This window comes from Aeromonas sp. 604443 (assembly GCF_049170315.1).
Classification (GTDB): domain Bacteria; phylum Pseudomonadota; class Gammaproteobacteria; order Enterobacterales; family Aeromonadaceae; genus Aeromonas; species Aeromonas veronii_A.
The window spans coordinates 1-42,588 of sequence record NZ_JAAKMI010000022.1 but is presented as its reverse complement, the minus strand read 5'-3'; the positions used below and the strand labels follow the sequence as shown (position 1 = coordinate 42,588).

The 42,588-nt window shown below is 60.4% G+C and carries 44 protein-coding genes; 25 read left to right on the top strand and 19 right to left on the bottom strand.

Annotated features, from left to right (window positions below):
• Positions 1-237: 237 nt before the first annotated feature.
• Together G5380_RS20085 and G5380_RS20080 are read right to left on the bottom strand one after the other, a co-directional pair.
• Positions 238-2,862 carry a GNAT family N-acetyltransferase gene (locus G5380_RS20085; RefSeq protein ID WP_421353070.1) on the bottom strand — a complete coding sequence of 875 codons (2,625 nt, stop codon included), beginning with the start codon at positions 2,860-2,862 and terminating at the stop codon, positions 238-240.
• Positions 2,863-2,935: 73 nt separating this feature from the next.
• Positions 2,936-3,127, bottom strand: a complete 192-nt coding sequence (locus G5380_RS20080; protein ID WP_335816392.1) for a hypothetical protein — start codon at positions 3,125-3,127, stop codon at positions 2,936-2,938.
• Positions 3,128-3,319: 192 nt separating this feature from the next.
• Here G5380_RS20080 and G5380_RS20075 point away from each other — a divergent pair, with 192 nt between their 5' ends.
• A complete protein-coding gene (locus G5380_RS20075; RefSeq protein ID WP_421353069.1) occupies positions 3,320-4,180 on the top strand; it encodes a hypothetical protein in 861 nt (286 codons plus the stop codon).
• On the opposite strand, the gene ilvY is transcribed toward G5380_RS20075, so the two are convergent.
• A complete protein-coding gene (ilvY, locus tag G5380_RS20070) occupies positions 4,169-5,062 on the bottom strand; it encodes an HTH-type transcriptional activator IlvY (RefSeq protein WP_101531017.1) in 894 nt (297 codons plus the stop codon). The genes G5380_RS20075 and ilvY overlap by 12 nt on opposite strands.
• Before the next feature lie 221 nt (positions 5,063-5,283).
• Between ilvY and ilvC the strand changes: the two genes are divergently transcribed.
• On the top strand, positions 5,284-6,765 hold the full coding sequence (ilvC, locus tag G5380_RS20065; protein WP_331483885.1) for a ketol-acid reductoisomerase: 1,482 nt from the start codon (positions 5,284-5,286) through the stop codon (positions 6,763-6,765).
• Positions 6,766-6,921: 156 nt separating this feature from the next.
• Here ilvC and pgi read toward each other — a convergent pair whose 3' ends face one another.
• The 5 genes from pgi to coaBC form a co-directional block, all read right to left on the bottom strand.
• A complete protein-coding gene (gene pgi, locus G5380_RS20060; RefSeq protein ID WP_323894278.1) occupies positions 6,922-8,571 on the bottom strand; it encodes a glucose-6-phosphate isomerase in 1,650 nt (549 codons plus the stop codon).
• 347 nt (positions 8,572-8,918) lie between these two features.
• Positions 8,919-9,755: a mechanosensitive ion channel domain-containing protein gene (locus G5380_RS20055; RefSeq protein ID WP_005339493.1), complete on the bottom strand. Its 837-nt coding sequence runs from the start codon at positions 9,753-9,755 to the stop codon at positions 8,919-8,921.
• Positions 9,756-9,920: 165 nt separating this feature from the next.
• On the bottom strand, positions 9,921-10,517 hold the full coding sequence (gene slmA / locus G5380_RS20050) for a nucleoid occlusion factor SlmA (protein WP_005339495.1): 597 nt from the start codon (positions 10,515-10,517) through the stop codon (positions 9,921-9,923).
• A gap of 67 nt (positions 10,518-10,584) precedes the next feature.
• Positions 10,585-11,043, bottom strand: a complete 459-nt coding sequence (dut, locus tag G5380_RS20045; protein WP_005339498.1) for a dUTP diphosphatase — start codon at positions 11,041-11,043, stop codon at positions 10,585-10,587.
• Positions 11,044-11,124: 81 nt separating this feature from the next.
• Positions 11,125-12,327 carry a bifunctional phosphopantothenoylcysteine decarboxylase/phosphopantothenate--cysteine ligase CoaBC gene (coaBC, locus tag G5380_RS20040; protein ID WP_421210221.1) on the bottom strand — a complete coding sequence of 401 codons (1,203 nt, stop codon included), beginning with the start codon at positions 12,325-12,327 and terminating at the stop codon, positions 11,125-11,127.
• Between the two features lie 147 nt (positions 12,328-12,474).
• On the opposite strand from coaBC, the gene radC reads away from it, so the two are divergent.
• The 6 genes from radC to G5380_RS20010 all read left to right on the top strand — a co-directional run bounded on the left by radC (position 12,475) and on the right by G5380_RS20010 (position 16,137).
• Positions 12,475-13,149 carry a RadC family protein gene (gene radC / locus G5380_RS20035; protein ID WP_421210219.1) on the top strand — a complete coding sequence of 225 codons (675 nt, stop codon included), beginning with the start codon at positions 12,475-12,477 and terminating at the stop codon, positions 13,147-13,149.
• A 136-nt stretch (positions 13,150-13,285) separates the two neighbouring features.
• Positions 13,286-13,522: a 50S ribosomal protein L28 gene (rpmB, locus tag G5380_RS20030; protein WP_005307492.1), complete on the top strand. Its 237-nt coding sequence runs from the start codon at positions 13,286-13,288 to the stop codon at positions 13,520-13,522.
• 11 nt (positions 13,523-13,533) lie between these two features.
• A complete protein-coding gene (gene rpmG, locus G5380_RS20025; protein WP_005307500.1) occupies positions 13,534-13,701 on the top strand; it encodes a 50S ribosomal protein L33 in 168 nt (55 codons plus the stop codon).
• 93 nt (positions 13,702-13,794) lie between these two features.
• Positions 13,795-14,250 (top strand): hypothetical protein, encoded by a 456-nt coding sequence (locus G5380_RS20020; protein ID WP_129504963.1) that lies wholly within the window; start codon positions 13,795-13,797, stop codon positions 14,248-14,250.
• 24 nt (positions 14,251-14,274) lie between these two features.
• The gene (mutM, locus tag G5380_RS20015) at positions 14,275-15,087 is read left to right on the top strand and encodes a bifunctional DNA-formamidopyrimidine glycosylase/DNA-(apurinic or apyrimidinic site) lyase (RefSeq protein ID WP_005357390.1); all 813 of its coding nucleotides are present in this window, start codon (positions 14,275-14,277) and stop codon (positions 15,085-15,087) included.
• Positions 15,088-15,264: 177 nt separating this feature from the next.
• A complete protein-coding gene (locus tag G5380_RS20010; protein WP_216952390.1) occupies positions 15,265-16,137 on the top strand; it encodes a VirK/YbjX family protein in 873 nt (290 codons plus the stop codon).
• 106 nt (positions 16,138-16,243) lie between these two features.
• On the opposite strand, the gene coaD is transcribed toward G5380_RS20010, so the two are convergent.
• Positions 16,244-16,726, bottom strand: coding sequence for a pantetheine-phosphate adenylyltransferase (gene coaD, locus G5380_RS20005; RefSeq protein ID WP_040069411.1), 483 nt, complete (start codon positions 16,724-16,726; stop codon positions 16,244-16,246).
• A gap of 134 nt (positions 16,727-16,860) precedes the next feature.
• Here coaD and G5380_RS20000 point away from each other — a divergent pair, with 134 nt between their 5' ends.
• Entirely contained in the window at positions 16,861-17,898 is a 1,038-nt protein-coding gene (locus tag G5380_RS20000) for a glycosyltransferase family 9 protein (RefSeq protein ID WP_213388211.1), read from the top strand.
• Between the two features lie 51 nt (positions 17,899-17,949).
• Here G5380_RS20000 and G5380_RS19995 read toward each other — a convergent pair whose 3' ends face one another.
• On the bottom strand, positions 17,950-18,726 hold the full coding sequence (locus G5380_RS19995) for a glycosyltransferase family 2 protein (protein ID WP_040069408.1): 777 nt from the start codon (positions 18,724-18,726) through the stop codon (positions 17,950-17,952).
• A gap of 276 nt (positions 18,727-19,002) precedes the next feature.
• Here G5380_RS19995 and waaF point away from each other — a divergent pair, with 276 nt between their 5' ends.
• The 5 genes from waaF to G5380_RS19970 all read left to right on the top strand — a co-directional run bounded on the left by waaF (position 19,003) and on the right by G5380_RS19970 (position 23,062).
• Positions 19,003-20,037 carry a lipopolysaccharide heptosyltransferase II gene (gene waaF, locus G5380_RS19990; protein WP_104016839.1) on the top strand — a complete coding sequence of 345 codons (1,035 nt, stop codon included), beginning with the start codon at positions 19,003-19,005 and terminating at the stop codon, positions 20,035-20,037.
• Position 20,038: 1 nt separating this feature from the next.
• Positions 20,039-21,304 (top strand): lipid IV(A) 3-deoxy-D-manno-octulosonic acid transferase, encoded by a 1,266-nt coding sequence (gene waaA, locus G5380_RS19985; RefSeq protein ID WP_421353068.1) that lies wholly within the window; start codon positions 20,039-20,041, stop codon positions 21,302-21,304.
• Positions 21,305-21,399: 95 nt separating this feature from the next.
• Complete coding sequence (locus G5380_RS19980) at positions 21,400-22,380, top strand: MDR family oxidoreductase (protein ID WP_421353067.1); 981 nt, start codon at positions 21,400-21,402, stop codon at positions 22,378-22,380.
• A gap of 74 nt (positions 22,381-22,454) precedes the next feature.
• Positions 22,455-22,592, top strand: coding sequence for a hypothetical protein (locus tag G5380_RS19975; RefSeq protein WP_216952376.1), 138 nt, complete (start codon positions 22,455-22,457; stop codon positions 22,590-22,592).
• Between the two features lie 137 nt (positions 22,593-22,729).
• The gene (locus G5380_RS19970; protein ID WP_216952374.1) at positions 22,730-23,062 is read left to right on the top strand and encodes a DUF2799 domain-containing protein; all 333 of its coding nucleotides are present in this window, start codon (positions 22,730-22,732) and stop codon (positions 23,060-23,062) included.
• A gap of 18 nt (positions 23,063-23,080) precedes the next feature.
• Here G5380_RS19970 and G5380_RS19965 read toward each other — a convergent pair whose 3' ends face one another.
• A complete protein-coding gene (locus G5380_RS19965) occupies positions 23,081-23,245 on the bottom strand; it encodes a hypothetical protein (protein ID WP_216952372.1) in 165 nt (54 codons plus the stop codon).
• A gap of 112 nt (positions 23,246-23,357) precedes the next feature.
• Positions 23,358-23,798 (bottom strand): flagellar basal body-associated FliL family protein, encoded by a 441-nt coding sequence (locus tag G5380_RS19960; RefSeq protein ID WP_216952370.1) that lies wholly within the window; start codon positions 23,796-23,798, stop codon positions 23,358-23,360.
• Between the two features lie 145 nt (positions 23,799-23,943).
• Here G5380_RS19960 and G5380_RS19955 point away from each other — a divergent pair, with 145 nt between their 5' ends.
• Both G5380_RS19955 and ubiA read left to right on the top strand, forming a co-directional pair.
• Entirely contained in the window at positions 23,944-24,480 is a 537-nt protein-coding gene (locus G5380_RS19955) for a chorismate--pyruvate lyase family protein (RefSeq protein ID WP_120415859.1), read from the top strand.
• Positions 24,477-25,346 (top strand): 4-hydroxybenzoate octaprenyltransferase, encoded by an 870-nt coding sequence (gene ubiA / locus G5380_RS19950; RefSeq protein WP_421353066.1) that lies wholly within the window; start codon positions 24,477-24,479, stop codon positions 25,344-25,346. The genes G5380_RS19955 and ubiA overlap by 4 nt, the downstream gene beginning before the upstream one ends.
• A gap of 69 nt (positions 25,347-25,415) precedes the next feature.
• On the opposite strand, the gene plsB is transcribed toward ubiA, so the two are convergent.
• Positions 25,416-27,839: a glycerol-3-phosphate 1-O-acyltransferase PlsB gene (plsB, locus tag G5380_RS19945; protein WP_019446525.1), complete on the bottom strand. Its 2,424-nt coding sequence runs from the start codon at positions 27,837-27,839 to the stop codon at positions 25,416-25,418.
• 204 nt (positions 27,840-28,043) lie between these two features.
• On the opposite strand from plsB, the gene lexA reads away from it, so the two are divergent.
• From lexA to dinF, 4 genes are all read left to right on the top strand, one after another.
• Positions 28,044-28,667 carry a transcriptional repressor LexA gene (lexA, locus tag G5380_RS19940; RefSeq protein WP_005339540.1) on the top strand — a complete coding sequence of 208 codons (624 nt, stop codon included), beginning with the start codon at positions 28,044-28,046 and terminating at the stop codon, positions 28,665-28,667.
• Positions 28,668-29,150: 483 nt separating this feature from the next.
• Positions 29,151-29,345, top strand: a complete 195-nt coding sequence (locus tag G5380_RS19935) for a hypothetical protein (protein ID WP_421353065.1) — start codon at positions 29,151-29,153, stop codon at positions 29,343-29,345.
• 230 nt (positions 29,346-29,575) lie between these two features.
• The gene (locus G5380_RS19930; protein WP_421353064.1) at positions 29,576-30,202 is read left to right on the top strand and encodes an SCO family protein; all 627 of its coding nucleotides are present in this window, start codon (positions 29,576-29,578) and stop codon (positions 30,200-30,202) included.
• 2 nt (positions 30,203-30,204) lie between these two features.
• A complete protein-coding gene (gene dinF, locus G5380_RS19925; protein ID WP_421353063.1) occupies positions 30,205-31,566 on the top strand; it encodes an MATE family efflux transporter DinF in 1,362 nt (453 codons plus the stop codon).
• A gap of 13 nt (positions 31,567-31,579) precedes the next feature.
• Here dinF and trmL read toward each other — a convergent pair whose 3' ends face one another.
• From trmL to G5380_RS19910, 3 genes are all read right to left on the bottom strand, one after another.
• Positions 31,580-32,044, bottom strand: a complete 465-nt coding sequence (gene trmL, locus G5380_RS19920) for a tRNA (uridine(34)/cytosine(34)/5-carboxymethylaminomethyluridine(34)-2'-O)-methyltransferase TrmL (RefSeq protein ID WP_421353062.1) — start codon at positions 32,042-32,044, stop codon at positions 31,580-31,582.
• 74 nt (positions 32,045-32,118) lie between these two features.
• Positions 32,119-33,489 (bottom strand): ATP-binding protein, encoded by a 1,371-nt coding sequence (locus tag G5380_RS19915; protein WP_410170594.1) that lies wholly within the window; start codon positions 33,487-33,489, stop codon positions 32,119-32,121.
• Positions 33,471-34,166 carry a response regulator gene (locus G5380_RS19910; protein WP_216952361.1) on the bottom strand — a complete coding sequence of 232 codons (696 nt, stop codon included), beginning with the start codon at positions 34,164-34,166 and terminating at the stop codon, positions 33,471-33,473. Before G5380_RS19910 ends, G5380_RS19915 begins: the two co-directional genes overlap by 19 nt.
• 85 nt (positions 34,167-34,251) lie before the next feature.
• On the opposite strand from G5380_RS19910, the gene G5380_RS19905 reads away from it, so the two are divergent.
• The 4 genes from G5380_RS19905 to G5380_RS19890 all read left to right on the top strand — a co-directional run bounded on the left by G5380_RS19905 (position 34,252) and on the right by G5380_RS19890 (position 37,708).
• A complete protein-coding gene (locus G5380_RS19905; RefSeq protein ID WP_216952360.1) occupies positions 34,252-35,163 on the top strand; it encodes a cation diffusion facilitator family transporter in 912 nt (303 codons plus the stop codon).
• Between the two features lie 8 nt (positions 35,164-35,171).
• Positions 35,172-35,951, top strand: coding sequence for a serine O-acetyltransferase (cysE, locus tag G5380_RS19900; RefSeq protein WP_005339552.1), 780 nt, complete (start codon positions 35,172-35,174; stop codon positions 35,949-35,951).
• A 20-nt stretch (positions 35,952-35,971) separates the two neighbouring features.
• The gene (locus G5380_RS19895; RefSeq protein ID WP_421207252.1) at positions 35,972-37,252 is read left to right on the top strand and encodes a hypothetical protein; all 1,281 of its coding nucleotides are present in this window, start codon (positions 35,972-35,974) and stop codon (positions 37,250-37,252) included.
• A gap of 246 nt (positions 37,253-37,498) precedes the next feature.
• Complete coding sequence (locus tag G5380_RS19890; protein ID WP_005339554.1) at positions 37,499-37,708, top strand: cell division protein ZapB; 210 nt, start codon at positions 37,499-37,501, stop codon at positions 37,706-37,708.
• 72 nt (positions 37,709-37,780) lie between these two features.
• Here the strand turns inward: G5380_RS19890 and elbB are convergent, their stop codons facing one another.
• Positions 37,781-38,431: an isoprenoid biosynthesis glyoxalase ElbB gene (gene elbB / locus G5380_RS19885; protein WP_421353061.1), complete on the bottom strand. Its 651-nt coding sequence runs from the start codon at positions 38,429-38,431 to the stop codon at positions 37,781-37,783.
• A 400-nt stretch (positions 38,432-38,831) separates the two neighbouring features.
• On the opposite strand from elbB, the gene polA reads away from it, so the two are divergent.
• Positions 38,832-41,597 carry a DNA polymerase I gene (gene polA, locus G5380_RS19880; RefSeq protein ID WP_421353060.1) on the top strand — a complete coding sequence of 922 codons (2,766 nt, stop codon included), beginning with the start codon at positions 38,832-38,834 and terminating at the stop codon, positions 41,595-41,597.
• Between the two features lie 88 nt (positions 41,598-41,685).
• Here polA and G5380_RS19875 read toward each other — a convergent pair whose 3' ends face one another.
• Both G5380_RS19875 and G5380_RS19870 read right to left on the bottom strand, forming a co-directional pair.
• Positions 41,686-42,225: a gamma carbonic anhydrase family protein gene (locus G5380_RS19875; protein WP_421210204.1), complete on the bottom strand. Its 540-nt coding sequence runs from the start codon at positions 42,223-42,225 to the stop codon at positions 41,686-41,688.
• Between the two features lie 146 nt (positions 42,226-42,371).
• Positions 42,372-42,588 (bottom strand): hypothetical protein (locus tag G5380_RS19870; RefSeq protein ID WP_421210203.1); only part of this gene is annotated, 217 nt, incomplete at its 5' end.

The following is a 42,588-nucleotide window of genomic DNA, read 5'->3' as shown; positions in this document are numbered from 1 at the left end:
GGTCGCGGGTTCGAGTCCCGTCCGCTCCGCCACTAATTTGAAGGCCTTCCCAGATGGGAAGGCCTTTTTGCTATGGGTGGTTTTATCAAGTGACCCACAGGTTTGCACACCAGAACCAACACAAAGCCCAGTCTCACGACCGGGCTTTGGTGTTTTTAGTGTGTTAAACCAGCCAATGGCTGGCTTTTACCTGTCGGAAGGATCGTAAGACAGCCGGTTATTTCCACCATTTTCTGGCTATATCCGAGCCTTATCAGCCATTTGAGCGAGTTTACAGGCGGCCAAATCAGCCTTCTGCTGGTTGCAGGGCAGTTCCATATTGACCACCCCCTCGTCCATCTGCACATCGATCTTGAAGCCAAGCCGTTTGGCGAGGTTGACCATGCCGCGATTGCTGGGCATGGTCATGCCGGATAGCTGGCCAATCCCCTGCTCTTTGGCGTAACGGATGATCTTCTCCATCATCAATTTGCCGAGACCGACCCCTTTCAAGTCCGATCGCACCAGAATGGCAAACTCGGCATCGCTCAGGTCCGGGGTCGAGATAGCGCGTACCACGCCGAGGATTTGATCCTGCAGCTCGCCATCTTGCCCCACCGCTACGAAGGCCATCTCCCGGTCGTAATCGATCTGGGTCATGCGGGCCAGCTCTTCGTGACCCAGTTCGCCGACATCGGCGAAGAAGCGTTTGTACCTGTCTTCATCAGAGACTTGCAGCACGAACTGCTTGTGAGCCGGTTCATCTTCCGGCCGGATTGGGCGCAGCAGGATATGGCGCTGATCTTTAAGCCAGGCACCCTCCTCCAGTTCGGTGGGATAGGGGCGGATCGCCAGTCGGTTGATTATCGGGATGGCGGGGTCAGTCAGTGTGAGGCTGGCATCCAGTACCACCATCTCGGTACCGCACGCTTGCAGCGGGTGCAGGTCCAGCTCCTGAATCTCTGGAAAGGCGAGCAATAGCTCGGAGAGCTGGCAAAGCACTTGGCTCAAGGCATCAATATCCAGTCGCTCCGGTGTGGCCTGCTCACGGATCTTGCGACTCTTGAGTGCCCCGATGATCTGGTAACGGGCCAGCGCCTGATTGAGCGGCGGTAGCGCCGCGACCATCTCCTGCGGTTCCGCACCTGATTCACCCAACAGAATGACGGGGCCAAAGATGGCGTCTTGCTGGATGCGTACCCGCAGCTCCAGGCCACCGCTGCGGCGAGCCATGCGTTGCACCAGCAAGCCTTCGATGCGGGCGCCCGGATCATGCTGTTTGACCCTGTCCAGAATGGCATCTGCAGCTTGCGCCACTTCGGCCGAGGTGCGCAGATTGAGCACCACGCCGTGCACGGCAGACTTGTGCAGGATATCGGGCGAGCGCAGTTTTACCGCCACCGGGTAGCCGATCTGCTCGGCGGTGAGGGTCGCCTCGATGGCGTCGGTGACGATCCAGGTTGGTAGGGTCGAGAGACCTGCGGCTTGCAAAATGGGGTGAACGAGATGTGTATCCAGTCTCAGCTGTTTGCGCTCCTGCGCTTGGCGGATCAGCTGCTGGCACAGCTCGACATTGAGCTGGTTGCCATGTAGTGACGCCGGTGTCTCCATCAACTGCTTCTGGTTGCGGCGGTATTCCACCATGTGCATGAAGGCGGCCATGGCGCTTTCCGGCGTGCGGTAGGTCGGGAAGCCCGCCTCGGTAAAGAGCTTGCGCCCCTCCTGCGCCGAGTACTCGCCCGCCCAGTTGGTGAGGATATTGAAACGGCGCGCTCTGGGATGCTGTTTCAGATGGGCGATAAGATGGCTGGCCAGCGGCGCGCTCGGTGCCGTGAGCGAGGGGGCGTGGATGATCAGGATGGCGTCGATGCCATCTTCCTGCAACACGCTGTCCAGCGCCTCCTGATAGGTGGTGATGGTGGCATCGCTGCCGATGTCGAGCGGCGGGCGAGCCAGCTTGCCGCCCCGCTCCAGCAGCACATCCACCGCCATATTGGCCAGCCCGCGGCCGTTGGAGATGATGGCGAGCCGCTCTCCCTTGAGGGTCATGGAGTGGCTCAAGGTTTCTACCGCGGCAAACAGTTCGTGGGTATCCCGTACCCGCAACATGCCGGCGCGGCGGATGGCGGCATCATAGACGTTGTCGAGACCGTGGGCCGGTTCGTGGCGCCCGCTTTTCAGCACCAGGATCGGCTTGTTGCGCGAGGCTGCCCGCGCTGCCGAGAGAAAGTGGCGGGCGTCGTGCAACTTGTCCATATAGATCAAAATGGCGCGGGTGACGCTGTCGCGGGAGAGCTGATCCAGCAGCTGGCCGAAGTCGATGTCGCAGTGATCGCCAAGGGAGATGAAGGCGGAAAAGCCCAGTTCATGCTGCTTGGCCCAATCCAGAATGGTGGTGCTGACGGCGGCGGATTGCGAGAGAAAGGCGACCTGCCCCGGCTTGGCAGCAATGGGTGAAAAGCTGGCGTTAATCCCCTGGCCGGGCAGCAGCATCCCCATGCTGTTGGGGCCGAGCAGGCGAATACCGTATTGCTGGCAGACCCGTTTCAGCTCCAGCCGCTCCTCGGGGGAAAAGTCGGCGGCCAGTATGATGGCTGCCCCCGCGCCCTTCTGGCCTAGCGCTTCCAGCAATGGCAGGACCCGCTCCCGCTTGGTGCAGATGATGGCGAGATCCGGGGTTAGCGGCAGGCTGGCGATATCGGGATAGGCCAGCACGCCGGCGATGGCCTTGTTGCGCGGGGTGACGGGGAGGATGGGCCCTTTGAACTGGCCTGCCAGCAGGTGGCGCACGATCACATGACCCGCCTTGAGCGGGTCGGTCGAGGCGCCGATCACGGCGATTGAGTGGGGTTTGAACAGCCGATCCAGACCGCTTGCTTTCATGGGCACTCCCGTCGAAAGGGGGAAGATACCAGTCTAATACGCCTTTGCTGCGGGTTCTGTGACCGGATCCTGATCACTGTTTGTTCAGGGCATTGGCACGCAGATAAAAGCGCAGTTCGCCCTGCACCCGGCGAATGGCTCCCAGGTGGCGTTCCTGCAGATAGATATCCTGCTCCCGATCGAGCGCCGTGCTGGGTACGCCCATGCTTTGCAGATACTCGTCAAACAGGGTTGAACCCTTGATCTCTACCAGATGCTGTTTCATGGCTCTCCTCCCTGCGCCTTGGCGTTTGTTGATGAACGCCCAGTCTGCGATGACCTGTCGGGTTTGCCTATTGTCACTTTTGACACGAGATTTGACACGAGAGCGCTCACACATCTTTCAGAGAGGGCGCCGTTGAGGTACTGGCGGGCGTTATAGTATGGCGAGGAGCACAAGGTACGGATGGTGCACGGGATGATCAGAGTCTGGTGGTGGTGCATGGCACTGTGGGCGGTTGGCGTATCGGCAGCCGAGCAGCCTATCCGCGCCTGGAATCTGCTGCTGGATCACCCCAACCCCGCCGTCGTCCAGTTGCTGCGGCTCTCCCTCGATCTCACCGTGCCCGAATATGGCCCTTACCAGCTGGTCTCCAGCCCGCAGATGGAGCAGGGGCGGGCGGTGAAGGAGCTGCGCAGCGGCGAGCTGGTTCAGATCGGTGTTTTTGCCCCCGATGGTGAGCGAGAACGGGAGTTGCTGGCAATCCACATTCCGCTGGCCAAGGGGCTGCTGGGATGGCGGGTGTGTCTGGTTCGGCAGGGGGATGAGGGGCGTTTTGCCGCGATCGGATCGTTGGCGGACTGGCATCGCGCCGGGCTCTCCATCGGCCAGCACAGATCCTGGCCAGACACCCAGTTGCTGCGGGCTAACGGCCTCAAGGTGACGGTGGGCAATCTTTATGAGGCGCTCTTCAACATGCTGCGCAAGAAGCGCTTTGACTGCTTCCTGCGCTCGGTCATCGAAGTCGAGGATGAGCTAAGGCAGCATCCCGATCTCGCCATCGAGCCCCGTCTGGTGTTTCGCTATCCGCTGGCGCTGCTCTTCTTTGTCTCGCCAAAATATCCGGAGCTGGCCCAGCGCATCGAGCTTGGCCTGCTGCGGGCGCGGCAGTCTGGTGCTTTTGACCGGGTCTTTGAAGAGGGATTTGGCAGCACCATTCGGCGGTTGAAACTGGATGAGCGGGTGCGCCTCGAGTTGCACAACCCCGACTTGCCGCAGCCCAGTCGCGTCATGATGGTCGATCCGGCCCTTATCTATAATCCGGTGTCAGCGCAGTGAGCCCTGATTCTGCGCGGTATCCCAGAAGGCGCGGATCAGCGGCTCCTCCAGCCGCTTCTTGAGCACCCCGATCCCCACATCAAATGGCTTGAAGGCGGGCTTGAGGTCGATGATCCGTACCTTGTCGCCGAGCGGGCTATGGTCGATCACCGCCGCCGGCACCAGCCCCACGCCACAACCGAGCGCCACCATGGCGACGATCCCCTCGTTACCCGCCACTTCGGCGTAGATGTTGGGGGCTATTCCCTTGTTGCGAAACCACTGATCGCTGCGTTTGCGGGCCAAGCCCTGCTCGGAGAGGATGACTGGCAGTTGCTCCCAATCCGGCTCGCCCTGACGGAACCACTGGTTCAGTTGCGGGGCGTTGCGTGGCGCGATAAAGACCAGCGGTACCTGCTGCAGGCTGGCGAACTCCAGCTTGGCGGGCAGGGCATCGGGACGGGCGGCGATGGCGAGATCGGCCTCGTCGGCCAGGATCTTGTCCACCGCCAGCGCCGGGTCGCCGGTCTCCAGCTTGATCTCCAGCTGGGGGTAGCGGCGGCGAAAGCGCTCCAGTACCTCGGGCAACAGAAAGTAACTGGCGGTGACCGAGCAGAAGACCCGCAGCCGCCCCTGCAGCGGTTCATCGCTGCGTTTGAGCTCCTGCTTGAGCTGACGCCACTCCTGCAACAGGCCGCCACCAAACTCCCGCAGCTTCTCGCCGGCAGGGGTAAGCCGCACCGAGCGGTTGTCCCGCTCGAACAGCACGCAGCCGGTCTCCTGCTCCAGCCGCTGGATCGCGCGGCTCAGGGTGGAGGGGCTGACCGCCATGGCATCGGCACTCTTGCCGAAATGAAGGGAGTCGGCGAGGTGGAGAAACAGCTCGAGATTGCGAAGGTCCATCTTTCAGCTCCTGGCGCGGCTTGTGTGCCCGATATCCAGCGGTTGGCGGCTTGTTTCTGCCATCTCGTGGTACATTCAGCAGGCAATTATGAAGGATTAACGTTTCAATTATTGCAACGTACTGTTTCGAATATATCAGTTCAGGCAATAAGTGTCCCGCGCTATAGTGGTTCAGACAACGCCGCCATCCGGCATGGAATCAATCGAACGGAGCAATCACCATGGCTAACTATTTCAACACCTTGAACCTGCGTCAGCAGTTGGCCCAACTGGGCAAGTGTCGTTTCATGCAGCGCGAAGAGTTCGCGGACGGCTGCAACGTGCTGAAGGGCAAGAAGGTGGTGATTGTGGGCTGTGGTGCCCAGGGTCTGAACCAGGGTCTGAACATGCGTGACTCCGGGCTGGATATCTCCTACGCCCTGCGCAAGGCCGCCATCACCGAGAAGCGCGCCTCCTGGCAGAAAGCCACCGACAACGGCTTCGCGGTCGGCACCTATGAAGAGCTGATCCCGACCGCCGATCTGGTGCTGAACCTGACTCCGGACAAACAGCACTCCGACGTGGTGAAAACCGTGATGCCGCTGATGAAGCAGGGCGCCGCGCTGGGCTACTCCCACGGCTTCAACGTGGTGGAAGAGGGTCAGCAGATCCGCTCCGACATCACAGTTGTTATGGTGGCGCCGAAGTGCCCGGGTACCGAAGTGCGTGAAGAGTACAAGCGCGGTTTCGGCGTACCGACTCTGATCGCTGTTCACCCGGAAAATGACCCGAAAGGTGAAGGCATGGCCATCGCCAAGGCGTGGGCCTCTGCCACCGGCGGCGACCGTGCCGGGGTGCTGGAGTCCTCCTTCGTGGCGGAAGTGAAATCCGACCTGATGGGCGAGCAGACCATCCTCTGCGGCATGCTGCAGGCCGGTTCCCTGCTCTGCTACGACAAGCTGGTTGCCGAAGGCACAGACCCGGCCTACGCCGGCAAGCTGATCCAGTTCGGCTGGGAGACCATCACCGAAGCCCTGAAACAGGGTGGTATCAGCCTGATGATGGACCGCCTCTCCAACCCTGCCAAGCTGCGCGCCTTCGAGCTCTCCGAGCAGCTCAAGACCCTGATGCGCCCGCTGTTCGAGAAGCATATGGACGACATCATTGCCGGTGAGTTCTCTCGCGGCATGATGGCCGACTGGGCCGAAGACGATGCCAAGCTGTTCGGCTGGCGCGAAGAGACCGGTAAATCCGCCTTCGAAAACGCCCCGGCGTTCGCTGGCAAGATTGCCGAGCAGGAGTACTTCGACAATGGCGTGGTGATGGTGGCCATGGTCAAGGCGGGTGTCGAGCTGGCATTCGAGACCATGGTGGCTTCCGGTATCTACGAGGAGTCCGCCTACTACGAATCCCTGCACGAGTTGCCGCTGATCGCCAACACAGTTGCTCGCAAGCGTCTGTACGAGATGAACGTGGTCATCTCCGATACCGCCGAGTACGGCAACTACCTGTTCGCCAACGCTGCCGTGCCCTTGCTGCGCGAGCACTTCATGCCGACCCTGAAAGCAGGCGATCTGGGTGCCAGCAAGGCGGAAGGGCAGAGCGTGGATAACCTGGCGCTGCTGGCGGCAAATGAGGCGACCCGCAACCACCCGATCGAAAAAATCGGCCTGGTACTGCGTGGTTATATGAAAGACATGAAACGCATCGCCGTTGGCGGTTAAGCCTGCATCGAGCTGGATGATGAAGGGGCGGGGATGACGATCCCCGTCGCCGGTCGGACTGGACACCCGACCGGCCAGCCAGAACAATCAGCCTGACAGTCATAAAAAAGCCCCGCTCATTGAGCGGGGCTTTTGCATTCAGAAAGGCTGGATAAATCAGGCTTTCCACGCTTTCCAGGTATTGATCAGACCGTTGGTGGAGCAGTCGTGGCTGGTGACAGCCTCGTTGTTGCCCAGCTCCGGCAGGATCTTGTTGGCCAGCTGTTTGCCCAGCTCCACGCCCCACTGGTCGAAGGAGAAGATGTTCCAGATTGCGCCCTGTACGAAGATCTTGTGCTCGTACATGGCGATCAAGGCACCCAGGGTTTTCGGGGTCAGACTCTTGAACAGGATGGAGTTGGTCGGGCGGTTGCCTTCGAACACTTTGAACGGCACCAGATCCTTGACCTGCTCCAGGGTTTTGCCAGCCGCCAGGAACTCGGCTTCAACCTCTTCCTTGCTCTTGCCGAAGGCCAGCGCCTCGGTCTGGGCGAAGAAGTTGGCCAGCAGTTTCGGGTGGTGGTCACCGATCGGGTTGTGGCTGATGGCTGGCGCCAGGAAGTCACAGGGGATCAGCTTGGTGCCTTGATGGATCAGCTGGTAGAAGGCGTGCTGGCCGTTGGTGCCCGGCTCACCCCAGATGATGGGGCCAGTCTGGTAGTCAACCGGCTTGCCGTTGCGATCCACGTACTTGCCGTTGGACTCCATGTTGCCCTGCTGGAAGTAGGCAGGGAAGCGGTGCATGTACTGGTCGTACGGCAGAATGGCTTCGGACTCGGCACCGTAGAAGTTGTTGTACCACAGGCCAATCAGCGCCAGCAGCACCGGCACGTTCTGCTCATAGGAGGCAGTGGCGAAGTGCATGTCCATCTCGAAGGCGCCTTGCAGCAGGGCTTCGAAGTTCTCGAAACCGACGGAGAGGGCGATGGGCATGCCGATGGCAGACCAGGAGGAGTAGCGGCCGCCAACCCAGTCCCAGAACTCGAACATGTTGTTGGTGTCGATGCCGAACTCGGCCACGGCCTTGCCGTTGGTGGAGAGAGCAGCGAAGTGTTTGGCAACGTGTGCCTTGTCACCGGCGATGTTGATGAACCAGTCGCGGGCGGTCAGGGCGTTGGTCATGGTCTCCTGGGTGGTGAAGGTCTTGGAGGCCACCAGGAACAGGGTGGTTTCCGGATCGATCTTCTTCAGGGTCTCGGCGATGTGGGTGCCATCGACGTTGGAGACGAAGTGCATCTGCAGGTGGTTTTTGTAGGGACGCAGTGCCTCGGTGATCATCACCGGGCCCAGATCAGAGCCACCGATACCGATGTTGACCACGTGCTGGATCGCTTTGCCGGTGTAGCCTTTCCACTCGCCTCCGATTACCTTCTCGCAGAAGCCCTTCATCTTGGCCAGCACGGCGTTCACTTCCGGCATAACATCCTTGCCGTCGCACTCGATGGGGCGGTCGGAGCGGTTGCGCAGGGCCACGTGCAGTACGGAGCGGCCTTCGGTCATGTTGATCTTGTCACCATTGAACATGGCATCGATCGCGCTGCGAAGATCGGTCTCTTTGGCCAGATCAATCAGCAACTTGAGGGTTTCTTCGGTGATCAGGTTCTTCGAGTAATCAACCAGGATGTCGCCGCCGAAGGTAAGGGAAAACTTGTCAAAGCGCTTCGGGTCCTGCGCGAACAGATCCTTGAGTCGAGTCTCTTTGTTTGCTGCAAAGTGGGCTTCCAGTGCCTGCCAGGCCTGGGTTTGGGTTGGATTGATATTTTTCATAGGATTCCTGAAATGCCAAGTTGTGTTTGAACCTTGCAGGCAAGGTCCCGCCAAACCTTATTATCCGAGCATTATAGCGAGCCGATCGGGCTGCCCGTGTAACAGATTTTTACCGATTGTCTTTTACCGCAATGGGTCACTGCCGGGAGCATACAACCAGAACATTGGGATTATGTGTCACGAAAGCAAGGCGGATCTTGCGCTTGCTCATGATTGGGGCCACCCCGATAGCCTGAAATTGTTTTCATCCGGTTGGCGTGGTTATGCACCGACATGGCCATGGGCTGGGGCCAGAAACGACAATGCCAGCCCGAAGGCTGGCATTGTCTGTTGCAGCAGAACCGCGATCACGCCTGCGGTTTTTGCATGTGCATCACCATCTGCGGGAAGGGGATCTCGATGCCTTCGGCATCAAAGGTCAGTTTCACCTTCTCGTGGAAGTCGAACCAGACCCCCCAGTAGTCAGCGGTTTTCACCCAGGGGCGCACCACGATATTGACCGAGGAGTCGGCCAGCGCGGCAACGGCGATGGTGGCTGCCGGATCTTTCAGGATGCGCGGCTCTTCGCTTACCAGACGCTCGAGGATCTGTTTGGCCTTGCGCAGGTCAGAGCCGTAGCCGATGCCAAAGGTCATATCGACGCGGCGGGTATCCATGCGCGAGTAGTTGACGATGGTGCCGTTGAGGATGGCGGAGTTCGGGACTACCACCATCTTGTTGTCACCGGAGGTGAGGGTGGTGGTAAAGAGCTGAACGGACTGCACCACACCCGCGGTGCCCGCCACTTCGATGAACTCGCCCGCCTTGATGGGGCGGAAGATGATCAGCAGGAAGCCGGCTGCGAAGTTGGAGAGCGAGCCTTGCAGCGCCAGACCGATGGCCAGACCGGCGGCACCGATAATGGCGACGAAGGAGGCGGTCTGCACGCCAACACGGCCCAGCGCGGCGATCACCACGAACACCAGAATGGCGTATTTGAGGATGCTGCCGACGAAGTGAGTGACGGTGGTGTCCAGCTTGCGGGCCTGCATCACCTTGACCACACCACCGCTGATGAGGTTGGCGGCGATATAGCCGACCAGCAGGGTCAGCAGGGCGGCGGCGATATTGACGCCGTATTCGATCAGCAGTCCCTGATTATTGACCAGCCAGGTCTGCGCTTCGGTAATGATTTCGGGTTCCATAGGATGTCCTGTCAGGTTCTAAAAGGTTTATGGTGGATAAATCTAACACCGCAGCGCGACAGTACGGGTCGCATCTGGTACTTCTTTTCTGCCATAAAAACCTGACACAAAAAAGAAGGGAGGCCAAAGCCTCCCTTCTTTTTGCTGAATGACGCGAAAAAAACATCAGCTCTGCAGCAGTTGGCTGCGGATAAATTGCCACTGATCTTCGAAACCTGCGGTCGGCTTGAGCTTGAACTCGGAGCGCACGAACTGGCTGATGCGACCTTCGGTGTAGGCCAGCAGCAGATTGGCCAACATGGTCTCGTCGAGCTGGAAGCCCTGACCCTCGCGCAGCCGCTTCTCGCGCAGCACCTGCTTGATCTGGGTCTCCAGCTTGTCGAACAGGATGCTGATGCGATCCCGCAGCCGATCGTGCTCACCCAGCAGGGCGTCGCCATTGAGGATGCGGGTAATGCCGGGATTGCGCTCGGCGAACACCAGCAGCAGCTGCAGGATATGGTGGCAGCGCGCCATGGTGTCCTTCTCTTCCGCCATGATCAGATTGACCCGTGACAGCAGGGAATCCTCGATAAAGTCGATCAGCCCCTCGAACATCCGCGCCTTGCTGGGAAAATGTCGATAGAGGGCTGCTTCAGAGACGCCGACCTCGGCCGCCAGACGGGCCGTGGTGATGCGCTGACCCGGACTGGTTTCCAGCATATGGGCGAGCGCCTGCAGGATCTGATCGCGCCGACTCTGTTTCTGATTACTGCTTGCCATGGATTCCCCTAAAAAAACAATGGCTTGATTCTATTATTAGGCACCGCCATCGGGCTGGTGTGGTCTGTTATTGGCGACCAGAAGAACCAAAACCGCCTTCACCCCGTTCGCTCTGATTGAACTCATCGACCAGTTGGAAGCTGGCCTGAACTACCGGCATGATCACCAGCTGGGCGATGCGCTCGCCGGGTTGCATGGTGAACTCATCCTTGCCGCGGTTCCAGACCGAGACCATCAGCTGACCCTGGTAATCGGAATCGATCAGACCGACCAGGTTGCCCAGCACGATGCCGTGCTTATGGCCGAGGCCGGAGCGGGGCAGAATGGTGGCACACAGACCCGGATCCTGGATGTGGATGGCCAGACCGGTCGGCACCAGGGTGGTATCACCCGGAGCCAGAGTCAGCGGCGCATCCAGCAGTGCGCGCAGATCCATGCCGGCAGAGCCCGGTGTGGCGTAGGCGGGCAGCGGGTACTCGGTACCGATACGGGCATCCAGAATCTTCAGTTCAATTTGTGTAGTCATGAATCGCTTTTTCAGTTGGATCTTGTATTGGCGCCCCTCTTGGCAAGGCGGGGCGCCGTGAGTCTTGTTCTGTCGGGACGCTCAGTGCCGGTAGTGGCGCGCAATCAGGGCGATCAGGTGACGGGCCAGCGTCAGCTTGTCGGCCAGCGGCAGCGGGGCCTGGCCCCCTTGCCAGAACACGGTCAGGGCGTTGTCATCGGCGTTGAAGCCTTGCCCCTCGCGGGACACATCGTTGGCGGCGATCATGTCCAGCCGCTTACGCTGCAACTTGTCGAGGGCGTATTGTTCCACATCCACGGTTTCGGCGGCAAATCCGACGGTGAAGGGTTTGTCTGAAAGGGCGCCGACGGCCGCGATGATGTCGGGGTTTTTCACCAGCTTCACCACCATCTGGTCGTTGTCGCCGGTTTTCTTGATCTTCTGGCTGGCCACCTGCTCAGGACGATAGTCGGCTACCGCCGCGCAGCCGATGAAGAGGTCGCACTCGCCGACTCGGCTCATTACCGCCTGATGCATCTGCTCGGCGCTTTCGACATCGATGCGGGTGACGCCAGCTGGTGTAGCCAGCGTTACCGGGCCGCTCACCAGCGTCACCTCGGCGCCCGCTTCACGAGCGGCGCGAGCGATGGCGTAACCCATCTTGCCGGAGCTGTGGTTGCTGATGTAGCGCACCGGATCCAGCGCCTCGCGGGTTGGACCGGCGGTGAGCAGCAGCTTGACGCCTGCCAGCAAGGGCTCGGCGGCCAGCTGCTGGCAGCAGCGATCCACCAGTTCGAGGGGGTCCAGCATCCGCCCCGGGCCCACATCGCCACAGGCCTGGCTGCCGGCATCCGGGCCCCACAGCAGAATGCCGCGGCTGGCCAGGGTCTTGAGGTTGGCCTGGGTGGCGGCGTTGAGATACATCTGCTGATTCATTGCTGGTGCCAGCGCGATGGACGCCGGAGTGGCCAGACAGAGGGTGGTCAGCAGTTCGTCGGCCATGCCTGCAGCCATCCGCGCCATCAGGTTGGCGCTGGCGGGGGCGATCAGCACCAGATCGGCCCACTTGGCCAGTTCGATATGGCCCATGCCCGCTTCGGCAGAGGGGTCCAGCAGGCTGTAGGCCACCGGATGACCGGAGACCGCCTGCAGGGTCAGCGGGGTGATGAACTCCTTGGCGGAGCGGGTCATCACCACCCGCACTTCGGCGCCCTGATCTTTCAGGCGGCGTACCAGCTCGGCACTCTTGTAGGCGGCGATCCCGCCACTGACACCCAACAGGATGCGTTTATCGGCCAATCTCATCTGCTGTTTCTCTATCCGGCTCATTCTGACTGGTCGGCTAAGATACCACAGGCAATGGATGACGACAGGGGTTGGCATCAAGGGGTGTGGTCGGGCGTGCGCAATTTTTTGCTATGTTTTTTCTCAACAGGGATGAGGGAGAGACAAATGAGCATCAAAGAGTGGCCGGAAGATGAACGCCCCAGAGAGAAGTTGCTGCGTCAGGGGTCTGCGGCGCTCTCCGATGCCGAGTTGCTCGCCATCTTTCTGCGCACCGGCGTCAATGGCCTGAGTGCAGTGGATCTTTCACGTAATCTATTGAATCAATTCGGCTCTTTACGCAGTTTGCTGGGGGCGGATCAACGGGCATTCTGCGAGGCGCACGGCCTTGGCCCGGCCAAATATGCCCAGTTGCAGGCGGTGCTGGAGATGGCCAGACGCCATCTGGCCGAGCAACTGCAACGGGGCGATGCCCTCACTTCACCCCAGCTGACCCGCGACTATCTGCAGGCCCAGCTGCGGGATCGGCCACGCGAGGTGTTTGCCCTGCTGTTGCTCGACAATCAGCACAGAGTCATTCAATTTGTTGAGCTTTTTTTCGGCACCATCGACTCGGCGAGCGTCTGGCCAAGAGAAATCGTGCAGATCGCGCTCAAACATAATGCAGCCGCGGTGATTCTGGCGCATAATCACCCGTCCGGCGTCGCCGAGCCCAGCAGGGCCGACCGCCAGATCACGGATCGGATCACGGCCGCTTTGGCCCTGATCGATATCAGAGTGCTGGATCACTTGGTGATCGGTGATGGCATCACGGTTTCTTTTGCCGAGCGCGGTTGGCTATAACTGTGCTCTGGCACCGTATTAGTTGATCTTTGATCACGGATGCTGTATAAAATGCCGCCTTCTGTTTGCCCCGCAATCGAAGGCCAGCGGGGCAGATATTTGCTCGAGCAATGAAGTAAGATTTGGAGAGACTGACATGTCTAGAGTATGCCAAGTAACCGGCAAGCGCCCGGCAGTTGGTAACAACCGTTCGCACGCTAACAACGCCACCAAGCGTCGTTTCCTGCCGAACCTGCACACTCACCGTTTCTGGGTTGAGAGTGAAAAACGCTTCGTAAGCCTGCGCGTATCCGCAAAAGGCATGCGTATCATCGACAAGCGTGGCGTTGAAGTGGTTCTGGCTGAACTGCGCGCCAGCGGTGTTAAGGTATAAGGAATTAGATCATGGCTAAAGGTATTCGCGAGAAAATTCGCCTGAACTCCAGCGCCGGTACTGGTCACTTCTATACCACTACCAAAAACAAGCGCACCATGCCCGAAAAAATGGAGATCAAAAAGTTTGATCCCGTTGTTCGTCAGCATGTGATCTACAAGGAAGGCAAAATCAAGTAATTACTTGATGCTGCATTCCCAAAAACCCGGCTTCGTGCCGGGTTTTTTTATGCGCCGAATTCAGTACACTGCCGGTTCAAAGGGAGGCTTGCCATGTTCAAATTGAGCCGCAAAGGCTGGAATAACGTGATCATTGTGGTGGTGCTGATCGTGATCACCCTGTTGCATCGTATGGAGACTGCCCAGCAGGAGAACAGCGCCAAGCGGGCTCGCCCCTTGCTGCCGGATGCGGCCGTGGTGCTCACTTGGCAGGGGCCTAGTTGGCAGATTGAGCGGATTGGTCAGGGCTGGCGCAGCGTACCGGATTTGGGGCTCGACACGGCTCAGCTGGATGCCCGTCTGGCGCACTGGCAGAGCTGGTTGCTGCCTCCCGGCGAGGTGGTGCGCGGTACCCCGGTGACCATTAAGGTGTGGATTGCCGGCCAGAGCGATCCGGTCGAGATCGGCCTCTATCAGAACAGCGGTCAGTATGGCGCTCAGCTGCCCTCCGGTCTCTGGCTCGCCCTCACAGCCGAGCAGTATCGCGATCTGCTGCGCCCTGCCCCCTGAGTTCCTTTTCCTTGTGAGGTACCCATGCCTGAATTGCCAGAAGTTGAAGTCAGCCGTCAGGGGATCTCCCCCTGGCTCACCGGTATCAAGGTGACGCGCGTGGTGGTGCGGGATGGCCGCCTGCGCTGGCCGATCCCCGGTGAGATTCAGGAGCTGGTGGACCTCACCATCCATCGGGTGCGCCGCCGTGCCAAATACCTGCTGCTGGAGACCGATTTCGGCACCGCCATCCTCCATCTGGGGATGTCCGGCAGCCTGCGGGTACTGGATATCGGCACCCCGGCCGAGAAGCACGACCATGTGGATATCGAGCTGGAGAATGGCAAGCTGCTGCGGCTAAACGATCCGCGCCGCTTCGGCGCCCTGCTCTGGACCAGGGAACCGGCCGAAGCCCACGCGCTGCTCGCCAAGCTGGGGCCCGAGCCGCTCACCGATGCCTTCAGTGCTGATTACCTGCAGGGGCGTGCCAAGGGGCGCAGCACTGCCATCAAGCAGTTCCTGATGGACAATCAGGTGGTGGTCGGGGTAGGCAACATCTACGCCAACGAGGCGCTCTATGCCGCCGGCATTCACCCCAAACGGGCGGCGGGCAATATCAGCGCCGAGCGGCTGGGAACCCTGGTGGCCGAGATCAAGCGGGTGTTGGCCGAAGCCATCCGGCAGGGCGGCACCACCCTCAAGGATTTCACCAGTGCCGATGGCAAGCCAGGCTATTTCGTGCAGCAGTTGCAGGTCTACGGCCGTGGCGGTCAGCCCTGTTTCCACTGTCACACCCTGCTGACCGAGACAAGAATGGGGCAGCGTACCACGGTTTTTTGCAGTCATTGCCAGCGCTGAGCGTACTTTTTTCCCCGATCCGGGGGAAGTTGTAACAGCATATTTCCAGGCTGTTGAATATTTGCGCAGTCATTACTAGTATCAGCGGCCGTTCAGGCGGTTTGAGAACTAGAAATGACTTTAAAATCAATAGACTGGGAATATTTATCCCGGCAGGAGCGCTATTGCGCAAAATCCATGGCCCGCTTCCTCTACCCCGAGGGATGTGACCGGAAAACCTTCAATCGCGGCAAGTTCGTGCTGCGCAGCCTGCTCTATCGCAAGTCGCTGAGCCGGGTCTTCAGCCTGTTTCAGTGCGACTCGCTCAAGGCACTGCCAGCGGTCTATCCCGAGCTGCTCGACAAGCCTATGCGACCCTATCGCTTCGCCTGTGCCAGCGCCCGTGAGCGGGCCGAGATGCTGGAAAATCACTACCGGTTGCTGCTGGAGTGCTACCCGCAGCTGATCGACCCCCTCTATCTGGGCGAGGGGATCGCGCTGGGGCACTATCCCCAGAGTGGCTGCCGCATTCTGCTGCGCCACGATGGCACCTTCCGCCGCGAGGCCGAGCTGGCGCTCTCCATCGTCAACGGCGAGGGGCAGCGCCTCTACAGCTGCGCCTTTTCGCTGGCGGGTAGCGTGGATCGTTTGATTCTGATGATCGGCTCCATGCAGGGGCCGGAGCCTGCGGTCGACAATGCTCAGGATCGGGTGCGCGAGCTGACCAAAGAGGGACACGGCCTGCGGCCCAAATCCCTGCTGGTGCAGCTGGTGCTGCAACTGGCGCAGAGCATGGGGGCGGCGGAGGTGCTGGCGGTGCGCAAGCGTGCCCACGTGTTTCAGGCTAGGCGCTACAGCAGCAAGCAAAAAGCCAACCTGCAGGCCGATTATGACGAGCTGTGGCAGGAATTCGGCGCCCGGGATGTGGATGCCAACTTCGTCGCCCTGCAAGCCCAGCCGCGCAAGCCGCTGGAGGAGATCGCCTCCAAGAAGCGGGCCATGTACCGGCGCCGCTACGAGTGGCTCGATCTGCTGGTGCAGGAGATGAATGAGCGGTTTGCCCGTCAGTAACCGGCAAGCATGCTGACCTCTCTATAACGAGAAAGATACAACAAGGGCTACCCGTGGGTAGCCCTTGTTCGTTGTTGCCGTCGGGAATGGCCAGTGTGGAAGGGAATCACCCTTTCTGTTTGGCGGCGATGGCTTGGGCCACCACGGGGTCGACAAACTGGCGGATGTCGCCACCGTGCAGCGCCACCTCTTTCACCAGAGTGGAGGAGATAAAGGAGTTCTCCTCGGCCGGGGTGAGGAAGACGCTTTCCAGCTCAGGCATCAGGCGGCGGTTCATATTGGCCAGCTGAAACTCGTACTCGAAGTCGGAGACGGCGCGCAGGCCGCGGATCAGCACGTTGGCCTGATGCTCTTTGGCGAAATCGACCAGCAGACCGGAGAAGCCCACCACCTTGACGTTGGGAAGCGTGCTGGTCACTTGCTGGACAAGCTGGACACGTTCTGCCAGATCGAACAGAGGTCGCTTGCTCGGGCTGTTGGCGACACCGACCACCACCTCGTCAAACAGCTTGGCGGCGCGGCCGATGAGATCGGCGTGGCCATTGGTAACGGGATCAAACGTCCCGGGATAGATCACCCTGGTAGTCATCTTTGCGGTCCTGCAACCTGGAAATTTGGTCGCATTATAAGGTCGTCGCTTGAGAATAGCAGTGCATCAGGCAAGAATACGCCATCGCGCATCAAGCCTCCCTGCATTGGTGACAGGGAGCAAAGGGATTTTTTATGAAACGTATTCTGGTCGTTCGCAATGACAAGATTGGTGACTTCATGCTGGCGTGGCCGAGTTTCGCCATGCTCAAAGGCTCCATGGAGTGTCATGTGACTGCCCTGGTTCCGGCCTACACGGCCCCGCTGGCCCGGCTCTGCCCCTGGATTGACGAGGTGATCATCGATCCGGGCGTGCGGGCCGACAAGGAGCAACAGCGAGCGCTGCTGGCGCGGATCAAGGCGGCGGCGTTCGACGCGTCCATCTGCCTCTTCTCCAACTCCCGCAACGCCATGCTGGTGTGGAAGGCACACATCCCTTATCGGCTGGCGCCGGCGACCAAGCTGGCGCAGGTGCTCTACAACCAGCGACTGGTGCAGCGTCGCTCCCGTTCCCAGAAGCCGGAGTCCGAGTACAATCTGGAGCTGATCCGCCGCTTCCTGGCCGATCAGCAGGTGGCCGTGGTGGAGCCCAAGACCCCCTTCCTGCAGTTCGATGAGGAGACTCTGCGGCAGGTGCGCGAGCAGCTGGCGCTCAAGCTCAAGCTCGATACCAGTCGCCCCTGGCTGATGGTACATGCCGGTAGCGGCGGTTCGGCCAACAACCTCTCCATCGAGCAGTATGCTCGCATCATCATCAAGCTCAATCAGGCCTGCCCCGAGCTGCAGTGTGTGCTGACCGCAGGCCCGGGCGAGGAGAAGATGGCCGAACAGCTGGCGGCCGAGTTGCTGGCCCACGGTGGCAATGGCTGGATCTACCGCTCCAGCGATGGTCTGCCGATGTTCTGTCAGGTGCTGGCCAACGCAGCCCTGTTTATCGCTGGCAGTACCGGCCCGCTCCATATCGCCGGTGCGCTCGATGTGCCGACTATCGGTTTCTTCCCGATGCGCCGCTCCGCGACTCCGCTGCGCTGGAAGCCCCTCAACAGCGAAGGGCGTCACCTTGCCTTCAGCCCGCCGGAGGATAGCGACCATCCTGAGGATATGAGCCAGCTCGATCCCAAGACCATGGTGCCGGTGATGGCCCGCTGGGCGGCGCCTTTCTGGCGCAAATAACGTATGCAGCAATGTAAACAGGGCCCCGTGGTGCCCTGTTTCGTATGACGGTTATTCCGGCTGCTGCGGCTGCTGGCGCACCCAGAGGTCGGCGTATTTGACGAAGGTGGAGTGGGCGGAGAGGATCGCCAGCAGCAGCCCCTGCTTGCCATCGAGGAAGCCCGCTTTGAGCAGGTACATCTTGAGGAAGCAGCCTACCGCGTGGATCAGCCCCTGACTGAGAGAGCCCTTCTTGCCGCGAGCGGTGCGCTGATCGGCCCAGGCGCGGGCATAACCGGCGGATTTGACCAGATAGTGCTCCAGATCCCGATAGGTGAAGTGGAGCAGGTCGCCGTAGAGGTTGACGATCTTCATGTTGGCGCGCACCTCCACCTTCTCGTGCACCAGCGCCTCGTTGTAGCTGGTGAGCGCCTTGGGGTAGAGGCGCAGCACCCGATCCGGATACCAGCCACTGTGGCGGATAAAGCGGCCAAAGACCCAGGAGAGGCGCGGGATCGAGTAGATGGTATCGCTGGCCGGATTGGCCATCACGTTGGCGATGGCGGTTTTCAGCTCGGGGGTGAGCCGCTCGTCGGCATCCAGCCACAGTACCCAGTCGGATTGCACGTGGGACTGGGCCAGCCGGCGCTGTTTGCCAAAGCCCGGCCACTTGGCGTTGACGAAGAAGCGGGCGCCAAACTCGGCGGCAATGGCCGGGGTCTCGTCCTGACTGCCGGAGTCCAGAATGACGATCTCGTCCACCAGACCGTCGAGGGAGGCGAGGCATTTGCGCAGGTTGTCGGCTTCATTCTTGACGATCAGAACGGCAGCCAGAGTCGGTTTTTTCACGAATGTGGGCTCACGGTTATTGCCCGGCTGGCGGGTCGAATGCGTATTGATGGGCCATTCTAACGGAAAAACGGGTCAAAGAGAGAGCCGCCATTGCCCGTTTCTATCAGCTGTTTGCCTGTCTCGTCTCGTCCGGTTGGAAGATGGGCGCCGCTGGAAAAATGGGGTGACGGCAGCGTCTGCCAAGGATCTTCTGTTATTTATCCAGTCATTCTTGGGGCATAATCTCGCCCAGTGATGATTAACAGTCGGGCCAGTCCCGAGAGAAGACGCGTGATGAAAATATTGGTGATCGGCCCCTCCTGGGTCGGCGATATGGTGATGTCCCAGAGTCTCTACAAGGCGATCAAGGCCAACCATCCCGAGAGCGAACTGCACGTGATGGCCCCCGCCTGGTGCTGCGCCCTGCTGGAGCGGATGCCGGAGGTGGACAAGGCGATCACCATGCCCCTCGGCCACGGTGACTTCAAGCTGGTGGCGCGCCGCCGCCTCGGCAAACAACTGGCGGCCGAGAAGTACGATCAGGCCATCGTCCAGCCCAACTCCATGAAATCGGCGCTGATCCCCTGGTTTGCCCGCATTCCGGTGCGTACCGGCTGGAAAGGGGAGCACCGCTTCGGCTTGCTCAACGATATGCGCAGCAACAAGTCCGCCTTCCCGCTGATGGTGGAGGGCTATCTGGCGCTCGCTTATCCCAAAGCGCAGATGAAGAGTCGGGCCGATATTCCGACCATTCCGCACCCGGCTCTCCACGTCGATTTGATCAACCAGAGCAAGGCGCTGGAGCGGCTGGGACTGGATCGCGCCCGTCCGGTGCTGGTGCTCTGCCCCGGTGCCGAGTTCGGCCCGGCCAAGCGCTGGCCGGAAGGGCACTATGCCGTGGTGGCCCAGCAGCATCTGGACGAGGGATGGCAGGTGTGGATCTTCGGTTCCAACAAGGATGTGCCGGTGGCCAATACCATCCGGGATCGGGTCAATCTGCTGACTCGCCCCAACTGCCACGTGCTGGCGGGCAAGACCAGCCTGCACGAGGCGATCGATCTGATGGCGCTGGCCAGCCGGGTCATCTCCAACGACTCCGGCCTGATGCACATCGCCGCCGCCCTCAACCGGCCGCTGGTGGGCGTCTATGGCTCCACCTCGCCGCTCTACACCCCGCCGCTGGCAGATCGGGTCGAGATCGTTCACACCGACATCGAGTGCCGCCCCTGCTTCAAGCGCACCTGCAAGTTCGGCCATCTCAAGTGCCTGATCGACCTGGCGCCGGAGCAGGTGGTCGATGCCTGCAAGAAGCTGGAGCAGAGTCAGTAAGATGCCCTACCGTCTGCTCTACAACCTGCTGTTCCATCTGGGATTGCCGCTGGCCCTGCTGGCCCTCTACAAGCCGAAAAAAGGCAAGCCCGGTTTTGGCAAGCGCTGGGCCGAGCATCTCGGGCGGCTGCCCGCCACCGGACAGGAGGCGCCGCTCTGGATCCATGCGGTGAGCGTGGGGGAGACGCTGGCCATCACGCCGCTCATTCGTGCCCTCAAGGCGGAGCGGCCCGATCTGCCGATCCTGCTCACCACCACCACCCGCACCGGCGCCGATCAGGCTGCCAAGCTGGGGGATCTGGTGATCCATCGCTACGCGCCGCTCGACTACCCCTGGGCCATTGCCGCCTTTCTCGACACCTTCAAGCCGCGCGCGCTCTGGGTGATGGAGACCGAGTTGTGGCCGAACTGGCTGGCCGCCTGCGAGGCGCGCCACCTGCCGGTGACCATCATCAACGCCCGTCTTTCCGAGCGTTCCTGCCAGCGTTATGCCCGCTTCCACGGCGCCTTCGATGCCCTGAGCCGGCCGCTGACCCATCTGCTCTGTCAGCATCAGGATGACGCAGACCGCTTCGCCCGCCTCGGCATCGAGCGTTCGCGGCTGGCGGTGACCGGCTCCATCAAGTTCGATATCCAGTTTGGTGACGAGGTGCAGGCCAAGGGGCGTGCCCTGCGCCAGCAGCTGGGGGCGGATCGGCCGGTCTGGATCGCCGCCAGCACCCATCAGGGTGAGGACGAGCAGGTGCTGGCCGCCTTCGATCTGCTGCTCAAACGCCATCCCGACGCGCTGCTCATTCTGGTGCCACGCCACCCCGAGCGGTTCGACCGGGTGGCCGAACTGTGTGCCCCTTATGGCTGCGTGCGTCGCACTGATGGTGCTGCGGTGAGTGCGGAGGATAAGGTCTATCTCGGCGATACCATGGGCGAGCTGCCGCTGATGCTGGCGGCGGCCGATGTGGCCTTTGTTGGCGGCAGTCTGGTGAAGATCGGCGGTCACAACCTGCTGGAACCGGCAGCCCTCGGCAAGCCCTGCCTGACGGGGCCCGCCTATTTCAACTTCAGCGACATTACCCGCCAGCTGGTGGCTCAGGGTGGCGCCGCCATCGTGGCCGATGCCGCCGAGCTGGGCGAGCGGGTGAGCCAGCTGTTTGCCGACGAGAGCGCCCGCCGCGAGATGGGCGAGCAGGCCCGCGCCGTGGTGCTGCGCAATCAGGGGGCGCTGGCCCGCACCCTCTCGCACTGCCTCACTGCGCTGGAGAACGACTGAACCCATGACGAGCATCGCACTGGCTCTGGATTTTCAACTGCAAAAGTGCCAAAGCAGCTAACCGTTCCGTTTCAATCCCCATCAAAGAGGCAACCATGTTCAAGGCTCTGTTACTGGAAAACCAAGACGGCAAGACTGTTCCAACCCTGACCCGACTGACCGAGAGCCAGTTGCCGGAAGGTGAAGTGCGGGTAGCGGTCGTTTACAGCTCCATCAACTACAAGGACGGGCTGGCCATTACCGGCAAGGGCAAGATTGTGCGTCAGTGGCCGCTGGTGCCCGGTATCGACTTCGCCGGTACCGTGCTCGAGTCTGCCGACAGCCGCTATAAGCCCGGCGACAAGGTGGTGCTGACCGGTTGGGGCGTGGGCGAAGGGCATTGGGGCGGTATGGCCGAACAGGCGCGGGTCAAGGGGGACTGGCTGGTGCCATTGCCCGCCGGGCTGGATGAACGGCAGGCCATGTGCATCGGTACCGCCGGTCTCACCGCCATGCTCTGCGTGCTGGCGCTGGAAGAGGCGGGCATTACTCCCAAAAGCGGCGAGGTGCTGGTCACCGGTGCGGCAGGCGGTGTGGGGGCCACCTCGGTCGCCCTGCTGGCGGCCCTTGGCTATCAGGTGGCGGCGCTGACCGGTCGTCCCGAAGAGCAGGGCGCCATGCTGACCGCACTGGGTGCCAGCCGCATCGTGCCGCGCAGCGAGCTGCAGGTGCCTGCCAAACCGCTGGAGAAGCAGCTTTGGGCCGCTGCCATCGATACCGTCGGCAGTCAGGTGCTGGCCAAGCTGCTGGCCCAGATGAACTATGGCGGCGCTGTGGCAGCTTGTGGGCTGGCGGGCGGTTTCGATCTGCCGACCAGTGTGATGCCCTTTATCCTGCGCAACGTGCGGTTGCAGGGGGTCGATTCGGTGATGTGCCCGTTTGAACGTCGTCAACTGGCGTGGCAGCGACTGGCACGGGATCTGCCTGCCAGCTTCTTTGAACAGGCGGTCACCGAGATTGGGCTGGAGCAGGTAGTGGAGGCCGCCGAGGCCATCACGCAAGGCCAGATCGCCGGCCGCACCTTGGTCAAACTTTGAACTTCCTCTGACTGGCGAGCCCGACAATTCCGGATAAAATTGGAGTGCGGGTGAACTATCCAAGGAGAGTGAAGATGGGTGGACACAAGCCGGATTACGACTCCTCTGATGATGATTGGGAGCCGGATTCCTGGGAAGAAGAGCTGGATCAGTGGGAAGAAGAAGGCTGGCAGGACGATGATCCCTTCGATGACCCCTTCAACAACCCGTGATCCATAGCATTGAATGAACAGGCGGGCATTGTGCCCGCCTGATTTTTTTGGTGCGCTCACAGGGGGGATGCAAGTTGCTTGTGGTCATCCCCTGGCTGGTCAAGAATGAACAGCTCAAACGACACTCAAGGATGACTATGCGACTTTCCATCATATTGCTGGCGGCCCTGCTGGGGGGCTGTGTCTCCAACGATGACCCTTGCGAGAAGGTGTGGAGCGAAGTGGGGGAGGCTGACGGCAAGCTGGGCTTCACCACCGAACGGGTTGAGTTCCATCAGGGCCAGTGTGGCAAGAAGGTGGATACCGAACTGTGGAAGCAGGGACATCAGAAGGGATTGGCATGGTATTGCCGCCCCGAGCATCTCTATCTGGCTGGCCGCTCAGGCGAGGAGTATCGCGGTGTCTGCCCGAACGATACCCAGGCGCGCAGATTGTTCGAGCAGGGACGACAGGGTTGGACCGATCAATAGTGCACTGACCGTGAGGGGTTACTCCTCTTTCAAGCGGAGTGGCAGGCAGAGGTAACCCTTGTCATTGGCGCTGCGGGCGCACTTGCCGCAGACGAATTTCGGCTTGCGAACAATTTTGCGCAACGCTTTGAGATCAGTGGGGATCTCGTGGCGACGCCACTCACACAGGGTCTTGCTGCCCATAACGACTACCTCTAAGACTCGACGGCCGTATTGTAATCGATTTTCATTTCGAGTGAATCGGTAAAGCTCGCTTATTGGCCGTTATGCCAATAAGCGATTGTTTCGGGAGGGATTACTGGTAGAGGAACTTGGTGAAGATAAGCTCGCGCACCGCTTTCTTGCCAGTCTCTTTGACCAGCAGTTCGTTGACCTTGGTTTCGCACTCCTTGCGCAACTCTTCACGGCTGACCAGGGATTTGATCTGCTCGGCGCTCTTGCTGCCCATCAAACGAATGATGGTATCTCGGATGAGCGGGTCATGCTGCTCCAGCAGCTTGAGGTCGGCTTCGTTTTCCGCCATTAGCTCCACCGTGACTCGGACATAACCGAGGGTTTTGCCGTTGCTCAGGTAGTTGGTGATGATGTCGGGGTCGAGCGCGTGGTAGGAAAAGCCCGGCTTGGCGGCTGCGGCTGCTTCTTCTCCCTCTGCGGGCGGCTCTTCTTCGGATGAGGCTTGTACATGCAGCGCACCACAGCTCAGTAACAACACCAGCAGAATTTTGAAGATCTTCATATAGATGGCTCATCAGCAAGAGATAACCCATTTTTGATGTTGCCATCGGGGCCGTCAAGCACGGATGTTCTTACATTTCGCTATTGATTTACGGATAATAAACCGGATTTTAACCTGAACACGGAAATCTCTGGATGGTGAAGCTGTGAAGTCCGAGTTGACTGTTCCCCTCACGCCGTTAAGCGGGTGGCTGGTTCCCGAATGTTGTGAATTGCCCGCCAGCTTGCGCCCCTGGCTGCTGGAGCCCGGCTCCATGACCCGGCGTCTGCGTCAGCACAATCGCCACTTTTCGGTGGAGTGGCTGGGCAATCACCCGGTCGCCCTTACTGCCGATGAGCAGTGGCTGGTGGATTCGGCCTCGCCGGCCGGTACCTGCCGCGAGGTGATCCTGCACGGGGATCGTGGGCCCGCCGTGCTGGGCTGGACCCTGTTTGCCGATGACGCACTGCAAGGGAGTGGCATTGCCGAGCTTGGCGAGCAGCCGCTGGGTGAGCGGGTATTTGGCCATGAGCCTGCCCGCCGCGATCACCTGCAGCTGGCCCGTTTCGATATTGCCGCCAATCCCCGTTGCCCGGCCGCTACTGTCTGGGGGCGTCGTTCCCGTCTGTTTCTGGGGCAGTGGCCACTGCTGGTGCACGAGCTATTTCTGCCCTCTCTCGTCTGTGACAAGGAGCTGGAGTGAATCTGTTAACCAAGGAGCGGGGACTTGCCTACATGCAGTTGGCCCGCGTCGACAAACCCATAGGCACTCTGCTGCTGCTGTGGCCAACCCTGTGGGCGCTCTGGCTGGCCGCTGGTGGCCTGCCCAATCTCTGGGTGCTGACCGTGTTTGTGGTCGGCGTCTTTCTGATGCGCTCGGCAGGGTGCGTGATCAACGATTATGCGGATCGCAACTTCGACGGCCACGTCAAACGCACCGCCAGTCGCCCCTTGCCCACGGGCAGAGTCAAGCCGTGGGAGGTGTTGGCGCTCTTCTTCGTGCTGGCGCTTATTTCGTTTGGTTTGGTGCTGACCATGAATCCGCTCACCATCGGTCTGTCGTTTGTCGGCCTGCTGCTGGCGGTGAGCTACCCCTTCATGAAGCGCTTTATCTCCAATCCCCAGCTGGTGCTCGGGATGGCCTTCTCCTGGTCGATCCCGATGGCCTATGCGGCGCAGGCGGATGCCCTGCCGCTGGTGGCCTGGTTGCTCTTCTTTGCCAATCTGCTCTGGACGGTGGCTTACGACACCCAGTACGCCATGGTGGATCGGGATGACGACCTCAAGATCGGCCTCAAATCCAGCGCCATCCTGTTTGGTCGTTACGACAAACGGATCATCGGCGCATTGCAACTCTCGACTTTGCTGCTGCTGTTGGCGGTCGGGCAGCTGATGACGCTGGGGGGCTGGTATTACTGGGGATTGCTGGGGGCGGCGGTGCTGTTTGTCTATCAGCAGCGGCTTATTCGTGAGCGGCAGCGAGAAGCCTGCTTCCAGGCGTTTCTCAACAACAACTATGTGGGGGCGCTGGTGTTTGCCGGTCTGGTGCTCGACTACCTGCTGGCGTGACATGTTCCCGCGCAGACTCCGATAAAAATGAAGGCCGCATCATGCGGCCTTCTTTGTTTGCGTTGCAGATCAGAGCTGATTGCCTGCCTGAATGGTGCGGCGGATCTTGTTGCTCAGCAGCGGCACTATATTGTCAGCCAGCGCCTGGAAGCGGCCGAGGTCCGGCTTGCACTCGGGGGAGAGGTAACCCTCTTTGCGCAAGGTGTGGATCAGGGTGCTGAACAGCTTCTGGTCGAAGAACTCGGGGGCGTTGATGCCGTGCAGGGTGCCGAGGCGCTCTGCCATCATCAGTCCATCCGCCTCCAGCTGCTCCGCCTCGATATGGGGCTGGGCCAACACCCGGGTCAGCACGATGGCGTAGCGTTGCAGGGTCTCCTGAATGCTCTCCGCCAGCAGCAGCAGGCGCATCTGGTTGGCCGGATTGACCCAGTAGCCGTCATCGCGGGTCTCGATCAGTTGCTGGGTTTGCAGAGCGTCGAGCAGGCTGTCGACCAGCGCTGGCAGCTCCTCCTCTTCATAACGCAGGAACAGCTCGGTCTTTAGCAGCGGATAGATGTCGATGCAACGGGCCATGATCTCGCTGCGGGAGATCCCTTCGCACCGTTCGATCAGTGCCGCCACCAGAGAGGGCATGGCAAACAAGTGGAGGATGTTGTTGCGGTAGTAGGTCAGCAGGATCGCCTGATAGCGGTCGAGACTGATGATCTGCCCCAGCTTGTCCTCGCTCACCTCGAACTTGTTGAGCTCCATCGCCTGATCCAGCAGGGTCTTGGCATCTTCATCCGGAATGGTGCTCTGCGGGCTGTAAGGAACCGCTTTGAGCAAATCCAGATAGGTGTTGAGCTGGGCCTGCAACTCGTCGCGGGTCAGGGCGTGGCGCTCGGCGGCCAGCAGCGCCAGCGCACTCAGGGTCAGGCCGTTGACCGCAGCAGCGCCGTTGATGCGGGTCATCAGCAGTTCGGCCAGATTGTTGACGGTGCCCGCCATCCACTCCGGACGCTCCTCTTCCCCGATGTGCTTTTTCCAGTCGGGGATGTGTTCGCTCAGGTAGCTGTTGAGAGTCAGCGGCTCGCCGAAGTTGACGAAACCACGGCCGTAGTTGCGCAGCTTGCGCAGGATGCCGAGCACCTGCAGGAAGCTCTCTTTCTCCTTGCGACTCCCCTTGAGCTCGTTGTGGTAGGTGTTCACCTCCATCACGTGCTCGTAGCCCAGATAGACAGGCACCAGAGTGACCGGCCTGTCCAGCCCGCGCATCATCGCCTGCAGGGTCATCGCCAGCATGCCGGTCTTGGGCGGCAGCAGACGGCCGGTACGGGAGCGACCGCCTTCGGTGAAGAACTCTACCGAGTAACCCTTGGCAAACAGCAGGTTGAGGTATTCCCGGAATACCGTGCTGTAGAGCGGGTTGCCCTTGAAGGTGCGGCGAATGAAGAAGGCGCCGCCGTGGCGGAAAATCGGGCCCGCCGGCCAGAAGTTGAGGTTGATGCCTGCCGCGATATGGGGCGGCACCATCCCCTGGTGGTAGATGACGTAGGAGAGCAGCAGGTAGTCCATGTGGCTGCGGTGGCAGGGAACGTAGACGATCTCGTGCCCTTCCTGCGCCAACTGGCGTACCTTCTCGGCGCCATTGACCGACAAACCGCGGTAGAGCTTGTTCCACAGCCAGCCGAGGAAGCTCTCGCCCAGGCGGATCAACCGGTAGGAGAAGTTGGAGGCGATCTCGTCCATGTAGCCATGGGCGCGCTTTTGCGCCTTCTCGAGGCTGATCCCCTCGCGCTGGGCCTCCTCTTCAATCGCCTGCTGGATCACCGCGGAGTCGAGCAACTGCTTGAACAGCAGGTTGCGGTTCGGCAGTTTCGGGCCGGTAGCGGCCAGCTGCTGGCGGCTGAAGTGGGTACGGGCCACTCGTGCCAGCTTGTGGGCGATGGCCTCGTCGGTGCCGTGCTTGTCGGCCATGTAGCGCAGGGAGAGCGGCGGCGAGAAGCGCACCAGATTTTCGCGACCCTTGAGGATCACGATAAGTGCCTTCTTCAGCCGGTTCGGCGCCAGGCTGCTGATGATGTTGAGGCCGGAGGCTTCTTCCCCTTCTCGACCCGGAGCGCGGCCCCAGAACAGGGTGACGGGCACCACCTGGATATCCAGCTCGGGATCCTGCTTGTGCAGATCCAGCAGCTGGTGGAACTCCTGCAGGAAGGGGAGCGGTTTGCTGCGTTTGCCAAACAGGGGAGGCGGACGATCCAGACAGACATAGCGCGGCAGCAGCTGGCCGTTGAGCTCCAGCGGCGTGAAGGGGCCGGGCAGACCGAGATCCTCGCAGCACTGCTGCAGGGTCATCAGGTCGGTGATCGAACTGGTTTTCAGGGCATAGACGATGGGTCTGGCCGGATCCAGATTGAGTTCTGTGATGGGATTTTCCGGCAGGCTCTTGTGATTGACCAAGCCGCTGACCGGCCATTGCAAGATGGCTCTGGAAATCTTCTGTCCTAGGGACATGTGCGTCTGCTCTCCAAAAAAATGCGGCGTGAGCATAGCAAATCGGCGGCCCCTTGTCGCCGAGAGGTACGATGAGTCGGCTGCGCAGGATCAAAACAGTAGTAAATGAGGGGTTGGTCGCGACAAATGTCAGCTGCGCCTTGCCTTGGCCACAGCACTGTATATACTGCCAGTGTGCTGTATAAAAAGACAGGTGCCAATTCTATGAAACCCCTTACCCCCCGCCAGGCCGAAGTGCTGGAGCTGATCAAGGTGAACATGAGCGAGACCGGTATGCCGCCGACTCGTGCCGAGATTGCCCAGAAGCTTGGTTTCAAGTCGGCCAATGCGGCCGAAGAACATCTGAAGGCCCTGGCCAAAAAAGGGGTCATCGAGATCATGCCGGGCACGTCCCGCGGCATTCGCCTGTTGCTCGAAGAGGAAGAGGTGCTGGAAGAGAGCGGCCTGCCGCTCATCGGCAAGGTCGCTGCCGGTGAACCCATCCTGGCGCAGGAGCATATCGAGAGCCACTATCAGGTTGATCCCGCCCTGTTCCATCCGCGCGCAGATTTTCTGCTGCGGGTACAGGGGATGAGTATGAAGAACATCGGCATTCTCGATGGCGATCTGCTGGCGGTGCACAAGACCCAGGAAGTGCGCAACGGTCAGGTGGTGGTCGCCCGTCTCGATGAGGATGTCACCGTCAAGCGCTTCCAGCGCAAGGGCAGTCAGGTATGGCTGCTGCCGGAGAATGAAGAGCTCTCCCCCATCGAGGTGGATCTCTCCTGCCAGCAGCTCACCATCGAAGGGCTGGCGGTCGGGGTGATCCGCAACGCTGACTGGATGTAATCATCCCCGCCAACTGCGTTTGCCACACGGCCTCCTTCGGGAGGCCGTGCTGTTTCTGGCGCACTTTCCCTGTCATATCAAACAGATCATCGGCGGCGGCATTTTTGTCCTGCGCGACCGGCTACCAATCATCCATTTCAGATATATGCTCAGATCAGTGCCCTGTCGCCGAGACAGGCCTTGGCACCTCCCTCTGACCATCGCAATGCGCAGGACGGGAGGGCCGGTAACAACGAGAATCGGGCAGTACACCTTCACGGGATATGAAGGGGGAGTGGGGAGATCCCGAGCCTTGTCGGGCAAAGGGGACCACTTGTAATGGTTGCAGATAGTCGTGACGGGCCTGTTCCCAGTTCAGGCCGACGAAGCAACATGACCTGTCGGTCAAGGAGGACTGGTATGGCATCAAGATCGCCATGGGATTCAGAGGCTGGGGCTGCGCCAGCGGAATCGTCAATCACCCGTTTCGTCAAAGGTAGCCGGATGACCTGGTTTTACGGTCTCTGGCTGCACCATCGTGGTTCGCACTGGACGCTCTGGCTGGGATGTCCGAAAGAGAAGGTGGTGCGTCTGGTATTGCTGTTCAAACGGGGTCACGGCGATCGCCAGGGGGAAGAGGGCTGGCTGGCCCCCGTGATTCCCATCGGCGTGCGGGCCATCGGCAAGATGTTGCAGTAGGGGCGTAACGCTCGCCCCTGAGCAGAAGAGACAAAAAAATCCACCCATAACCGGCACCCGAGGGGGCCGGTTTTTTTATGGCTGAGATTGGCGATTAATTATGCCAAATGGTCGACTCCTGACAGGGCGTTGCACAAGGTTGAACCACCTTGGCGGCTCGCTGGGGTACAATGCCCCCTCTTGTCCGGTCACTGCTGGCCATCTGCCTCGAACTGAAAGGGTCTCTTGTTATGATGAAGCTCCGCTATCCCCTGCTCTTTCTGCTGCTGACAGCCTGCCTGATCCTGGTGTTCTACGCCACGCAGCCAGAGCAGCCGGAACAGGCCGATTATTATCCGGCGGGGCGGGACATCAATGATTTCGCCTTTACCGATGCGGACAACCAGCCGTTCACTCCTGCCAACCTGAAGGGGCACTGGACCTTCCTGTTTGTCGGTTACACCTTCTGCCCCGATATCTGCCCCACCACGCTGACAGATATGCGCTCCGTCTATGACCAGCTGAAGAAGATGGCGCCCGACAGTCAGGTGGTGTTTATCTCGGCGGATCCCCAGCGTGACGATATTCCACGCCTCAAGACCTATACCGCCTTCTTCAATCCCGAATTCAAGGCGGCCACTGCCCCCCACGACAAGCTGTTCCCGTTTGTGCGCAATCTGGGGCTCATCTACTCCATCGCCAATCAGGGGGAGAAGGATTACCTGATCGATCACTCCGCCTCCATCGTGCTCATCAATCCCAAGGGCAAGCTGCAAGCGGTATTCCGCCCACAGGTGGCGCCGGGTCAGGTACCACGGGTGCAGATGGCAACCATGCTCTCTGACTTCTCCCGTATCCTGAAGCTGACAGGCAACTGAGCGTGACCCCAGCTGTTGCCCCCTGGTGGCGAGATCCCTCTCGCCACCGCGCCGTCTTTGCGCTCGCCCTGCCCATGGTTTTCTCCAATATCACCACCCCCTTGCTGGGGCTGGTGGACACCTGGGTGATCGGTCATCTCGGTCAGGCCTGGTTTCTGGGGGGCGTCTCGGTCGGCGCGACCCTGATCAACCTCATCTTCTGGCTGCTCGGCTTTTTGCGGATGTCGACCACCGGCCTGACGGCGCAGGCGCACGGCGCCGCCGACGGTCGTGCCCAGCTTGATACCCTGCTGCGCGGGTTGGGGCTGGCCGTTGCTCTTGGCCTGGCGCTACTGTTGTTGCTCTTCCCCCTGTTGCCACGACTGATCGCCCTGAGTGGCGGCTCGCCCGAGGTGCAGCTCTATGCGGGCCAATATGTGGCGGTACGGATCTGGAGTGCCCCGGCGGCGCTCTGCAATCTGGTGATCATGGGCTGGCTGTTGGGGATGCAGGATGCCCGCAGCCCCATGGTGATGTTGATCCTCACCAATCTGGTCAATATGGCGCTCGATGCTCTGTTTGTGCTGGGGCTCTGCTGGCAGGTGCGGGGTGTGGCGGCGGCCTCGGTCATGGCGGACTACTGCGCGCTGGCAGTCGGTATCTGGCTGGTACGCCGTCAGCTGCGGCAACTGGCACCGACGGTGTGGCAGGATGGCTGGCCGCGCTGGCGACAGCTCGCGCCCATGGTGCGGCTGCTCGGTCTCAACCGCGATATCTTCCTGCGCTCCCTCTGTTTGCAGCTCTGCTTCGCCTTTATGACTCTGCAAGGGGCACGACTGGGGGATGTGGCGGTGGCCGCCAATGCGGTGCTGCTCAACTTCCTGATGCTCATCTCCTACGGACTCGATGGTTTTGCCTATGCGGTGGAGGCCATGGTAGGACGAGCCATCGGTCAGCAGGATCGGCAGAAACTGCGGGAGGCCATCGTGCTCAATCTAGGCTGGGCCGCCCTCATCGCCAGTGGTTTTACCCTGGTGTTTGCCCTCTTTGGTGCCCACCTTATCGGCTATATCACCGACATTCCGGCCGTGGTGGCGGAGGCACATCGTCAGCTTCCCTGGCTGATCGCCATGCCCTTGCTGGCGGTCTGGTGCTTTCTGCTGGATGGCGTGTTCATCGGGGCGACCCGGGCGCGGGAGATGCGCAACAGCATGTTGCTGGCCGCGTTTGGCGGCTTCTTCCCGATTTGGTGGCTCTGTCAGTCGTGGGGCGTGGCCGCGTTATGGGCGGCGATGGCGGCGCTGATGGTGGGGCGCGGTCTGTCGCTGGGGGTCACTTGCTGGCGGCTGGAGCGCAGCGGGCATCTGCTCAACGCCCGCCACTGATCATCGGTGGCGCTTACATGGCACCGTCGTAGCCGAGCTGGCGCCAGCTCTCGTAGACAAAGACAGACACCGCGTTGGAGAGGTTCATGCTGCGGCTCTGGGGCGCCATAGGGATGCGCAGCCGCTGCTCGAACGGCAGACTCTCGATGATCTCGGTGGGCAGGCCGCGACTCTCCGGGCCAAACAGCAGGGCGTCGCCAAGGGCATACTGGGCCGCCGAGTGTGCGGTGCGGCCCTTGGTGGTGCAGGCGAACACCCGCTTGGGCGCCACGGCGGCCAGAAAGGCCTCATAGCTCGGCCAGCGCTTCACCTCGGCAAACTCGTGATAGTCGAGTCCCGCCCGTTTTACCCGCTTGTCATCCCACTCAAATCCCAGCGGCTCGATCAGATGGAGCCGGTAACCGGTATTGGCGCAAAGCCGGATGATATTGCCGGTGTTGGGCGGAATTTCCGGCTGGTAGAGGACGATATCGAGCATGACGAGCTCCTGCAAAGAGGTGTAAAGCCAAGAAGGGGCGCCAGCATACCCAGCGCCCGTCCGGATGAAAAGGATCAGGCGATGGGCAAGCGGATGGTGATGGTCAGCCCGGTGGGGTGATTGTTGCTGGCCGCAATGGTGCCGCCGTGGCGCTGTATTGCCTCCGAGGCGATGGCCAGCCCCAGCCCGGTGCCGCCAGTCTTGGCGTTGCGGGCGTCATCGACCCGGAAGAAGGGCTGGAACAGCAGCGCCTGCTGCTCGTCTGGCACCCCGGGGCCGTCATCCCGAATGGTCATCACCCACTCCAGTCCCTCCCGATACCAGTCCACCTTGATGAACTCGCGGGCATATTTGAGGGCGTTGCGCAGGGGGTTCTCCACGGCCCGGGCCAGCAGCTCGGGCCACATCTGGATCGACTCTGCGGGCAGCGGCGGCAGTCTGAGCTGTTTGCCGCTCTGATTCGCTTCGAACATGGCATCTTCGAGGATGGGTTCCAGCAGGTCGGCCAGCGGATGTACCACCGGCGCCTCCACATGCTGCTGCACTCGCGACAGATCCAGCAGATCGCCGATCAGCTTGTCCAGCCGCCCGATCTCCGATTCGATCCGCGCCAGCTCGGCGCTGTCACCCTGCTTGCGGCGGATCAGCGCCTGCGCTAGTTGCATCCGGGTGAGGGGGCTGCGCAGCTCGTGGGAGATATCGGAAAGCAGCTGTTTCTGCTTCTGGATCATGCTCTTGAGTGTCTCCACCATGCGGCTGACGTTATCCGCCAGCTGGCCGATCTCGTCGCCCCGTCCCAGGTTGGGGATCTGTACCTCCAGATTGCCAGCCGCCAGTTGGGAGACCGACTTCTGCAACTGCAGGATGGGGCGGGTCAGCCGCCAGGCGAGCAGCAGGCAGAGCGGGGTGCTGACCAGCATCGAGATGCCCAGAATGCGGATCGGGTGATCCAGCACCTGTATGAACAGGAACAGGTAGGGGTTCTCGGCATTGAGGCCGAAATAGACGTGATAGCGATGGCCGCGGTGCTCCATCAGGAAGGGACCAGCGATCGCCTTGCGATCCTCGTTGCCCAGCATGGGTTTGGCCGGGTCATCGGCGTCCACCATAAAGCGCACCACAAACTTGCGTGGATGGGTGGTGGACTGGATCTGCCCCCTCTCGTCGCGCAGGTAGACATTGTCCACCGGGAGCATGGCGATCTTGTCCATCGTTTTGGCCAGATCGAAATCCTGATTCGGATCGGCAGCGTTGAGCAGGGCCTGCACATTTTTCTGCATTCGCACCGCCTCATGGGTCGGCAGCGGGATCTGGTTGCGAGGATCCAGAGTGGGCAGGCTGATCACGGCGGCCAGCATCACCAGCAGCATGAACCAGAACCAGAGGAAGATGTGGGTCGATATGCCGTTGAGGGAGCTGGTACTCTTTATTCTTGCTCTAGCCACAGGTAACCGCGCCCCCGTACGGTTTTGAAGCGGGGCTGGCCATCACTGCGGTCCGGCAGCTTCTTGCGCAGGTTGCTCAGGTGCATGTCGATGGCCCGATCGAAGGGCTCCAGCTTCTTGCCAAGCACCTGTTCGGAGAGGTGGCTCTTGCTGACAATCTGGCCGGGATTGCGCAGCAGGCACTCCAGCAGCCCGAATTCGGTGGCGGTCAGCTCCAGCAGTTGTACGCCGCAGCGGGCCTGCTGCAGGCCGGGTTGCAGCACGATATCCATGAAGTGCACTTCGTCGGAGGAGCTGCCACGCTGGGGCGGGGCACTCTGGGTACGGCGCAGGATGGCGCGAACCCGGGCCAGCAGCTCCCGATCGTCGAACGGCTTGGCCAGATAGTCGTCGGCACCCGCTTCCAGACCGTTAACCCGATCCTGGCTGTCGCCACGAGCGGTCAACATCAGCACCGGGGTTTCATGGGTCTTGCGCAGCTTGGTCAGCATGGCAAAGCCGTTGAGTTTGGGCATCATCACGTCCAGCAGCACCAGATCGAAGCCCTGCTCCGCCAGCCGTTGCAGCCCCTCTTCACCATCCTCGGCGACCGTGACCTGAAATCCTTCCAGGGTCAGAATTTCGGTGAGCAGCTGGGTCAATTCAAGATCGTCGTCGACCAGGAGTATTCTGTTCATCGGGTGTTATTCCGCAGATTTTCGCGCCAAACTGACGCCGGGGTCAGGGTATAATAAGTTTTTCATCGCCAGAGGAAAGCCGGTTTTGAGCCATCAACAATATTCCCGTTGGGTTACCTTTGCCAGCATGGCGGCCGTCACGACTGCCACCCTGCTCATCATCGGCAAACTGATCGCCTGGCTGATGACCGACTCGTCGACCCTGCTGGCGTCGCTCACCGACTCTTTTATGGATGTGAGTGCCTCCATCATCAACCTGCTGGCCATTCGCTATGCGCTGGCCCCCGCCGATGATGAACACCGCTTCGGTCACGGCAAGGCGGAGTCTCTGGCGGGGCTGATCCAGTCGGCCTTTATCTCCGGTTCCGCATTGCTGCTGGTGATGCACGGCATCTCCTCCCTGCTCAAACAGGCACCTATTGAACGGTTAGAGGCGGGTCTCTGGGTTAGTGGCGGTTCCATTGTGCTGACCCTTCTGCTGGTCAGTTTCCAGAGTTTCGTTATTCGCAAGACCAACAGCGTGGCCATCAAGGCGGACATGTTGCACTACCGCTCCGATCTGCTGCTCAACGCCGGTGTCTTGCTGGCGCTGGTGCTGGCGGGGCAGGGGTGGTACTGGGCTGACGGCCTGTTTGCCATCCTGATCGGGTTGTTCCTGTTGTGGGGGGCGGGACATATCGGCTACGAGTCGGTGCAGGCCCTGCTCGATCGTCAGTTGCCAGCGGAAGAACAAGCGAGAATAATGGCGCTCTGCTGTGCCGTAGAAGGTGTACACGGCGTACATGACCTGCGCACCCGTCAATCCGGGCCGACCCGATTCGTACAGTTGCATCTGGAACTGGATGATCAGATCCCCCTGGTCAAGGCCCATCAGATCGCCGATGAAGCCGAGCTGGCGGTACGCCAGGCATTCGAGCGGATGGATGTCATCATCCACATGGACCCCATCTCGGTGCTGACAAAAGAACAACAGAGCCCTCACCCAGAACAACAGTAGGCTGCAACATGGATGAACTGGTTGCCAAAACCTGGCACAAAATTCAGCAAGAAGCGGAGTGCATGGCGGCCCAGGAGCCGATGCTGGCCAGCTTCTTCCACTCCACCATTCTAAATCACAAGAATCTGCGTTCGGCCCTCAGCTTCCAGCTGGCCAACAAACTCGACAGCGCCACCATGCCCGCCATCGCTCTGCGCGAGGTGATCGAGCTGGCCCTGCGCAGCGAGCCCGAGTTGCTGACGGTAGTGGCGGCCGACATCTGCGCCGTGCAGGAGCGCGATCCTGCGGTCGATCTCTTCTCCACCCCGCTGCTTTACCTCAAGGGGTTCCATGCCCTGCAGGGCTATCGGGTCGCCAACTGGCTGTGGCGTCAGGGGCGCCGCTCGCTGGCCCTTTATCTGCAAAACCAGATCTCGGTGGTGTTCGGGGTGGATGTGCACCCGGCTGCCCGCATCGGCAAGGGGATCATGTTTGACCACGCCACCGGCATAGTGGTGGGCGAGACGGCGGTGATTGAAGATGATGTCTCCATCCTGCAGAGCGTGACCCTCGGTGGTACCGGCAAGGAGAGCGGCGATCGCCACCCCAAGATCCGCGAAGGGGTGATGATAGGGGCGGGCGCCAAGGTGCTCGGCAATATCGAAGTGGGCGTGGGTGCCAAAATTGGCGCGGGCAGCGTGGTGATCAACCCGGTGCCACCTCATACCACGGTTGCTGGCGTACCCGCCAAGATCGTCGGCCGTCCGGAGTGCGACAAGCCTTCACTGGATATGGATCAGTGTCTCTGATCTCCTGACCGGAGGCGTCGATGGCCAAACGCTGGTCGGGTTATCTGATTTTGGGGATGTGGCTGCTCAACCTGCTTCATCTCTATCTGGGTCTCTCCCCCTGGCCCGCGGCCATTGCAGCCTGGGGGGCGTCACTGCTCACCTGGCCCTGGCTGGTAGGGGCCGCCAGGCGGCAGGCGCTGGCCCTGTATAGTGCCGCCCTGCTGCTGTTGATCTTCTCCTGGTGGCAGGGCGCGACCCTCATTGCCGGTGACTGGCTGCTGCCCAATATCAATATGCTCACCATGTTTGCCGCGGTGAGCACCCTCAACCTTGCCACTTCCGGCTTGCTGACCGGCACCACCTCCTGGACCGGGCGCAAGGGGCTGTGGAGCACCATGGCCAGCCTCAATCTGCTGGGGGCGGTCATCAATCTCTCGGTGCTCTTTATCATCGGCGATCGGCTGGAGCGTAATGGCACCCTGGAGCGGCGTCAGGTGATGGTGCTGAGCCGGATTTTCTGTGCCGCCGCCTTCTGGTCACCCTTCTTTGTCGCCATGGCGGTGGCGCTCACCTATGCGCCGGGCTTGCAGCTCTCCCATATTCTGCCGCTCGGGATCCTCGCCGCCTTGCTGGCGATGGGGCTGACTGCCTGGCAGGTGGAGAGGATCGGAGTGGCCGACTTTGCCGGTTATCCGCTGCGGTTGCAGACACTGGGGTTGCCGGTCACGCTGGCGTTGCTGGTACTGCTCATCAAGCAGATCTGGCCCCAGCTCGGCATTCTGGCGGTGATCGCACTGGTGGCCCCGCTGCTGGCGCTGCTCTTTATGCCGAGGGCCGGGCGCAAGGCGGCCCTCAAGCGGCAGGTGGTGGAGCGTTTCCCCGCCATCGGCGGTCAGCTGGTGCTGTTTCTGGGGGCCGGTTTGTTGGCGGCAGGCATCAACAGTGCGCTGTCGGTCATCGATTTCGGTGCCGGTCACGGCCTGCCGCTGTTCAACCACTTTGGCTGGCTGGAGGCATCCCTCACTCTGCTGCTGATCCTGCTGGTGGCCATCGTCGGGGTACATCCGCTCATCAGTATCTCCGGGCTGGCGCCACTGCTCTGGCCGCTGGCGCCGGATCCCAGCCTGCTCGGTATGTGTTTCCTGCTGGGATGGGGGCTTGCCACCGGCACCAGTCCGCTCTCCGGATCCAATCTGGCGCTGGCCTCCCGTTACAACCTCAGTGCCGGGCTGATCCTGCGCTGGAACCTGCTTTACGGCCTGCTGATGTATGTGGTCGCCTGTCTGTTGCTGGGGGCTTATATCGCCTTGCATGGATAGCGACCGTGCCATCAGGATGGCATCAATGATGCGTTGGTAGCGGCGCTTTTTAGGTACGGTTTAGAGTGTTGTCGCGGCTCGGGCGCAGGATGCGAGAAAAATAGACGCATATTTAGACAATACATCTATGGAAGGCGCATTTTACAGCGCACTGGCTTGTTTGTGCCGATAGGCTCGGGGTATGCTGGCTCCACGCGCTTGAATCGCCCTCTGTGGGGCATCGCAATTGAACAAACAGGTATGCATATGTCACTAGAAGTCCTTGAGCAACTCGAATCTAAAGTACAATCCGCTGTCGACAACATCTCCCTGCTGAAGATGGAGCTGGACGAGCTGAAAGAACAGAACAGCAAGCTGCAAGACGAGAACCATCAGCTGCGTAACGAGCACACTGCATGGCAGGAGCGTCTGCGTGCTCTGCTGGGCAAGATGGATCAGATGGGCGAAACCATCTAATTCATCGCCTTCAGGCAGAATTGAAAACGGGCCGCTACATGAGCGGCCCGTCTGTTTTTGGCAGGGCGGGGATTACAGCGTCAGCAGCTGCTTGACTGTCTTCTCGATGCCGTCTGCAGCTTCCACTATGTTGCTGGCCAACATGTAGGCGGGGGTGGAGATCACCTTGCGCTCCTGATCCACTACGAACTCGTTGACCGGGCAGTTGAGATGGCTGCCGCCCATCGCCTCGATGGCGTTGGCGGTAGTCTCGTCATGGCCGATGGTCGCCAGCGTCCCGGCACCATAGATCAGCGGGATCATGGCGGGCGCGATGCAGATATAGGCGGCCGGTTTGTTGGCGTTGGCAAAGCTCTGGCACGCTTTCAGCACATCGGGCTGGATCTGGCACTCGGCCCCCTTGATAGCGAAGTCGCACAGGTTCTTGGCAGCGCCAAAGCCGCCGGGCACCAGCAGCGCGTCGTAATCGGCCGCATCCAGCTCGGCCACATCCTTTATCTGGCCACGGCAGATGCGGGCCGCTTCGACCAGCACATTGCGGCTCTCTCCCTCGCTCACTTCACCGGTCAGGTGGTTGATGACATGGAGCTGCGCCACGTTCGGGGCGAAGCACTGGACGGCGGCTCCCTGACGGGCCAGCGCCAGCAGGCTGATGACGGCCTCATGGATTTCGGCCCCGTCAAAGACACCGCAGCCACTCAAAATCACGGCCACTTTTTTCATGGCAAACTCCTCGTTGTTGAAAATGTGAGCCAGGATGGATTGTTGTACTTTTGTATGGTTATCGCTCGCCCTCCGCTGGTCAAGTCATCTTGCTGTGCTAGGATTGTTTCGTTTTGGATCCTGCCGTACCTACTCCCTTAAATCTTTTTCCACATTGATCGAGATCATTCTAACTGTCTCACGATCGGTTTTTACGATCTCAATGCATTGTTTTTAATGAGTTTTTATATTCTTATGCACAGTTTTATCACTGTGCGTCCTGATGCGCCCCATTTTTGAACACAGAGTTATCCACAGACTGAGTTCCTTTATCAGGCGCTGTGTGCTGTTGCTGCGCCCCTTGGTGTGAGGGGGGCCCTGTGGCATCCTAGCGGCTGTTTATCTCTGGCAGGACGATTTCATGGCCCCTAGCAATCCCCTTATTCTGGTCGACGGCTCCTCTTATCTTTACCGCGCCTTCTTCGCCTCCCAGCAGGCCGATCTGCGCACATCGACCGGTTTGCCGAGCGGCGCCGTCCGTGTCATGGCCAACATGATGCGCAGCCTGCGCAAGCAATATCCTGACTGTCATGTGGCCGTGGTGTTTGATGCCAAGGGCAAGACCTTCCGCGACGACATCTATCCCGAGTACAAGGCGACCCGCGCCAGCATGCCGGACGATCTGCGTAGCCAGGTCGCCCCGATCCACCAGATGATCAAGGCGATGGGCTTCCCCTTCCTGATGGTGGAAGGGGTGGAGGCCGACGACGTGATCGGCACCCTGGCCCGTCAGGCGACCGAGAAGCAGCTGCCGGTGCTGATCAGCACAGGTGACAAGGACATGGCGCAGCTGGTCTCCGACCATGTCACCCTGATCGACACCATGAAAGATGTGAAGACCGATCGGGAAGGGGTGATCGAGAAGTTCGGCGTACCGCCCGAGCTCATCATCGACTATCTGGCCCTGATGGGGGACAAGGTCGACAACATTCCCGGCATGACCGGCGTTGGTGAAAAGACTGCACTTGCCCTGCTGCAGGGGATCGGCAGCATCGACGAGATTGCCGCCAACCTCGACAAGGTAGCTGCGCTCGGCTTCCGTGGCTCCAAGGCGTTCGCCGACAAGTTCCGCGAGCAGGAGGAGCAGGTTCGTCTCTCCTATCGACTGGCGACCATCAAGACTGACGTCGAACTGGAACAGAGTCTGGAAGAGCTGTTGCTCAAGCCTGTCGACAAGGAGTCCCTGCTGGCGGTCTATCGCGAATACGAGCTGCGCAACCTGATCAAGGAGCTGGAGTCCGGTGGTGAAGAGGGCAGCGAGAGCGCCGGACAAGACGAGGCTGGCGATGAGAGCGCTGCTCCGGTTGCCGCCATCGAAACCGACTACCGCTGCATTCTGGACGAAGCCGAGTTTGACGGCTGGCTGGAACAGTTGAAATCGGCACCGCTGTTTGCCTTCGATACCGAAACCACCAGTCTCGACTATATGGAGGCACGGATTGTTGGCGTCTCCTTCGCGGTTGAGCCGGGCAAGGCTGCTTATGTGCCGTTTGGCCACGACTATCTGGGGGCCCCGGTACAGCTGAGCGAGGCCGTGGTGCTGGGCAAGCTCAAGCCGCTGCTGGAAGATCCGACCCGTCTCAAGGTGGGGCAGAACCTCAAGTACGATCGCAACGTGCTGCTCAACCACGACATCGACCTGCAGGGCATTGCCTACGACACCATGCTCGAGTCCTATGTGCTCAACTCTACCGCCAGCCGTCACGACATGGATTCGCTGGCCAAGCGTTATCTCGGAGTCGAGACCATCTCGTTTGAAGATATCGCAGGCAAAGGGGTGAAACAGCTCACCTTCAACCAGATCGAGCTAGAGCAGGCGGCCCCCTATGCGGCGGAAGATGCCGACATCACCCTGCGTCTGCACCAGACCCTGTGGGGTCAGCTGGAGGCCGTGCCGGGTCTCGCCAAGGTATTCAGTGAGATCGAGCTGCCGCTGCTGCCGGTATTGGCGCGGATGGAGTTGCTCGGCACCACCATCGATCCCAAGTTGCTGCACCAGCAGAGTCAGGAGATAGAGCTGCGGTTGGCGGAGCTGGAGAAGCAGGCTCATGAGCTGGCCGGACAGGAGTTCAACCTCTCCTCGCCCAAGCAGTTGGGGGAGATCCTTTTCACCAAGCTGGGCCTGCCGATCATCAAAAAGACGCCGAAGGGTGCACCGTCCACCGCAGAAGAGGTGCTGGCCGAGCTGGCGGAGACCTACGAGCTGCCGCAACTGCTGATGGAACATCGCGGTCTGGCCAAGCTCAAGTCCACCTACACCGACAAGTTGCCGCTGATGATCAAGCCGCAGACCGGGCGGGTACACACCTCCTATCATCAGGCGGTAGCGGCTACGGGCCGTTTGTCATCGTCTGATCCCAACCTGCAGAACATCCCGGTGCGCAATGAGCAAGGGCGCCGGATCCGTCAGGCCTTTATTCCGAGCGCCGGTTACAAGCTGGTGGCGGCGGACTACTCCCAGATCGAGCTGCGTATCATGGCGCACCTTTCCGGTGACAAGGGGCTGCTGACCGCCTTTGCCGAGGGCAAGGACATCCACAAGGCGACCGCCGCCGAGGTGTTTGGCGTAGAGCTTGATGCGGTGACCAGCGACATGCGCCGCAGCGCCAAGGCGATCAACTTTGGCCTTATCTACGGCATGAGTGCCTTCGGTTTGGCCAAGCAGCTGGGGATCGGTCGTGCCGAAGCGCAGAAGTACATGGACCTCTACTTCGAACGCTACCCGGGCGTGCTGGAGTATATGGAGCGCACCCGCCTGCAGGCGGAAGCCCAGGGATATGTCGAGACCCTGTTTGGTCGTCGCCTCTATCTGCCGGATATCAAGTCCCGCAACGCCGGTCTGCGCAAGGCCGCCGAACGGGCCGCCATCAATGCCCCTATGCAGGGTACGGCCGCCGACATCATCAAGCGTGCCATGATCAACGTGGATGGCTGGATCCGCGGGATTGAAGATGAGTCGATCCGCATGCTGATGCAGGTACACGATGAACTGGTGTTCGAGATCTGCGAAGAGAAGCTGGAGGATTACATCGCCATCATCAAGGAGAAGATGTCTGCCGCAGCCGAACTGGATGTGCCGCTGGTGGTGGAGGTGGGCACCGGTGACAACTGGGATCAGGCCCACTGATCTTCGGTCAGCCGTTTTGCACGGTTATATAGCTATATAAGAAGCGAAGCCCGGCATTATGCCGGGCTTCCTGCTTTTGCCAGCCCTATCAGGTTTCTTGCAGATACTCATCCTTGAGCAGGACATAGTTGTCGGCCGAGGTCTTGAGGAAGGCGACCTCGGCGGGTTTGAGCGGACGAGCCTGTTTGACGGGATTCCCTATATATAGAAAGCCCGATTCGAGTCGCTTGCCCGGTGGCACCAGTGAACCTGCGCCGATCATCACATCATCTTCAACCACGACGCCATCAAGCAGAATGGCACCCATACCGACCAGCACCCGGTTGCCGATGGTGCAGCCGTGCAGCATCGCCTTGTGACCCACAGTGACATCTTCACCGATCAGCAGTGGATAGCCGGTCGTATTGCTGGCGCTCTTGCGAGTCAGGTGCAGTACGGTGCCGTCCTGAATATTGCTGCGGGCGCCGATACGGATATGGTTCACATCCCCCCGTGCCGCCACCATGGGCCAGATGCTGGCATCGTCACCCAGCTCGATATCGCCCACCAGGGTGGCGCAGGGGTCTACATATACTCGCTTGCCCAGTTGTGGGCGTTTTCCTTTGTAGGGTCTCAGTCGCAAGTCCATCTTGGCCTCCTTGTTTTCGGCCATTCTAACAATCTGAAGGCGGTTTCTGTGGATAAGTTTGTATAAAAGCTGTGGTTGGAGATGAATAACTAAAAAAGAGCAGTTTTTTGCAATTTTATTGCAGGAGAGGGGTTGCCAGAACGAATTCACTCCCTATAATGCGCCTCCATCGACACGGCAAGCGGCAACGCAAACAGCCGAGTCGATAACCTCGAAAAGCCTTTGCAAATAAGGCTTGACTCGAGAAGGCGGTTGAGTAGAATGCCACTCCCGCAGCAGCAAAAGCTGCGTCGCTCTTTAACAATTTGAATCAAGCAATCTGTGTGGGCACTCACAGCATCGAGCATCAAAAACAATTTTTGA

Excerpts from the sequence above, each read along its gene's own strand:
- G5380_RS19970 (WP_216952374.1), top strand. The coding sequence starts at position 22,730 with ATGCGACTTTCCATCATATTGCTGGCGGCCCTGCTGGGGGGCTGTGTC.
- plsB (WP_019446525.1), bottom strand. The coding sequence starts at position 27,839 with ATGTCCCTAGGACAGAAGATTTCCAGAGCCATCTTGCAATGGCCGGTC.
- G5380_RS19975 (WP_216952376.1), top strand. The coding sequence starts at position 22,455 with ATGGGTGGACACAAGCCGGATTACGACTCCTCTGATGATGATTGGGAG.
- dut (WP_005339498.1), bottom strand. The coding sequence starts at position 11,043 with ATGACTACACAAATTGAACTGAAGATTCTGGATGCCCGTATCGGTACC.
- G5380_RS19965 (WP_216952372.1), bottom strand. The coding sequence starts at position 23,245 with ATGGGCAGCAAGACCCTGTGTGAGTGGCGTCGCCACGAGATCCCCACT.
- G5380_RS19910 (WP_216952361.1), bottom strand. The coding sequence starts at position 34,166 with ATGAACAGAATACTCCTGGTCGACGACGATCTTGAATTGACCCAGCTG.
- coaBC (WP_421210221.1), bottom strand. The coding sequence starts at position 12,327 with ATGAGATTGGCCGATAAACGCATCCTGTTGGGTGTCAGTGGCGGGATC.
- coaD (WP_040069411.1), bottom strand. The coding sequence starts at position 16,726 with ATGACTACCAGGGTGATCTATCCCGGGACGTTTGATCCCGTTACCAAT.
- G5380_RS19895 (WP_421207252.1), top strand. The coding sequence starts at position 35,972 with ATGGCCAAACGCTGGTCGGGTTATCTGATTTTGGGGATGTGGCTGCTC.
- lexA (WP_005339540.1), top strand. The coding sequence starts at position 28,044 with ATGAAACCCCTTACCCCCCGCCAGGCCGAAGTGCTGGAGCTGATCAAG.
- G5380_RS20000 (WP_213388211.1), top strand. The coding sequence starts at position 16,861 with ATGAAACGTATTCTGGTCGTTCGCAATGACAAGATTGGTGACTTCATG.
- polA (WP_421353060.1), top strand. The coding sequence starts at position 38,832 with ATGGCCCCTAGCAATCCCCTTATTCTGGTCGACGGCTCCTCTTATCTT.
- ilvC (WP_331483885.1), top strand. The coding sequence starts at position 5,284 with ATGGCTAACTATTTCAACACCTTGAACCTGCGTCAGCAGTTGGCCCAA.
- mutM (WP_005357390.1), top strand. The coding sequence starts at position 14,275 with ATGCCTGAATTGCCAGAAGTTGAAGTCAGCCGTCAGGGGATCTCCCCC.
- G5380_RS20085 (WP_421353070.1), bottom strand. The coding sequence starts at position 2,862 with ATGAAAGCAAGCGGTCTGGATCGGCTGTTCAAACCCCACTCAATCGCC.
- cysE (WP_005339552.1), top strand. The coding sequence starts at position 35,172 with ATGGATGAACTGGTTGCCAAAACCTGGCACAAAATTCAGCAAGAAGCG.
- pgi (WP_323894278.1), bottom strand. The coding sequence starts at position 8,571 with ATGAAAAATATCAATCCAACCCAAACCCAGGCCTGGCAGGCACTGGAA.
- G5380_RS19980 (WP_421353067.1), top strand. The coding sequence starts at position 21,400 with ATGTTCAAGGCTCTGTTACTGGAAAACCAAGACGGCAAGACTGTTCCA.
- G5380_RS19930 (WP_421353064.1), top strand. The coding sequence starts at position 29,576 with ATGATGAAGCTCCGCTATCCCCTGCTCTTTCTGCTGCTGACAGCCTGC.
- rpmB (WP_005307492.1), top strand. The coding sequence starts at position 13,286 with ATGTCTAGAGTATGCCAAGTAACCGGCAAGCGCCCGGCAGTTGGTAAC.
- G5380_RS19890 (WP_005339554.1), top strand. The coding sequence starts at position 37,499 with ATGTCACTAGAAGTCCTTGAGCAACTCGAATCTAAAGTACAATCCGCT.
- radC (WP_421210219.1), top strand. The coding sequence starts at position 12,475 with ATGAGCATCAAAGAGTGGCCGGAAGATGAACGCCCCAGAGAGAAGTTG.
- G5380_RS20010 (WP_216952390.1), top strand. The coding sequence starts at position 15,265 with ATGGCCCGCTTCCTCTACCCCGAGGGATGTGACCGGAAAACCTTCAAT.
- G5380_RS20075 (WP_421353069.1), top strand. The coding sequence starts at position 3,320 with ATGATCAGAGTCTGGTGGTGGTGCATGGCACTGTGGGCGGTTGGCGTA.
- G5380_RS20020 (WP_129504963.1), top strand. The coding sequence starts at position 13,795 with ATGTTCAAATTGAGCCGCAAAGGCTGGAATAACGTGATCATTGTGGTG.
- waaF (WP_104016839.1), top strand. The coding sequence starts at position 19,003 with ATGAAAATATTGGTGATCGGCCCCTCCTGGGTCGGCGATATGGTGATG.
- ilvY (WP_101531017.1), bottom strand. The coding sequence starts at position 5,062 with ATGGACCTTCGCAATCTCGAGCTGTTTCTCCACCTCGCCGACTCCCTT.
- G5380_RS20055 (WP_005339493.1), bottom strand. The coding sequence starts at position 9,755 with ATGGAACCCGAAATCATTACCGAAGCGCAGACCTGGCTGGTCAATAAT.
- G5380_RS20080 (WP_335816392.1), bottom strand. The coding sequence starts at position 3,127 with ATGAAACAGCATCTGGTAGAGATCAAGGGTTCAACCCTGTTTGACGAG.
- trmL (WP_421353062.1), bottom strand. The coding sequence starts at position 32,044 with ATGCTCGATATCGTCCTCTACCAGCCGGAAATTCCGCCCAACACCGGC.
- G5380_RS19960 (WP_216952370.1), bottom strand. The coding sequence starts at position 23,798 with ATGAAGATCTTCAAAATTCTGCTGGTGTTGTTACTGAGCTGTGGTGCG.
- G5380_RS19875 (WP_421210204.1), bottom strand. The coding sequence starts at position 42,225 with ATGGACTTGCGACTGAGACCCTACAAAGGAAAACGCCCACAACTGGGC.
- slmA (WP_005339495.1), bottom strand. The coding sequence starts at position 10,517 with ATGGCAAGCAGTAATCAGAAACAGAGTCGGCGCGATCAGATCCTGCAG.
- waaA (WP_421353068.1), top strand. The coding sequence starts at position 20,039 with ATGCCCTACCGTCTGCTCTACAACCTGCTGTTCCATCTGGGATTGCCG.
- G5380_RS19935 (WP_421353065.1), top strand. The coding sequence starts at position 29,151 with ATGACCTGGTTTTACGGTCTCTGGCTGCACCATCGTGGTTCGCACTGG.
- elbB (WP_421353061.1), bottom strand. The coding sequence starts at position 38,431 with ATGAAAAAAGTGGCCGTGATTTTGAGTGGCTGCGGTGTCTTTGACGGG.
- rpmG (WP_005307500.1), top strand. The coding sequence starts at position 13,534 with ATGGCTAAAGGTATTCGCGAGAAAATTCGCCTGAACTCCAGCGCCGGT.